The organism is Achromobacter sp. UBA2119 (genome assembly GCF_002331005.1).
Taxonomy (GTDB): domain Bacteria; phylum Pseudomonadota; class Gammaproteobacteria; order Burkholderiales; family Burkholderiaceae_B; genus Achromobacter; species Achromobacter animicus.
In genome coordinates this window covers 442,766-500,436 of record NZ_DCYD01000018.1, presented here as the reverse complement: position 1 = coordinate 500,436, position 57,671 = coordinate 442,766, and the positions used below count along the sequence as shown (strand labels likewise).

General features: G+C 64.9%; 44 protein-coding genes (2 of these 44 running past the window's edge). 28 read left to right on the top strand and 16 right to left on the bottom strand.

Going from position 1 to position 57,671, the window contains the following annotated elements; all coding sequences use genetic code 11:
* Positions 1-188, bottom strand: the 5' end (the start) of a protein-coding gene (locus tag B3098_RS23405) for a magnesium and cobalt transport protein CorA (protein ID WP_286899252.1). The gene continues 823 nt to the left of window position 1, outside the view; 188 of the gene's 1,011 nt are visible here — the first part of the coding sequence; the start codon lies at positions 186-188; the stop codon falls past the left edge of the window.
* A gap of 84 nt (positions 189-272) precedes the next feature.
* On the bottom strand, positions 273-2,402 hold the full coding sequence (locus B3098_RS23400; protein WP_286899250.1) for an ATP-dependent helicase: 2,130 nt from the start codon (positions 2,400-2,402) through the stop codon (positions 273-275).
* Between the two features lie 115 nt (positions 2,403-2,517).
* Here B3098_RS23400 and B3098_RS23395 point away from each other — a divergent pair, with 115 nt between their 5' ends.
* Positions 2,518-3,432, top strand: coding sequence for a DUF72 domain-containing protein (locus B3098_RS23395; RefSeq protein ID WP_286899249.1), 915 nt, complete (start codon positions 2,518-2,520; stop codon positions 3,430-3,432).
* Between the two features lie 7 nt (positions 3,433-3,439).
* On the opposite strand, the gene B3098_RS23390 is transcribed toward B3098_RS23395, so the two are convergent.
* The gene (locus B3098_RS23390; protein WP_414631305.1) at positions 3,440-4,951 is read right to left on the bottom strand and encodes a PLP-dependent aminotransferase family protein; all 1,512 of its coding nucleotides are present in this window, start codon (positions 4,949-4,951) and stop codon (positions 3,440-3,442) included.
* Between the two features lie 96 nt (positions 4,952-5,047).
* Here B3098_RS23390 and B3098_RS23385 point away from each other — a divergent pair, with 96 nt between their 5' ends.
* The 3 genes from B3098_RS23385 (at position 5,048) to B3098_RS23375 (ending at position 8,899) form a co-directional block, all read left to right on the top strand.
* Positions 5,048-6,310 carry a 4-aminobutyrate--2-oxoglutarate transaminase gene (locus B3098_RS23385; protein ID WP_175126150.1) on the top strand — a complete coding sequence of 421 codons (1,263 nt, stop codon included), beginning with the start codon at positions 5,048-5,050 and terminating at the stop codon, positions 6,308-6,310.
* Positions 6,311-6,453: 143 nt separating this feature from the next.
* Positions 6,454-7,923, top strand: a complete 1,470-nt coding sequence (locus B3098_RS23380) for an NAD-dependent succinate-semialdehyde dehydrogenase (RefSeq protein WP_175138046.1) — start codon at positions 6,454-6,456, stop codon at positions 7,921-7,923.
* A gap of 121 nt (positions 7,924-8,044) precedes the next feature.
* The gene (locus tag B3098_RS23375) at positions 8,045-8,899 is read left to right on the top strand and encodes an inositol monophosphatase family protein (RefSeq protein ID WP_175126152.1); all 855 of its coding nucleotides are present in this window, start codon (positions 8,045-8,047) and stop codon (positions 8,897-8,899) included.
* Positions 8,900-9,060: 161 nt separating this feature from the next.
* Here the strand turns inward: B3098_RS23375 and B3098_RS23370 are convergent, their stop codons facing one another.
* The 7 genes from B3098_RS23370 to B3098_RS23340 all read right to left on the bottom strand — a co-directional run bounded on the left by B3098_RS23370 (position 9,061) and on the right by B3098_RS23340 (position 18,747).
* Complete coding sequence (locus B3098_RS23370) at positions 9,061-9,879, bottom strand: NAD-dependent protein deacetylase (protein ID WP_286899245.1); 819 nt, start codon at positions 9,877-9,879, stop codon at positions 9,061-9,063.
* 85 nt (positions 9,880-9,964) lie between these two features.
* The gene (gene epsC, locus B3098_RS23365; protein WP_175138044.1) at positions 9,965-10,912 is read right to left on the bottom strand and encodes a serine O-acetyltransferase EpsC; all 948 of its coding nucleotides are present in this window, start codon (positions 10,910-10,912) and stop codon (positions 9,965-9,967) included.
* 182 nt (positions 10,913-11,094) lie between these two features.
* On the bottom strand, positions 11,095-12,171 hold the full coding sequence (gene galE / locus B3098_RS23360; protein ID WP_286899241.1) for a UDP-glucose 4-epimerase GalE: 1,077 nt from the start codon (positions 12,169-12,171) through the stop codon (positions 11,095-11,097).
* Between the two features lie 12 nt (positions 12,172-12,183).
* Positions 12,184-13,851 carry a glucose-6-phosphate isomerase gene (pgi, locus tag B3098_RS23355; RefSeq protein ID WP_286899239.1) on the bottom strand — a complete coding sequence of 556 codons (1,668 nt, stop codon included), beginning with the start codon at positions 13,849-13,851 and terminating at the stop codon, positions 12,184-12,186.
* 13 nt (positions 13,852-13,864) lie between these two features.
* On the bottom strand, positions 13,865-15,262 hold the full coding sequence (locus B3098_RS23350) for a phosphomannomutase/phosphoglucomutase (RefSeq protein ID WP_279974380.1): 1,398 nt from the start codon (positions 15,260-15,262) through the stop codon (positions 13,865-13,867).
* Between the two features lie 21 nt (positions 15,263-15,283).
* Positions 15,284-17,545, bottom strand: a complete 2,262-nt coding sequence (locus tag B3098_RS23345; protein ID WP_175126158.1) for a GNVR domain-containing protein — start codon at positions 17,543-17,545, stop codon at positions 15,284-15,286.
* Between the two features lie 65 nt (positions 17,546-17,610).
* Positions 17,611-18,747 (bottom strand): polysaccharide biosynthesis/export family protein, encoded by a 1,137-nt coding sequence (locus B3098_RS23340; RefSeq protein ID WP_175126159.1) that lies wholly within the window; start codon positions 18,745-18,747, stop codon positions 17,611-17,613.
* Positions 18,748-18,988: 241 nt separating this feature from the next.
* Here B3098_RS23340 and B3098_RS23335 point away from each other — a divergent pair, with 241 nt between their 5' ends.
* From B3098_RS23335 to B3098_RS23275, 13 genes are read left to right on the top strand one after another with little or no spacing between them, the layout of a single operon-like run.
* A complete protein-coding gene (locus tag B3098_RS23335) occupies positions 18,989-20,398 on the top strand; it encodes an undecaprenyl-phosphate glucose phosphotransferase (RefSeq protein ID WP_279974384.1) in 1,410 nt (469 codons plus the stop codon).
* 46 nt (positions 20,399-20,444) lie between these two features.
* Positions 20,445-20,897, top strand: a complete 453-nt coding sequence (locus tag B3098_RS23330; protein WP_175126173.1) for a GDP-mannose mannosyl hydrolase — start codon at positions 20,445-20,447, stop codon at positions 20,895-20,897.
* A gap of 5 nt (positions 20,898-20,902) precedes the next feature.
* Positions 20,903-22,333, top strand: a complete 1,431-nt coding sequence (locus tag B3098_RS23325) for a mannose-1-phosphate guanylyltransferase/mannose-6-phosphate isomerase (protein WP_279974386.1) — start codon at positions 20,903-20,905, stop codon at positions 22,331-22,333.
* A gap of 31 nt (positions 22,334-22,364) precedes the next feature.
* Complete coding sequence (locus B3098_RS23320) at positions 22,365-22,727, top strand: VanZ family protein (RefSeq protein ID WP_175126162.1); 363 nt, start codon at positions 22,365-22,367, stop codon at positions 22,725-22,727.
* Between the two features lie 10 nt (positions 22,728-22,737).
* Positions 22,738-23,847, top strand: a complete 1,110-nt coding sequence (gmd, locus tag B3098_RS23315; protein WP_286899233.1) for a GDP-mannose 4,6-dehydratase — start codon at positions 22,738-22,740, stop codon at positions 23,845-23,847.
* A 6-nt stretch (positions 23,848-23,853) separates the two neighbouring features.
* A complete protein-coding gene (locus B3098_RS23310; protein ID WP_105239707.1) occupies positions 23,854-24,807 on the top strand; it encodes a GDP-L-fucose synthase family protein in 954 nt (317 codons plus the stop codon).
* 44 nt (positions 24,808-24,851) lie between these two features.
* Positions 24,852-26,156 (top strand): lipopolysaccharide biosynthesis protein, encoded by a 1,305-nt coding sequence (locus B3098_RS23305; protein WP_239213175.1) that lies wholly within the window; start codon positions 24,852-24,854, stop codon positions 26,154-26,156.
* Positions 26,157-26,161: 5 nt separating this feature from the next.
* Positions 26,162-27,079 (top strand): glycosyltransferase family 2 protein, encoded by a 918-nt coding sequence (locus B3098_RS23300; RefSeq protein WP_224776689.1) that lies wholly within the window; start codon positions 26,162-26,164, stop codon positions 27,077-27,079.
* Between the two features lie 28 nt (positions 27,080-27,107).
* Complete coding sequence (locus tag B3098_RS23295) at positions 27,108-28,400, top strand: O-antigen ligase family protein (RefSeq protein WP_175126166.1); 1,293 nt, start codon at positions 27,108-27,110, stop codon at positions 28,398-28,400.
* Complete coding sequence (locus B3098_RS23290; RefSeq protein WP_175126167.1) at positions 28,393-29,523, top strand: glycosyltransferase; 1,131 nt, start codon at positions 28,393-28,395, stop codon at positions 29,521-29,523. The genes B3098_RS23295 and B3098_RS23290 overlap by 8 nt, the downstream gene beginning before the upstream one ends.
* 13 nt (positions 29,524-29,536) lie before the next feature.
* Positions 29,537-30,424: a glycosyltransferase family 2 protein gene (locus tag B3098_RS23285; RefSeq protein WP_175138034.1), complete on the top strand. Its 888-nt coding sequence runs from the start codon at positions 29,537-29,539 to the stop codon at positions 30,422-30,424.
* Positions 30,421-30,981 (top strand): putative colanic acid biosynthesis acetyltransferase, encoded by a 561-nt coding sequence (locus B3098_RS23280; RefSeq protein WP_056563330.1) that lies wholly within the window; start codon positions 30,421-30,423, stop codon positions 30,979-30,981. Before B3098_RS23285 ends, B3098_RS23280 begins: the two co-directional genes overlap by 4 nt.
* A complete protein-coding gene (locus B3098_RS23275; RefSeq protein WP_286899227.1) occupies positions 30,978-32,249 on the top strand; it encodes a glycosyltransferase WbuB in 1,272 nt (423 codons plus the stop codon). Before B3098_RS23280 ends, B3098_RS23275 begins: the two co-directional genes overlap by 4 nt.
* A gap of 83 nt (positions 32,250-32,332) precedes the next feature.
* Here the strand turns inward: B3098_RS23275 and B3098_RS23270 are convergent, their stop codons facing one another.
* The 6 genes from B3098_RS23270 to B3098_RS23245 all read right to left on the bottom strand — a co-directional run bounded on the left by B3098_RS23270 (position 32,333) and on the right by B3098_RS23245 (position 41,732).
* Positions 32,333-33,229 carry a hypothetical protein gene (locus tag B3098_RS23270; protein WP_286899225.1) on the bottom strand — a complete coding sequence of 299 codons (897 nt, stop codon included), beginning with the start codon at positions 33,227-33,229 and terminating at the stop codon, positions 32,333-32,335.
* A gap of 118 nt (positions 33,230-33,347) precedes the next feature.
* Positions 33,348-34,241, bottom strand: a complete 894-nt coding sequence (locus tag B3098_RS23265; RefSeq protein WP_286899222.1) for a hypothetical protein — start codon at positions 34,239-34,241, stop codon at positions 33,348-33,350.
* Positions 34,241-37,258 (bottom strand): toxin VasX, encoded by a 3,018-nt coding sequence (locus B3098_RS23260; RefSeq protein ID WP_286899220.1) that lies wholly within the window; start codon positions 37,256-37,258, stop codon positions 34,241-34,243. Before B3098_RS23260 ends, B3098_RS23265 begins: the two co-directional genes overlap by 1 nt.
* A 534-nt stretch (positions 37,259-37,792) precedes the next feature.
* Complete coding sequence (locus B3098_RS23255; protein ID WP_191575823.1) at positions 37,793-38,458, bottom strand: response regulator transcription factor; 666 nt, start codon at positions 38,456-38,458, stop codon at positions 37,793-37,795.
* A gap of 355 nt (positions 38,459-38,813) precedes the next feature.
* The gene (locus B3098_RS23250) at positions 38,814-39,563 is read right to left on the bottom strand and encodes a response regulator transcription factor (protein WP_175138027.1); all 750 of its coding nucleotides are present in this window, start codon (positions 39,561-39,563) and stop codon (positions 38,814-38,816) included.
* Between the two features lie 564 nt (positions 39,564-40,127).
* A complete protein-coding gene (locus B3098_RS23245; protein WP_286899217.1) occupies positions 40,128-41,732 on the bottom strand; it encodes a glucosamine inositolphosphorylceramide transferase family protein in 1,605 nt (534 codons plus the stop codon).
* Between the two features lie 377 nt (positions 41,733-42,109).
* On the opposite strand from B3098_RS23245, the gene B3098_RS23240 reads away from it, so the two are divergent.
* The 11 genes from B3098_RS23240 to B3098_RS23190 all read left to right on the top strand — a co-directional run.
* On the top strand, positions 42,110-42,793 hold the full coding sequence (locus B3098_RS23240) for a TetR/AcrR family transcriptional regulator (protein ID WP_286899215.1): 684 nt from the start codon (positions 42,110-42,112) through the stop codon (positions 42,791-42,793).
* A 78-nt stretch (positions 42,794-42,871) separates the two neighbouring features.
* Positions 42,872-45,220, top strand: coding sequence for an acyl-CoA dehydrogenase (locus tag B3098_RS23235; RefSeq protein WP_286899214.1), 2,349 nt, complete (start codon positions 42,872-42,874; stop codon positions 45,218-45,220).
* Positions 45,221-45,232: 12 nt separating this feature from the next.
* Positions 45,233-46,525, top strand: a complete 1,293-nt coding sequence (locus tag B3098_RS23230; RefSeq protein WP_286899213.1) for an acetyl-CoA C-acetyltransferase — start codon at positions 45,233-45,235, stop codon at positions 46,523-46,525.
* A complete protein-coding gene (locus B3098_RS23225; protein ID WP_286899210.1) occupies positions 46,522-48,483 on the top strand; it encodes a 3-hydroxyacyl-CoA dehydrogenase NAD-binding domain-containing protein in 1,962 nt (653 codons plus the stop codon). Before B3098_RS23230 ends, B3098_RS23225 begins: the two co-directional genes overlap by 4 nt.
* 63 nt (positions 48,484-48,546) lie before the next feature.
* Positions 48,547-49,869 (top strand): OmpP1/FadL family transporter, encoded by a 1,323-nt coding sequence (locus tag B3098_RS23220; protein WP_175126198.1) that lies wholly within the window; start codon positions 48,547-48,549, stop codon positions 49,867-49,869.
* Positions 49,870-49,923: 54 nt separating this feature from the next.
* Positions 49,924-52,314: a 3-hydroxyacyl-CoA dehydrogenase/enoyl-CoA hydratase family protein gene (locus B3098_RS23215; RefSeq protein ID WP_286899208.1), complete on the top strand. Its 2,391-nt coding sequence runs from the start codon at positions 49,924-49,926 to the stop codon at positions 52,312-52,314.
* Positions 52,315-52,330: 16 nt separating this feature from the next.
* Positions 52,331-53,530, top strand: coding sequence for an acetyl-CoA C-acyltransferase (locus B3098_RS23210; protein WP_175138024.1), 1,200 nt, complete (start codon positions 52,331-52,333; stop codon positions 53,528-53,530).
* A 16-nt stretch (positions 53,531-53,546) separates the two neighbouring features.
* Positions 53,547-54,092 carry a DUF4442 domain-containing protein gene (locus tag B3098_RS23205; protein ID WP_175126195.1) on the top strand — a complete coding sequence of 182 codons (546 nt, stop codon included), beginning with the start codon at positions 53,547-53,549 and terminating at the stop codon, positions 54,090-54,092.
* The gene (locus B3098_RS23200; protein WP_175126194.1) at positions 54,056-54,643 is read left to right on the top strand and encodes a chalcone isomerase family protein; all 588 of its coding nucleotides are present in this window, start codon (positions 54,056-54,058) and stop codon (positions 54,641-54,643) included. The genes B3098_RS23205 and B3098_RS23200 overlap by 37 nt, the downstream gene beginning before the upstream one ends.
* Positions 54,644-54,672: 29 nt before the next feature.
* On the top strand, positions 54,673-56,433 hold the full coding sequence (locus tag B3098_RS23195) for an AMP-binding protein (protein WP_286899206.1): 1,761 nt from the start codon (positions 54,673-54,675) through the stop codon (positions 56,431-56,433).
* 290 nt (positions 56,434-56,723) lie between these two features.
* Positions 56,724-57,671, top strand: partial view of a TonB-dependent siderophore receptor gene (locus B3098_RS23190; protein ID WP_414631304.1) — the start only. Its footprint extends 1,170 nt past the window's final position; 948 of the gene's 2,118 nt are visible here — the first part of the coding sequence; its start codon is at positions 56,724-56,726; its stop codon lies beyond the right edge, outside the window.

The window sequence follows — 57,671 nt, the reverse complement described above, 5'->3', positions numbered from 1 at the left end:
ACCTTGGCAAGCGTCTCCGGACTGGGGTTGCGCAACCCGATCCACAGCATGCTCTGGCCCTGAAGCTGGGCAACGTACTGGCCGGCCTCGTCGATGGGGACCTCCCGGTCCCGCCGTCCGTTCACGTAGGCGATCGATGCCACGACTTCGCCCTTGGGCGCGTCGGCGGCTTGCTCTTCAGTAGACATAGACATCCTCGGACAAATCGATCCCTGCGGTGCCGCGTGTGATTATCGGCCGATGATAGCCCAGCCTCCGGGCGGGCCGCCGTCTCAGAACAGGTTGCGCACCCGCTTGGCCACGTCGATGCGCGGCGCCTGCGGCTCGCGCGGCTCGGCCCGTCCGGGCGGCAGATCGGGCAGCTTGGGCAGGTGGTCAAAGAGCGGCAGCATGGCGTTGGTGATGAACCGCGTGCGCGAGCCGTACACGTGCCGGTCGCCCATCCCCGTCTGCTGATGCACGTAGAAGCGCTGCGGCACGACAAGCTGCAGCCGTTCCTTGGCCCGCGTCATGGCCACATACAGCAGCCGGCGCTCTTCCTCGATCTCTTCGGCCGTGCCCGTGCTCATGTCGGACGGGATGCAGCCGTCCACCACGTTCAGCACGTAGACCGCCTTCCACTCCTGGCCTTTCGCGGAATGGATCGTGGACAGGATCATGTAATCCTCGTCGCGCAGCGGCGCGCCGGATTCGTCGCTGGTGGCGTCGGGCGGGTCCAGCGTCAGTTCTGTCAGGAAGCGCTCGCGTGTCGGATAGCCCGAGGCAATGCGCACAAGCTGGTCGAGATCTGTCTTGCGCACGCGCGCATCGTCGTACAGGCGCTCGAGCTGGCCGCTATACCAGCGCAGCGCCAGGTCCACGTCGGCCGGCCACTTCAGCGTGGGGTCGCACAGCGCGGCGTACGTGTCGGCGAAGGCGCCCCACTCTTCCTGCGCCGCCGCGCCCGGCTTGAACTCGCGCAGCGTGCGCAGCGGCTCGGTGGACGCGGACATCGCATCCATCAGCTTGCCCGCCGTGGCGGGGCCGATGCCCGGCATCAGCTGCGCGACGCGGAATCCCGCCATGCGGCCGCGCGGGTTCTCGGCCCAGCGCAGGATCGACAGCAGGTCCTTGACGTGCGCCGCTTCCAGAAAGCGCAACCCGCCGAACTTGACGAAGGGGATGTTGCGGCGGGTCAGCTCCAGTTCCAGCGCGGCGCTGTGGCTGGCGGTGCGAAATAGCGCCGCCTGCGACTTGAGCGTTGCGCCGCCTTCGCGCTGCGCCAGCACCTGATCGGCGACCCAGCGCGCCTGACCGGCTTCGTCGCTGACCGTGACCAGCTCGGGCAACTGCGACGACTTGCGGTCGGTCCACAGGTCCTTGGCATAGCGCTCGGTCGCCTGCGCGATCACGGCGTTGGAGGCGGTCAGGATGGGTTGCGACGACCGGTAGTTGCGGTCCAGAGTGATGACGCGCGCGGGCGCGGGAAACAGGTTGGGAAAATCCAGGATGTTGCGGACCGTGGCCGCGCGGAACGAATAGATGGATTGCGCATCGTCGCCCACCACCGTAAGGCCGCGGCCGTCTGGCTTCATGGCCAGCAGGATGGCCGACTGCAGCCGGTTGGTGTCCTGGTATTCATCCACCAGCACATGATCGAAGCGCGCGCCGACATCCGCTGCGATCTCCGCGTCCGACATCATTTCGGACCAGTACAGCAGCAGGTCGTCGTAGTCCAACACCTGCTGGTCCTGCTTGGCCGCGACGTACGCCCGGAACAGATTCTTGAGCTCGTCTTCCCATTGCGCGCACCACGGAAACGACGTCTTGAGCACGTCGCCCACCGGCGTCTGGCTGTTCACCACGCGCGAATAGATCGCCAGGCACGTTCCCTTGAGCGGAAAGCGCGATTTGGTGGAGGACAGGCCCAGCTCGTGCCGCACCATGCCCATCAGGTCCTCGGCGTCGCCGCGATCGTGGATGGTGAAGGCTTCGGACAGGCCGATGCGCAGCGCGCAATCGCGCAACAGACGCGCGCCAATCGCATGGAAGGTGCCCGCCCACGGCAGCGACGGCGCCTGCTGCGACGAACGCAGGTTCATCGCCCGCTGCAGCACCGACCCTACGCGCCGCTCCATTTCCAGCGCCGCGCGGCGCGAAAACGTGAGCAGCAGCATGCGCTGCGGGTCCGCCCCGTTCAGAATCAGATGCGCCACGCGGTGCGCGAGCGTATTGGTCTTGCCGGACCCCGCGCCCGCAATCACCAGCAGCGGGCCGTCGTTGCCGGGCGCGCCGGCCACACCGAATTCGGCGGCCTCGCGCTGCGCGGGATTCAGGTCGGCCAGCGGATCGGGCCGCTCGGCCGGACGGGCGGCGGTCTGGGGGTTGTCGGGCGTGCTGGGAGTCTGATCTTGGTCTGGCATGTCGCGGAGCCGCAGCGCTGCGGCCGCAAAAAAGGAAGGAGCCAAGGCTGGCTCCGGATGAACACTGTATATTTATACAGAATTTTTTGACTTCCGTCTGAACCGCCTTGGCGCCATGCCCGATTTTCCCCGCATCCTGACCGGCACCGCCTCCTGGACCGACCCCACCCTGCTGGCCTGCGGCCGCTTTTATCCGCCCGATGCGCGTAGCGCCGAATCGCGGCTGCGGTTCTACGCGTCGCGCTTTTCGCTGGCCGAGGTCGACGCCAGCTTCTACGCGATGCCCACGCCGGACAACGCCTACCTGTGGTCCACCCGTACACCCGACAATTTCGTCTTCAACATCAAGGCCTTCCGGCTGTTCACCGGCCACCAGACCCCGCTCACCGCCCTGCCCGGCGACATCCGGCGCGAACTGGCGGACTGGCCGGAGCCCATCATTTACCACGACCGCATGCCGGCCGACCTGCGCGACGAGCTCTGGCGGCGCTACCAGCTGGCCATCGAGCCGTTGCGGATGGCGGACAAGCTGGGCGCGGTGCATTTCCAGTTTCCGCCGTGGGTACGGCGCGACGCCCGCGGCATGGCGCGCGTGGCGGACTGCGCGCGGCGGATGGAGGAACATCTGGTGTCGGTGGAATTCCGCCACCACAGCTGGTTCGAAAGCCCGGCGGCCACGGCGGACACGCTGGCCTTCGAACGGGATCTGGGTGTCGTGCACACGGTTGTCGACGCGCCGCAAGGGTTCGAGAACACCGTGCCCGCGGTTTGGGAAAGCACCCATCCGGAGCTGACGCTGTTGCGCCTGCACGGTCGCAATGCGGCCAAGTGGAACGCGTCGGGGCCGGCGTCGTCGGGGCGGTTTCAGTACGAATATTCGGAAGCGGAACTGGCCGAACTGGTCGCGCGCTTCACGCGGCTGGCCTCGCAATCGGCGCAGGCGCACGCGGTGTTCAACACCAACTTCGAAGACCAGGGCATGCGCAACGCGGCGGCCTTCGCGTCGGCGCTGCAATTGCCGGGCCTGTGACTGGGGGTTAGGCACCCGCCTTCGCACCCGCCCTTATCGCCGGCCGCGCCACCTCCGCCAGGCTCTCCAGCAGCACTTCAAACTTGCGCGCGATGTCGTGCTCCGGCACACAGGCATATCCCAGCAGCAGCCCCGGCCGGCGGCCTTCCTCGTTGACGTAATACCGCGACAGCGCGCGCGTCAGCACGCCTTTGCTGCGCGCCACCTCGACGACGCGCAGGTCGTCCATGTACGCCGGCAGGGTCAGCACCAGATGCAAACCCGCCATGCTGGCATCGCGATGCAGCCAGTCCGGACCCAGCCGGCGCTCGATCAGGTTGACCAGCATGGCGCGGCGGCGGCCGTACAGCATGCGCATGCGGCGGATGTGCGCCGCGTAATGGCCTTCGGAAATGAACGTGGCCAGCGCCGCGTGCGTCATCAGGTGTCCCTCGCGGTACAGCTCGGCATGCGCCGCCTGAAATGCCGCCGTCAGCGTCTTGGGCAGCACCAGATACCCCACACGCAGGCCCGGATACAGCGTCTTGCTGAAGGTCCCCATGTAGATCACCGGCGCGTCAGACTCCAGGCCCAGCAGCGACGCGATCGGGCGGCCGGAGAAGCGGAACTCGCTGTCGTAGTCGTCTTCGATGATCCAGCTGCCGCACTGCCGCGCCAACGCCAGCAACTGCCGCCGGCGTGCCAGCGACATCACGGGTCCCAGCGGATATTGATGCGACGGCGTGACGAAGATGAATCGCGGCGGCGTGTCCACGGCGTCAGGCACACGCATGCCTTCTTCGTCCACCGGCAGATGCACGGTGCGCAGGCCGTTGGCTTGCAGGATGGTGCGCGCGCCCCAATAGCCCGGATCTTCGACCCACGCCGTTTCACCGGCCTCGCCCAGGATGCGCGTGGTCAGGTCGATGGCCTGATGCGACCCCTCGGTGATGATGATCTGCTCCGGGTCGCAGTCGATGGACCGCGTCAGCGCCAGATGCTGCGCCAGCGCCTCTCGCAGCGCCGGCAGGCCGCCGCCATACGAATACGTCAGCAGATCGGGCGCGGGATTGCGCCACAGCGCGCTGAAGATGCGGCCGAACTTCTTGTGCGGGAACTCGGTCAGGTCGGGCACCCCCGGCATGAACGCGCCCCATTGGTAAGGCGATGCCGACACGCCATCCACGATGGCCGCGCCGCGCGGCGACAGCGCCGGACGCGACGGCGCCTGCTGCGCCTGTCGCGCGCGGCGGCCGCTGGCCAGGTAAGAGTCCGGTACCGAGGCGTTGACGAAGGTGCCGTTGCCCTGCCGGCTGCGCGTGTAGCCCTCGGCCAGCAGCTGGCTGTAGACGTGAACGACGGTGTTGCGGGCAATGCCCAGTTCGGCCGCCAAGTCACGGGTGGCGGGCAGGCGCGAGTCCGCGGCAATGGATCCATCCAGGATGGCTTCACGGATGCCGCGATAGAGCCGCTTGTTCATGGGCTCGCTGGCGCCGTCGGCCAGGCGCAGCAGCAGCAAGTCACCGACGATGGACCGCAATTGGTTCTACCTGATTTATCAAAGTGGTTCCCACAAGTGGGGCCATCGTAGCATTAAATAAGTGCTTTACCGCCCATCACTCTCATCGAGACCGAGATGAAGAATCAGGATCTGAATACCCGCCGTTCCCTGGCCACGCCGCGCGGCGTCGGCGTCATGTGCGACTTCTACGCCGTGCGCGCGGAAAACGCCACGCTGTGGGATGCCGAAGGCAAGGAATACATCGACTTCGCAGGCGGCATCGCCGTCCTGAACACGGGCCACCTGCACCCGAAGGTCAAGGCCGCGGTCGCCGCGCAACTCGACAACTTCACGCACACGGCTTATCAGATCGTGCCGTACGAAGGCTACATCTCGCTGGCCGAGCGCATCAATCGTCTCGCCCCCATCGACGGCCTGAAGAAGACCGCCTTCTTCACGACCGGCGTTGAAGCCGTCGAGAACGCCGTGAAGATCGCGCGCTCGTCCACCGGCCGCTCGGGCGTCATCGCCTTTTCGGGTTCGTTCCATGGCCGCACGATGCTGGGCATGGCGCTGACCGGCAAGGTCGCCCCCTACAAGCTGTCGTTCGGCCCCATGCCGGGCGACATCTATCACGTGCCGTTCCCCAATGCCACGCAGTCCATCAGCGTGGCCGATTCGCTCAAGGCGCTGGACCTGCTGTTCAAGGTCGACATCGATCCGAAGCGCGTCGCGGCCATCATCATCGAACCCGTGCAAGGCGAAGGCGGCTTCAACATCACGCCGCCCGAACTGATGACCGCGCTGCGCAAGGTTTGCGACGAGCACGGCATCCTGCTGATCGCCGACGAAGTCCAGACGGGCTTTGGCCGCACCGGCAAGCTGTTCGCGATGGAACACCACAGCGTGCAGGCCGACATCATCACCATGGCCAAGAGCCTGGGCGGCGGCTTTCCGATCTCGGGCATCGTCGGACGCGCCGAGGTCATGGACGGCCCCGCCGCGGGCGGCCTGGGCGGCACGTACGCCGGCAATCCGCTGGCCGTCGCCGCAGCGCACGCCGTGCTGGATGTCATCGCCGAAGAAAAGCTGTGCGAACGCGCCGCCCAACTGGGCGAGAAGCTGCGCGCGCATCTGGAAGGCCTGCGCGCCAAGGTGCCGGGCATCGCCGACGTGCGCGGCCTGGGCTCGATGGTCGCGCTGGAACTGAACGACGCGGCCGGCAAGCCCGACGCTGAAGCGGTCAAGCGCGTGCAGCAGCGCGCGCTCGACGCCGGCCTGATTTTGCTAAGCTGCGGTGTATACGGAAACGTCCTGCGCTTCCTGTATCCCTTGACCATTCCCGACGCCCAGTTCGCACGCGCGCTGGACATCCTGTCCGAGGCGCTTGCCGCCTGAGGCAAAGGCCCTGAATAACCGGTTATTCGGCTGGCAGGAACAACGATTGCGGGCGTAGCAGGCAGGCGGCTTGATGAACAGGCCGCACGCCCGCCACGCCCGCAATCGCTTGGCCCGCCGCACCCATCAAGGAGACTTCCAACATGACAGCACTGTCCCATCCCCTCGCCCGTCCCGACCTGCTGCGCGACGCCTGCTACATCGACGGCAAGTGGGTCGGCGCCGGCGAAGGCGCATCGATCCCCGTCGACAATCCGTCCACCGGCAAGACCATCGTGTCGGTGCCCAAGCTGGGCCGCAAGGAAACCGAGCAGGCAATCGCCAGCGCGCAGGCCGCGCTGCCCGCGTGGGCCGCCAAGACGGGCAAGGAACGCGCCGCGATCCTGCTGAAGTGGGCGCAGCTGATGATGCAGCACCAGAAAGACCTGGCAGCCATCATGACGTCCGAACAAGGCAAGCCGGTCACCGAAGCCGCGGGCGAAATCGCCTACGCCGCGTCGTTCCTGGAATGGTTTGCCGAAGAAGCCAAGCGCATCGACGGCGACATCCTGCAAAGCCCCAAGGCCGGCCAGCGCCTGATGGCGCTCAAGCAGCCCATCGGCGTCACCGCCGCGATCACGCCGTGGAACTTCCCGGCCGCCATGATCACCCGCAAGGTCGGCCCCGCACTGGCCGCCGGCTGCACCATGGTCGTCAAGCCCGCCCAGCAGACGCCGCTGACCGCGCTGGCGCTGGCCGTGCTGGCCGAAGAAGCCGGCGTGCCGGCAGGCGTGTTCCACGTCATCACGGGCAGCTCGCGCGACATCGGCGCGGCCCTGTGCGAAAGCGACGTGGTGCGCAAGCTGAGCTTCACCGGTTCCACCGAAGTCGGCCGCACACTGATGGAGCAATGCGCGCCCACCATCAAGAAGCTGTCGCTCGAACTGGGCGGCAACGCGCCCTTCATCGTGTTCGACGACGCCGACCTGGACCGCGCGGTCGACGGCATCCTGGCATCGAAGTACCGCAACGCCGGCCAGACCTGCGTGTGCGCCAACCGCATCTACGTGCAGGCCGGCGTGTACGAGGAAGTGGCCAAGCGCCTGGTCGACAAGGTCAACGCCATGAAGGTCGGCGACGGCTTTGAAGACGGCGTGACGCAAGGTCCGCTGATCGACAAGAACGCCATCGAAAAGGTGCAGGAGCACATCGCCGACGCCACGGCCAACGGCGCCAAGGTCATCGCCGGCGGCAAGCCCCACGCCAAGGGCGGCACGTTCTTCGAACCGACCGTCGTGCGCGACGTGACGCAATCGATGCGCTTTGCCAGCGAGGAAACCTTTGGTCCCGTCGCGCCGCTGTTCCGCTTCGATTCGGAAGACGAAGTCATCGGCATGGCCAACGACACCATCTTCGGCCTGGCCGCCTACTTCTTCACGCGCGACTACGCCCGCATCTGGCGCGTGTCCGAAGCGCTGGAATACGGCATCGTCGGCATCAACACCGGCCTCATCTCCAACGAAGTCGGCCCCTTCGGCGGCGTCAAGCAATCCGGCCTGGGCCGCGAAGGCTCCAAGTACGGCATCGAAGAGTACCTGGAGATCAAATACCTCTGCGTCGACCTCGGCGCGTGAAGTCTGGCGCGCGCGGCGTCCTGCCGCGCCCGCCTGTCGTCCGCGTGGCCGATGCATGCGCCACGTTCACTCGGATACCATCCAGGCATGTTAGATTTGCGCGTTCCCTGGACGAGTCCGTATGAGCAGAACTTTCACCCTTGAGGACACCCGCAAGCTGGCGGCCATCCTGGCGGAAACCGCGCAGACCGAGGTCATGCCGCGGTTTCGCAACCTGCCCGAAGGCGCCGTGCGCGGCAAGACCTCGCCGCGCGATCTGGTCACCGACGCCGACGAAGCCGCCGAACGCCTCATCGCCGCCCGCCTGTCCAAGCTGCATCCCGGCGCCGTGCTGATCGGCGAGGAAGCCTCGGCGCGCAATCCCGCTCTCTTGAACATGCTGGTCGACGCCGACCTCGCCTTTCTCATCGATCCCATCGACGGCACGCGCAACTACGTGGCGGGCCTGCCGCTGTTCGGAATGATGATCGCGGCCTGCCATCGCGGCGACGTGATTGCGGGCGTGATCTACGATCCGGTCAGCCGCGACAGCGCGCTGGCCGTGCGCGGCGAAGGCGCCTGGCTCGAATTCGAAAACGGCAAGCGGCTGCCGCTGGCCGTCGCCAGCCCCGCCCCCCCCGAGGACATGGACGGCCTGATCTCCACCGGCGCCCTGCCCGAGCCGCTGCGCACGACGGTCAACAGCAACCTGTCGCGCCTGGGCAGCACGGCCTCGCTGCGCTGCGCCGCGCATGAATACCGCATGATCGCCGCCGGCCATTGCCACGTCGCGCTGTACAACCAGTTGACGGCGTGGGATCACGCTGCCGGCTGGCTGCTCCATCGGGAAGCCGGTGGCTATGCGGCGCATTTTGACGGCTCCCCCTACAAGCCCACGCATCGCACGGGCGGCTTGCTCTACGCGCCCGACGCGGGCAGCTGGCACGCGGCGCGCAAGGCGCTGCTGGGGGACGCATTGGAAGGCATCGAGACTTGACAACAGCGGCCGGGACCACCCCAAAAAACTGGGGTTATCCCTAGGAGTTATCCCCAGTTCCTGTGGACAACCCTATGGAAAGGTCTGTAACCGGCCGAAAAAATCGTTGCCGGGCAAGCACTTGCTTAGACCGGTCAAAAACCGGCCGCCCCCGCTTCTTTCTAAAGCGCTTCCAGCGCCAGCGCGATGGGTTGTTCCACTTTCAGGGTCAACAGGCTGTCCGCGCGGGTGCGTCCCAGATTGATGGCGGCAATGGGTAGGCCGGCTCGCGAGGCGGCCGTCACGAAGCGATAGCCGGAATACACCATCAGGGACGAGCCCACCACCAGCACGGCGTCGGCGCTCTCAAGGCCGGCATTGGCCCGCTCGACGCGCTCGCGCGGCACGGTCTCGCCGAAGAACACCACATCGGGCTTGACGATGCCGCCGCAGCGCGGACACGGCGGCACCGTGAACCGCGAAAAATCGTAGCCGTCCAGATCGGCGTCGCCGTCGGGCGCGTCGCTGGCTTCAAGCTGCACCCAGTCCGGGTTCAGCGTGTGCAATTTTTCCTGCCAGTCGTGGCGGCCGCCACGCCAGTCGCAATTCATGCAGCGCACGGCATCCAGCCGTCCGTGCAGGTCCACGACATCGCGGCTGCCCGCGGCTTCGTGCAGGCCGTCCACGTTCTGCGTCACCAGAATGGCGACGTGACCGCGATCCTGCAGTCGCGCCAGCGCAAGATGCGACGCGTTCGGCTTGACGTGCCCAAAGCGGCGCCAGCCCACCATGCTGCGCGCCCAGTATCGCGCCCGCGAAAGCTCAGCGCCCATGAACGTTTGCAGCGTCATGGGCGGCTGGCGTTTCCATTCGCCTTCGGTGTCGCGGTAGTCGGGGATGCCGGAATCGGTGCTGACCCCGGCCCCGGTCAGGACGAAGAGCCGCGGATGGCGGTCGACAAAGCCGCGCAGCGCGGCCAGCTCCGGAAGTGCAGTATCCAATCCTCGCTCCTTGCGTCCCGCTACCGCGCGGCAATCAGGCCGCGCGGCCCGCCGCGGATTAATCAGGCCGCGCGGCCCGCCGCGTTCAACCGCCCAGCCCGCAATCGGGCATGTCGCTGACCAGGCTGGCCTGCGTCACGTTGCTGCCCGGCGGCACGCTGCGCGTGAGCCAGACGTTGCCGCCGATGGTCGAGCCCTTGCCGATGGTGACGCGGCCCAGGATCGTGGCGCCGGCGTAGATCACGACATCGTCTTCGATCAGGGGATGGCGCGCCAAGCCCTTTTTGAGTTCGCCGTTTTCGCCCGGCGGGAAGCGCTTGGCGCCCAGCGTGACCATCTGGTAGAGCCGCACGCGGTCGCCGATGATGGCGGTTTCGCCGATCACGACGCCCGTGCCGTGGTCAATGAAAAAGCTGCGGCCGATGGTCGCGCCCGGGTGGATGTCGATGCCGGTGTCGGCATGGGCGATCTCGGCCACGATGCGCGCCAGCATCGGCACGCCCAGCCGGTACAGCACGTTGGCGAGGCGGTGATGGATCATGGCCGCGACACCCGGATAGCACAGCAGGACCTCGTCCACGTTGTGCGCCGCCGGGTCGCCCTGGTAGGCCGCCATCACGTCCAGATCGAGCGCGGCGCGCACGGCCGGCAGCTCGGCGCCGAATCGGCGCACGATCTCGGTGGCGCGCTGCTGCGTGTCCGCCTGCTGGGCCGGATCATGCCGGCCTTCGTACTGCAGTTCCAGACAGACCTGATGCAAGAGCGCATCGAGCGCGGCGCCGATGGTGTGGCCGACGTAGAAGTCTTCGACCTCTTCGCGCAAATCGATGGGCCCCAGGCGCATGGGGAACAAGGCGCCACAGAGGTCCTTGATGATCTGGCGCAGGCTTTCCTGCGAAGGGAATTCACGCAGGCCGGCGTCGTCGCGGAGGCGGCCGCGCGGACCGCGCCACGCAACGCGCGCATCGCGCAGTCCGGACACGATGCCGTCCAGGTTCCAGTGCGCCGTGGGGAAATAGCTGGGGCCGCTCATTGCCGGACTCCGGACAGGGAGCCGGCGCGTGCGGCAGAAGGATGGATAACGAACATGGGTTTGCCTCGCTGACGATGCGAAGCCCCCCGCGCAATGCCCCGGGGAATGCTGCTTCGCAATAATTCCGTCAACTGTAACCGCTCTGGCGTATACGCCGGAAGTCCTCCGACACGGCGTTGGGGTTATGCCGCGGCCGATTCCGAGACCGAGACCAACCCCGGCTCCGCCTCATACCCTTGCGGGTTGCCCTGCTGCCAGCGCCAGCCGTCCGCGCACATGGCTTCCACATCGTGCGTGCTGCGCCAGCCCAGCAGCGTCGCCGCCAGATCGGGGTTGGCCCACATACGCTCGACGTCGCCCGCGCGCCGCGGCAGGATGCGCAGCGGGATCTTGCAGCCGTTGACGCGTTCGAACGCCCGCACCAGTTCCATGACGCTGGTGCCCTGCCCCGTGCCCAGGTTGACCGCCACGAAGCCGGGATGGCTGTCCGCATAGGTCAGCGCCTGCACGTGGCCGCGCGCCAGGTCCATGACGTGCAGATAGTCGCGCACGCCGGTGCCGTCCGGCGTGTCGTAGTCGTCGCCGAAGACGCGCAGAAACGGTTGGCGCCCCACCGCCACCTGCGTGATGAACGGAAAAAGGTTGTTGGGCAGGTCGCGCGGACTCTCTCCGATCAGTCCGCTGGGATGTGCACCGATCGGATTGAAGTAGCGCAGCGTGACGGCGCTGAATGCGGGATCCGCCACGCACACGTCGCGCAGCATCTCCTCGACCATCAGCTTGGTGCGGCCGTACGGATTGGCCGGCGCCAGCGGATGAGCCTCGGTAAACGGCAGATACTGCGGTTCGCCATACACCGTTGCCGACGAACTGAAGACCAGCCGCGACACGCCCGTCTCGCGCATGGCGCGCAACAGGACAAGCGACCCCTGCACATTGTTGTCGTAGTACTTGAGCGGGTCAGCCACCGATTCACCCACGGCCTTGCAGCCGGCCAGATGCAGCACGGACTGCACGGGCGAGCCCCGCGCCGCCGCATCCGCCAGCACGGCCGCGACCAGGCCGCGCGAGCGGATGTCGCCTTCGATCAGCGGTATCGGCGCACCGCAAAGCTGTTCAACCCGGCGAACAGCCTCTCGGCTGCCGTTGCTGAGGTTGTCCAGCACGATCGGCCGCAGGCCGGCGGCGATCATCGCCACCAGCGTATGCGTACCGATGTAGCCGGCGCCGCCCGTCACCAACACTTGCGTGTCCGGCATGTCCATGCTCCGTCAGAGGTGGGCCGTCATGCCCGGCACCCACGCATGGCGGGGACGCGGGGCCTGCGCATGGCTGCGGTAGCGATCGATCCAGTACGACGTGGAAGCGTCATGCCCCCAGTCGACCACGCCCGCCGACACCGGCACCGCCAGCTCGCGCTCGATGCCGCTGGCCAGCCGCTTGCCCAGTTCCACGCCGTACTGGTCGAAGGGGTTGATGCCCCAGACCACGCTCTGCACGAACACCTTGTGCTCGTACAGGGCCAGAAGCGCGCCCAGACCGCGCGGATCGAGCTGACGCAGCACGATCAGCGTCGACGGCCGTCCTCCCGGATGCACCATGTGCTGCGCCAGCGTCAGCGCGCGCTCCTGGTTGTCGATGTGAGCGACGTCCAGCAGCGCCTGCTCCAGGCTCTTGCCGCGCATCAGCGCCTGGCGCTGCGCCAGGCAGTTGGCCAGCAGCATGCGATGCGCATCGGGGCTGTCCGCGTGCCCTTGCAGGCTGGCGATGAAGTCCACCGGCGCGCCTTCCTCGCTTTGATGCAGCCACTGGAAGAAGGTGTGCTGGCCGTCCGTGCCCGGCATGCCCCAGATGATGGGCGCCGTCGGCACGCCGACCGCGGCGCCGTCGCCAGCGACCCGCTTGCCCAGCGATTCCATTTCGAGCTGCTGCAGATAGGTCACCAGGTGCAGCAGGCGCCCGCTATAGGCCGCCACATTCAGCGAGTTGAATCCCAGCACGCTGCAATTGACCAGGCCGGCCAGCGCCAGCTGCACCGGCGCGTTGGACGCAAACGGCGTCTGCAGGAAATGCTGGTCCATGGCTTCCGCACCCGCGCGCATCCCGATCAGCACGTCCAAGCCCACCGTCAGCGCGATCGACAGGCCGGCCACCGACCAGACGGAATAGCGTCCGCCCACCCAGTCGCACATCTTGAAGACCTGGCTGGACGGCACGCCCAGTGCGCGCGCGGCCGGCGCATTGGCGGTCACGGCCGCCAGATGGTCGGACACGTCGGCCACGCCGCCCTGCTTGAGCCAGGCGATGGCGGCGCGAGCGTTGTGCAGCGTTTCCGACGTGGTGAAGGATTTGGAAGAAATGACCACAAGCGTGCGGCGCGGGTCCAGCCCGGCCACGGCGTCATGGAAGGCATGGCCGCAAATGTTGGACACGAAGCGGATCTGCCGGCGCTGCTGCGGTCCGCCAAATGCCTGCACGGCCAGGCGCGGACCCCAGTCGCTGCCGCCGATGCCGATGTGCAGGACGGTGGAGAAGTCCGCCGTCTGGTCCACGCGCCGCACGAAGTCGGTCATGCGCGAATACTCGCAGACGGAATCCGCGTCCTGCCCTTCCGGCTGCTCGCGGGTGCGCCCGGCACGCAGCGCGGTATGCCATGCTGCCCGGTTTTCAGTCCAATTGACCGGTTCCCCGGCAAACAGCGCGTGGCGCGCCTCTTCCAATCCGCGCGCCTGCAGCAGCGCCTGTCCCGCGCCGTCCAGCGACGCCGACTGGCGTTGCATGGTCAAGTCCACGCACAATCCTGCCGCTTCGATCACCTTGAGCGCACTGGCGTCCAGTTCAGCGTTTTGCGCGGCCTGCGCGAAAGCCACCCACTCCGGGCTGTTTGCCAGTCCGGAGTCTGCCCTTAACGCCTCAATCGCCTGTTGAGCCTTTCCCATCGCGTGATGCTCCTTAGAACGGTAAACGAATGTGAGGTGCAATGCGCCTGAACGCCTTGCGAAAGTCCTCCTCGATACGAGCCAGCGCGGCCACGTTGTCTCCTTCGAACCGGAGTACCACCGTCGGTGTGGTGTTGGACGGTCGCGCAAGGCCGAAGCCATCCGCGTAGTCCACACGGATCCCGTCGAGCTCGTTGATGGACACTGCGCCGGGGAACTCCCCTTGGTCGCGCAGCGCCTGCACCAGCTCGACGCCTTCCGTGGTCTCCAGTTTCAATTCGGGGGTGGCGCAGGACTGGGGCAAGCTTTCCAGCAATGCCGAGGGGTCCGGCGCCGACGAGAGGATCTCCAGCAGGCGGGCGGCGGCGTAGATGCCGTCGTCAAAGCCGTACCAGCGCTCCTTGAAGAAAATGTGGCCGCTCATCTCCCCAGCAAGTAGCGCTCCCGACTCGCGCATCTTGGCTTTGATAAGGGAATGCCCTGTCTTCCACATGGTCGCCTTGCCGCCCGCCTCGGTGATGGCGCGGGCCACATGGCGGCTGCATTTGACGTCGTAGATGATCTCGGCGCCCGGGTTGCGCGCCAGCACGTCGCGGGCGAACAGGATCAGCTGGCGGTCCGGCCAGATGATCTGTCCCGATTTTGTGACGACGCCCAGCCGGTCGCCGTCGCCGTCGAACGCCAGTCCGACCTCGCAGTCCGAATAGCGCAGGCAGTAAATAAGGTCCTGCAGGTTATTGGGATCGGCCGGATCGGGGTGATGCCCCGGAAAGGATCCATCCACCTCGCAGAACAGCTCCGTCACCTCGCAGCCCAGCGCCCGGAAGAGCGCCGGCGCCACCGCGCCCGCAACCCCGCTGCCGCAGTCGATGGCGATCTTCATGGGCCGCGCCATGCGGATGTCGCCCATGAGGCGTGCCGCGTAGCAGGGCGTGATCTGCATCTGGGTGCGGCCGCCGGGCGTGGGCGCCGAATCGATTGGCTGGCGCATCGCGTCGCGCAGCGCGGTCAGGCCGTCGCCATACAGCGAGCCGCCTTCCATCACGATCTTGAAGCCGTTGTGCGTGGGCGGGTTGTGGCTGCCCGTCACCGCGATGCCGGTCCCGGTGTCCATCAACCGGGCCGTGAAGTACACCATCGGCGTGGTCGCCATGCCGATGTCGATCACGTGCATGCCGGCCGAGCGCAGCCCGGCCTGCAGCGCCGCGGACAGCTCGACACTGCTCAGCCTGCCGTCGCGTCCCACCACGATCGACCGCACACCCTGTGCGTGCGCCTTGGCGCCCACCGCCATCCCGAGGCTGTGGGCAAACCTGGCATCCAGCTCGTCCGGGACCGTTCCCCGTATGTCATAGGCCTTGAAAACCGCCTCCAGAATTTGCGGCGTGTCCCAGCCAAAAGTTCCGTGCATGCCAGTTTCTCCGTGTGGCGTTCACTTGGGACCGTTCTGTTTGAAATCACCGTAGTACGCCGCACGGGAGTAGCGATAACCACCGTACTTGGACCGGAACCCGAAACGTTCCGGCAGCAGCTTCAGACCGTTGAAGACCACGCCATCGACCGGCGCGCCCGCCTGGATCAGGCGCTTGGCCGTTTCGCGGATCTCGCCGACCGTATTCATGCCCGACCGCACCACCACCATGACTGCCGCGGCATGCGTACCGACCACGGCGGCATCCGGCGACGACAGCACGGGCGCCGTGTCCAGGATCACCATGTCGTACTGCGTGGCCAGTTCCCGCAGGGTCTCGCCGAACACCGGCGAGGCCAGCAATTCCGACGGATCGAACGTGACGGCGCCCGTGGCGATGAAGTCCACGCCTTCGGACACGCTGTGCTTGCGGACGCGGCTGAGCGGGATCGTGCCGGTCAGCACTTCGAACAGGCCATCTTCCTTCGGCACGCCGAAATAGCGGTTGAGCTGGCCCTTGCGGAAGTCGGCATCGATCAGCAGCACGCGCTTGCCGACGCCGCCCTGGATGAAGGCAAAGTTTGCAGACAGGAAGGATTTACCCACACCCGCCACCGGACCGGTGAACATGACCATGTTGTTGGCGGACTGGCGCAGCGAGGCCTGCAGCACGTTGCGGAAGGATCGCAAACTCTCGATCGGTGGCGAGTTGCCCTGGCTCTGCGCCAGGAGCGCAGGCACGGTGGCGTTCTTGCGCCGGCTGCGGCGCCACAGCTTGTCCTGCACGTCGCTGTACGGAATGGCGGCCAGCACCGGCAGGCCGGTATGGCGCTCGACGTCTTCCGGCTCCGACAGGCCGCCGAACAAGGCGTTGCGCACGAACGCGCACAGCATGGCGAAGATCAGACCGGCAGCGGTGGCCACGCCGATGATGATCGCGCCCTTCGGACGCACGGGCTTGTCAGGCTGTACGGCGGCATCCAGGATGCGCACGTTGCCCACCTTGCCGGCGCGGATCAGCTTGAGCTGCTGCGTGTTGTTCAAGAGCGCCGTGTAGAGCTCGGTGTTGACGCGCACGTCGCGCACCAGGCGCACCACGTCCTGTTCCAGATCCGGCAGTTGCTTGATGTTGTTGCCCAGGCGGTTGACGTCGCCCGTCAGCGATGCGATCTGACGGTCGATGCCCACGATGCTCGGGTGCGTCGGCGCAAAGCGCGTGATCAGTTCCTGGCGCTTCTGGCGCAGCTCCATCACGCGGGTCTGGGCGTCGACCGACTGCCCGAGGATCAGCTTGGCTTCTTCGCTCAGGTCGATCGTGCCGCGCTTGTTGCGCAGCTGGTTGTACTTGGTTTCCGCTGCATCAAGCTCGGCCTTCAGTTGCGGCAGCTGCTGCTCCAAAAACACCAGCGACTTCTCGGCCTGCGCGGACTTGCGGTTCACGTTCTGCTGCACGTATTCCTGGCCGATCTGGTTCAGCACCGCGGTGGTCAGTGCCGGATCGTTGCCCTCCAGCGTGACGCCGATCACGCCCGACGTGCGGCCGCGCTCAAAGATGCCCAAGCGCGATTGCACATCCTCGATGGCCGCCAGGCGCGAGCTGCGCGACACCGTGAACTCGGTGCCGGGACGGCCCGACAGCGCGTCGACGTGCACGTCCATCGCGCCGCCACCCGGCAACAGGAAGCGCTCGGGCTTGCCCACCGTGCCGGTGAACGTGGCGCCGGTCAGCTTGTCGCTGAGCGTGTAGCGGCCCTCGCCCAGCGTGGTCAGCCGGAACGGCTTGCCCAGCCACTCGTTGGGCACGTCCAGTTGCGAGATTGCAATGGACTCGCCGCCCCACGCATAGCCCCCGCGCGGCAGGCTGGACGGATACGGCAGGCTTTCGTAGCGCTGCGCCAGCCATTCGCCCACCACGGGGAAGTAGCGCGGCTTCGCATGGATGTAGAGCAGGAACTTGTCGACGGCGGGACCGACGACCATGCGCGAGCGCAGCACTTCCATTTCGCCCGACGTTTCCGCCTTGGTGTCGAACATGGATGAGACATCGCCCAGCAGGCTGCGCGCCTGTCCGTTCGGGAGCTCCTCCTCCACCTGCACGATGATGTCAGCCGAATAGACCGACGGCGTCACCATCACATAGGCGAGCGCGCCGAGAAACGCGAACATGGTGATCGCAATGATCATCCAGCGGTTGGAAAAAATGGCGTCCACGTGGGACGACAACGGGGTTTCCTGCTGACGGGCCGGTACTGACGGCTCGAACGATTCGATGGGCAACGACATGCAGCTCTCCAGGAGAGGGCGCCGCCGCGGTTGCGGCGCCCCCAAAGGCGGGGTTTTGAGGCGGACTAATCGATGGACCTGACGGTCTGTACGGTCTGCGCGCTCGGGAAGAGGTTGCTGATGAAGCGGTTCCACCGCACCAGGCCCGCCGAATCCACGAACACGACATCCTTGGGTTGCAATTCAAACTTGGCGCCCACCGCCAATGCCTGCGGCGATGCGGCGTTCAGGTGATACACCAAAGGCTTTGCCTCCTCCGTGGCGCGCACGACGAAAATCTGCGAGGTGTCGGCCGTGATCTGGTTGGGCCCGCCAGCAAGACCCAATGCCTCGGTCAGCGACAAGCGTCCATCACGCATGACGGAAGCCCCGGGGATGAACACCTCACCCATCACGAACACCTTGCTATCCTCGCGCGGCGTGACTCTCACGATGTCCCCTGCCTTGAGCATGACCTGGTTCAGGTCCTGGCCGCGCTCGATCAGCGCGGGAAGGTTCACGCGAGTACGCTTGCCATCGCGGATCACATAAACCGCACTGCGGTCTCCGGTTGGCAGGATGCCTCCGGCCCTGTTGAGCGCTTCCAACAGGGTCATGGGCACATCATTGATCGCAACCGTACCCGGCGTGGTTACCTCGCCATCGACGAAGATGCGCTTGCTGCGGAATCCCAGAACGCGTACGGTGATCTGCGGGTCCTGTATGTACTTGCCCGAACTATTGACTATGAGATTGCGCGCCTGAAGTTCAGTCAACCCCGCCACTTTCAGCAGTCCCGTATACGGAAACTGGATATATCCAGCGGATGAGACCGTATAGCCCGGAATGCCCGAGGCGGTATCCCCAATAGCTAATTCCGTTGCCCCTGATCCGATGGCGTAGGTTTGCGTCGGAAGCACCAGCTCGGGGTGGTCCCACACGACGATCGAGAGGATGTCTCCCGGCCCGATGAGGTAGGGAGCCGGCTTGCCGATGAGGTGACCGATGCCTTCGTTATCGATCAGCGCTTCACGTGCGCGCTGCTCTTCAAGAACGAGGGAGGGCGTGATCTGTTTGATGACCGCCTTGGAGTTCGGGTCCAGCGGATCCGCGAGCTGATTGGCGTTGAACGTCATACCGGGTGATAGGGCGCAAGCGCCTAGCGAGGACACGAGCGCGATAGCGGCTATGGCTCGGCTCATCGTTCCGAAAAATGTAGTCATGGCGAATCCACTGTGAATGACTTCGTTGCCTGGAAAGGAGCCCGATGCGTAACGGGTTGCGACATTCCACACGCTTTTCCTAAGCCCGCACATTCGACGGATGCCCTAAGCCTTCTCCTACACCGTTTGGAGGTTTCGGGTGAGTTGCGCACTCAATAAGATTTTGTCGGTAGCCACATGCTTTGCGGCACTGCACAGTTTTTGCTTTGCGCAAGGCGTTTCCCCCGAACAGGAGTGCGCGATGGACCCGTCCCAAACGGACACGTCGGCAAGGTTCAGTGGGGCAAGCTATCTGTATCGCTTGCTCGACGCCGCGATCGTCATCACCTGCGGCCTCACTGCCACCGGCTTGAAGTTCTCGGAAGATGCTTTTACGGATCCTCCGCAGATTCATTTGTTCCTGATCTATCTGTGCGGCCTGGGCGTCATAGCGCTCTTCCCGGCCTTCCGCCTGTATGTGTCGTGGCGGGGACGCCTGCTCACCGATCTGGTGGTGCGCAGCCTTGCCGCGTGGGCCACCGTGTTTGCGTTGGGCATCTTCGTCAGTTTTCTCATGCACCAGACCGGCGCGATATCCCGCTTATGGGCTGCAACCTGGTTCGGCATGACGGCGTTGGCGCTGGCCGGCGTGCGCATCGCCGTCTATGCGGCGCTGGGCGCGGCGCGCGATCGCGGCATGGACAAGAAGCGGGTGCTGCTCGTGGGCTTTGGCGCGCTGGGCCACGACATGTGGCGCCGCGTGGAAAAGTACCGCGAGGCCGGCTATCAGATATCGGGGATATACGCCGAACCGCATGAGATCCTGCCGCCGCAGGTCCGCCGTCTGCATGACCTGGACAACCTGACCGACTTCGTTCGTGAGAACAAGGTGCGCGAGATCTGGATCGTGCTGCCGATGGAAGCCGGCCAGGAGCTGCGCGAAGTGCTCTATCACCTGCGCAACGACCTGGTGGATATCCGCTGGATTCCCGATGTGATGTCCATCCAGCTGCTGGGCCATCGTATCGGCGAGTTCCTGGGACTGCCCGCGATTCAACTGAACAGCCTGCCCGCCGCCGGCGTGCGCGGCTGGGCCAAGGAAGCCTTCGACCGCAGCTTCGCGCTGTGCGCGCTGATCGGCCTGGCGCCCATCATGCTGACCGTGGCCATGCTGATCAAGCTGACGTCGCGCGGCCCCGTGTTCTTCACGCAACCCCGCCTCGGCGTGGACGGCAAGGTGTTCCACGTCTACAAGTTCCGCACCATGACCGTGCACCAGGAGCACGGCGTGGTCACCCAGGCCACGCGCAACGACAACCGCGTCACGCGCATCGGCGGCTTCCTGCGCCGCACCAGCCTGGACGAGCTGCCGCAATTCCTGAACGTGCTGATGGGCGACATGTCGGTGGTGGGCCCGCGCCCGCACGCGTTGGAGCACAACGAAATGTACAAGGACCTGGTGCAGCGCTACATGATGCGCCACCGCGTCAAGCCCGGCATCACCGGCTGGGCGCAGGTCAACGGCTTTCGCGGCCAGACCGACACGCTGCGCAAGATGAGCGACCGCGTCGAACACGACATCTATTACATCCAGCATTGGACGTTCAGGATGGACCTGCTGATCATCGCGCGCACCGCGATTTCGGGATGGACGGGCCGCAATGTCTACTGAACCGTTGGGATGGCCCGTGCGTGAAGCGCCGGGGCCTCGTGGCGGCATGCTTGGCCGCTCGGACTTCCGCCAGGCCGTGGAAATGCTGCCCCTGGTGTCGATCGATCTCCTGCTGCGCGATGGCGCCGGCAACTACCTGACCGGGCTGCGGGCCAATCCGCCCGCCCAGGGCGCGTGGTTCGTGCCGGGTGGCCGGATCCGCAAGAACGAGTCGCTGCGCCACGCGCTGCGCCGCATCGTCCACGACGAGCTGGGCCTGTCGTTGCCCGACCTCGAGTGGACGCCGCGCGGCGTGTACGAGCACTTCTACGGCACCAATTTCGCGGGTGAGGCGGGACGCTCCACCCACTACGTCGTCCTCGCGTATGAGGCCGAGCTTTCTCTGGATACCGCAAGCCTTCCCCTGTCCCAGCACAGCGGCTATCGCTGGCTGCCGCGGGAAGTGATCGCCGCCGATCCCGGCGTGCATCCGTACACCCAGGCCTACTTCAAGGAGTGAGAGCCATGACCAATCCCCGTCCTCCGTACCGGGCAGTGATTCTTTGCGGTGGTTCAGGCTCGCGCCTGTGGCCGCTGTCGCGCGAACTGTTGCCGAAGCAGTTCATCCGTTTGACCGATGACCGCAGCCTTCTGCAGAACACCCTGCGGCGGCTGGAGTCGGCGGGCGCGCAAGAGCGGCCCATCCTGGTCTGCAATGAGGCGCATCGCTACATCGCGGCGGAGCAGGCTGATGAGCTGGGCATCAAGGACGTCGAGGTCATCCTGGAGCCGTTTGCGCGCAACACGGCGCCGGCCATCGCTGCTGCCACGCTGCGGGCCATGCAGGATGGGGAGGACCCCATCATGCTCATCATGCCGTCGGACCACGTGCTGGAAGACGGCGAGGTGCTCAGCGCGGCATTTGCCCAGGCGTACGACGCGGCCCGCCAAGGCGCACTGGTGACGTTCGGCATCAAGCCGACCGCGCCGCTCAGCGGCTACGGCTACATCCAGGCGGACGAGCCCGGCGCCATGGCCCCGGCGCGCCGTGTGCGCCGGTTCGTGGAAAAACCGTCGCCCGAGGTCGCCCAGCGCTTCATCGACGACGGCGGTTACTACTGGAACAGCGGCATGTTCGCCTTCCAGGCGTCGGTTTTCCTGGCCGAGCTGGGCCGGCTGGCGCCCAAGATCCTCGCGCAGGCGCAGTCGGCCGTGGCGACGGGGCATGGCGACAACGGTCTCTTCCATCTGGACGGCCCGGCGTTCGAGGCATGCCCCAGCGATTCGATGGACTACGCCATCATGGAGCGCACCGACAGCGCGGTGGTCATCCCGCTGGCCGCCTCGTGGAGCGACGTGGGTGCGTGGGACGCCGTATGGGGCATCGCCCAGAAGTCGGTGGAGGGCAACTCCACCACGGGCGACGTCATGGTGGAGGATTCGCGCAACTGCCTCATCCATTCGACCAGCCGGCTGGTGGCCTCGGTGGGCCTGGACGACATCGTGGTCATCGAGACGGCCGACGCGGTCCTGGTGGCGCACAAGTCGCGCTCGCAGGACGTCAAGCGCCTGGTCGAGGTCTTCAAGTCGCAGCACCGCAGCGAACTGAACCACCACCGCGAGGTCCAGCGGCCGTGGGGGTCGTACGACTCGGTCGGCCAGGGGCCGCGATACCAGGTCAAGCGCATCACCGTGAAGCCGGGCGCGCGGTTGTCGTCGCAGATGCATCACCACCGCGCCGAGCACTGGATCGTGGTGTCGGGTACGGCGCGCATCTACAACGGCGACAAGCAGTATCTGCTCACCGAGAACCAGTCGACCTACATCCCGCTGGGCGAGATCCACAGCCTGGAGAACCCGGGGAAGATCCCGCTGGAAATCATCGAGGTGCAGTCGGGCGCCTACCTTGGCGAAGACGACATCGTGCGTTTCCAGGACATCTACGGCCGTGTCTGAGCGGGTTTCAGTTCCTTTCTGGCGCCCCGGCATGGCAAGGATTTGCCTGCCCGTGGCGGCCCTCTTTTTCATCGTTCTGATCACGGTGGGCAACCTGCCCGGGCTGGCGGCGGACATGTCCGATGCCTTTGGCGACAAGCGGCTGCATCTGGCCGCCTACGCCTTCCTGACCGGGCTGATCTACGTATCGGTCAACCGGCGCCCGGCGCTGGTGGCCATGCTGACGGTTACCGCATTGGGAGTGGTGGACGAATCCATCCAGTCCCTTTTTCCCTACCGAGAGGCTGAACTCTTAGACCTTTTGGCCGATATCTCAGCGGCTGGTGCAACAGTAATCTCTTTGCACATTGGTAACGCAGCCATCGGCTCCTTTCGTGCAGTCACTAAGTCTTAAGGACACAACCATGCCAAAACGGGCACTGATTACCGGCGTAACTGGCCAAGACGGGGCCTATCTGGCGGAGCTTCTGCTGGCCAAGGGCTATGAGGTCCACGGCATCAAGCGGCGCGCTTCGCTGTTCAACACAGCGCGGATCGACCATCTGTACCAGGACCCGCACGACCAGCCCCGCAATTTCGTCCTGCACCACGGCGACATGACGGACTCGTGCAGCCTCATCCGCATCGTCCAGTCGGTGCAGCCTGACGAGATCTACAACCTGGCCGCGCAAAGCCACGTGGGCGTCTCGTTCGAGGAACCGGAATACACGGCCAACGCCGACGGCCTGGGCACCCTGCGCCTCTTGGAAGCCATCCGCATCCTGAAGCTGGAAAGCAAGTCGCGCTTCTACCAGGCGTCGACGTCCGAGCTGTACGGCCTGGTGCAGGAAACGCCGCAGAAGGAAACCACCCCCTTCTACCCGCGCAGCCCCTACGCCGCCGCCAAGCTCTACGCCTACTGGATCAGCGTGAACTACCGCGAAGCCTATGGCATGTACGCCTGCAACGGCATCCTGTTCAATCACGAATCGCCCAAGCGCGGCGAAACGTTCGTGACGCGCAAGATCACCCGCGGCCTGGCGCGCATCGTGCTGGGGCTGCAGGAATGCCTGTACCTGGGCAACCTGTCCGCCCTGCGCGATTGGGGCCACGCCCGCGACTACGTCGAAATGCAGTGGCTGATGCTGCAGCAGGACACGCCCGAAGACTACGTCATCGCGACGGGCATGCAATACAGCGTGCGCGAGTTCATCAACACCGCCGCGCGCGAGCTGGGCATCCTGCTGGCATGGGAAGGCGAAGGCCTGGAAGAGACGGCCACGGTGCTGTTCTCGCCGGTGCATGACGTCAAGGCCGGCCAGGTCATCGTTCGCGTCGATCCGCGCTACTTCCGTCCGACTGAAGTGGAGACCCTGCTGGGCGATCCCACCAAGGCCCGCGAAAAGCTCGGCTGGTCGCCCCGCACCACGTTCGCGCAGCTCGTCAAGGAAATGGTCGAGGCGGACCTGAAGGACGCGCGGCGCGATGCGCTGGTCGAACAGAACGGCTACGAAATCTACGCCTACAAGGAGTAGCCCGCCATGACGAACCTGGACCAACGCGTTTTCGTCGCCGGCCACCGCGGGATGGTGGGCGCGGCGATCACCCGCGAACTGCACCGGCGCGGCTACGAGAACGTGCTGACCCGCAGCCGCGCGGAACTGGACCTGGAAAACCAGAACCAGGTGCACCGCTTCTTTTCGACCACGCCGGTCGACGTGGTGTACCTGGCCGCCGCCAAGGTCGGCGGCATTCTGGCCAACCAGACGCATCCGGTGGACTTTCTGTACAAGAACCTGATGATCCAGTGCAACGTGATCCGCGCCGCGTATGCGGCCGGGGTGCGCAAACTGCTGTTTCTGGGTTCGTCATGCATCTACCCGCGCGAGGCGCCGCAGCCCATTCGCGAGGATGCGCTGCTGACCGGTCCGCTGGAGTCCACCAACGAACCGTACGCCATCGCCAAGATCGCCGGCCTGAAGCTGTGCGAGGCCTATCAGCGGGAGCACGGCGCGCGCTTCATCTGCGCCATGCCCACCAACCTGTACGGCCCGCACGACAACTACGACCTGCACAGCAGCCATGTGCTGCCGGCCTTGATCCGCAAGTTCCACGAGGGCCGCGAGGCCAACGCGGAAAGCGTGACGATCTGGGGCACCGGGTCGCCGCTGCGCGAGTTCCTGTACGTGGACGACCTGGCGCAGGCCAGCGTCATGCTGATGGAGCATCCGGACGCCGAGGGCATCTACAACATCGGCGCCGGCCAGGACATCTCCATCGCGGACCTGGCGCGGCTGGTGGCGCGCGTGATCGGCTACGAAGGCAAGATCGTCTACGACACCTCCAAGCCCGACGGCACGCCGCGCAAGCTGATGGATTCGTCGCGCGTGCAGGCGCTGGGCTGGCGGCCGGAGATCTCTCTGACGCATGGCATCACGCTGGCCTACGGCCATTTCCTGCGCGAGCGCACGCAACAGGCGCTGCCGGTGGCCTGACGGCCGCGCCAGCATGACAGACAGGGTTACCGATGCTTGGATTCGTGAAGAAACACATCGCCGGCAATGCCTCATTCTGGGGGCTGGTGGAATACGGCATCGGTCCCGTCGCGGCGCTGGTGGCGCTGCCGATCCTGTTTCGCCAGCTCGGCACGGTCGGCTTCGGCCAGTACTCGATGATCATCGCGCTGGCCGGCTTCGGCAACGCGGCCAACCTGGGCGCGGCGGTGACTGCGACCAAGCTGGTGTCCGAGAGCGCGCACGAACCCGGCGGCGCCTATCGCGCGGCCGGTGTCAGCATGTCGCTGATCGGCTGTGCGCTGGCCGTCGTGACCCTGGCTGCCGTGCTGCTGTGGGGCGTGGTAGGGTTGGGCTGGCCAGAAGCCACATTCGGCGGCGTGGCGGTGACGATGCTGGCCATGCCGGCGCTCGCCATCTATCTCACGCAGCAGTATGACCAGCTCTTTTCCGGCTGCCTGAAGGGGCGCGAGGACTTTCGCGCCACCGCGCTGTGCGAGGTCTTCAGCCGCACGGGCACGATGGCGCTGGCGTGCGCGGCCGCCTGGTACACCGCCTCGCCCACGTGGACGGGACTGGCGCAGGCGCTGGGCCTCCTGATCGCGGGCAGCGTCAAGATGCGCGTGTTCTCGCGCGCCTACGACCGCTACATCGTGCGGCCCGTGCGCGATCGCGGCGCCATGATGGCCGCCTTCCGGTTCTCGCGCTGGTCGTGGCTGAACAGCCTGAGCGCGCTGGCCTTCGGCTCGGTCGACCGCGTGCTGGTCGGCAGCCTGATGGGGCCGGCGGCGCTGGCGATCTACACCGTGGGCGTGCAAGTGGGCCAGATCATCCACACCGCGTCCGTCGCCATCTTCCAGAAGGCCATGCCGCGCGTGACCCGCCTGTCGGTCTCGCCGCCCTACCCGGGCGCGGCCGAACGCGAGATCCGCCGCATGATGCTGTGGAATCTGGCGCTGTCGGCCGGGGCAACGCTGGCAGTGCTGGCGGTCAGCCGGCCGCTCTTGAACGTGCTGCTGGGCGACAACGTCGCAGGCGGCCATCTGGGCACATTCCAATTGCTGATCGTGGCGTCAGGCCTCTTGTCCCTGAACGCTGCGGCGCATTTCTCCCTGCTGGGGCTCGGCAACTCCCGCGCCGTCGCGATCCTGAACGGATTGGGCGGCCTGGCAATGCTGTGCGTCATGGCGGGACTGGTTCACGTGGCGGGGGAACACGCCGCAGCCTGGGGCCGCATGGCCTACGCGGCGATCACGCTGGCCGGCGTGGCCCTCGCCATCCGTCAATCCCGCCCCGAGTTTCCGGGCGCCATGCCTGCGGCCACCCGATAACCAACATGCTGAGGTCTTACATGCGCAAGCGCCACAACGAGTATTCACGCCAGCTCATCGACTTCGTCCGCGAGCTCCGTCCGCCAGCGCCTATCGCCAGCGGCCTGCTGCCCAAGGTGACGATCGTGACGCCCTCGTTCAACCAGGCCAAGTTCCTGGAGCGCACCATCCTGTCCGTGCTGAACCAGGGCTATCCGCGGCTGGAATACATCATCATCGACGGTGGCTCCACGGATGGCAGCGTGGACATCATCAAGAAGTACGAGCGCTACCTGTCCTACTGGGAAAGCACGCCGGACCGCGGCCAGTCGCACGCGATCAACAAGGGCTTCGAACGCGCCACGGGCGATTACGTCGGTTGGCAGAACTCGGATGACCTGTATTTCCCGGGCGCGCTGCGCAAGCTGGGCACGGCCGCCGCCAAGGGCCGCGCGCCGATCGTCAGCGGCAACCTGTTCGTGGCGGATGCCAACAACCACATCTTCCGCAAGATCCACTACACACCCGTCAACCGCGGCACGCTGACGGTGGTGAAGGCCTCGATCCCGAACCAGTCGGCCATCTTCCGCCGCGACCTGCTGCGCAAGTACGGCCTGCTGCAGGAAAGCATGCGCTATTGCATGGACCTGGAGTTGTGGAGCCGGCTGCTGCGCGAAGGCAAGAACCTGATCGTGCCGGACGCGCTGGGCGTGTACACCGCCCACGACGAGACCAAGACGGCGCTGATGCAGGACGTGCTGCTCGAAGAGCGCGAACAGATCGTCAGCCGCATCCGGCGTACCGAACCGGGTCTGGGCAAGCTGTTCGAACTGTCCTGCCGCGCCTCGAAAGTTGCCGCGCACGCACGCCAGGGCGATCTGACGTATCTGCTGGAGAAGCTGACCACCAAGATCTTCGGACGCGACGATTGGGCCGCGCACTAGGCCGGACCGACACTGATACGGAACTGCAATGACTACGCGCCGGCTTTCCACCCTGCACCTCCTGGGCCTGTTCGTCTTCACCGCGCTGGCGCTGAACGACGACAGGTTCGTCATCGGGGTGGGGAGCTTCAAGCTCTCGCCCTTCGACCTGCTGTTCGTGGCCATGCTGGGCGTCAAGGCGCTCCGGCTGGCCGACCCGGGCGCGTACGCGTTCCCGCGCGGCGCGCTGGGGGTGCTGCTGGGCATCCAGGCAATCTCGGTGATCTATCTGCTGGTGGTGTCGAGCCATCACCCCGGCATCGAGACGGGCGACGTGGCGCGCGACCTGCGCATCGTCTTCTACTTCCTCTGCACGCCGTTCCTTTGCTACAAGGACATCGACAGTCCGCACGCCTATGCGATCCTGCAGAAGTACATCGTTGCGGCGAGCCTGGCGGTTGCCACGTTGATGCTGGTGGAACAGGCGGCCGGCTTCAGCGTGGCCAATCCGCTGCGCAACGTGCGGCTGGGCGTGTGGGCGATCCCGATGGGCGTGGTGTCACTGCTGTACTTCCGCCGCACGCTGAACGTATCGGGCCCCAAGGCCTACATGCTGACGCTCTACATGGTGATGGCGCTGGTGTTCTCGCTGAACCGCAGCCAGTACCTGCAGCTGGCGATCTCCGTCATCATCGCCGTGCTGCTGGCCGGCAGCGCCGACATCCGCCGCCGCGCCGTGATGATCTTCGCGCCCGCGGCCGTGGCCGGGGTGCTGATCTTCGGCGCCATCGGCTATCTGGACGTGCTGACCGATCGGATCTTCAGCGTCGAGCGCCTGGACGAAGACTCCAGCTACGGCGCGCGCGTCCAGGAGATGGAAGGCCAGATGCAGTTCTTCGCGGAAAGCCCCGTGTTCGGCAAGGGCGCGGGCTTTCGCAGCTGGGTGATGGGCGAAAACGGCTTCGAGCTGAGCACGTTCGCGCACAACTCATGGGCCTTCTACCTGATGAAGTTCGGCGTGGTCGGCACAATCATGATCATGTTGCCGCCACTATTGATCCTGCTGTTCTCGCTCTTTCGGCGCTACGCCCATCCCGGGCTGGAGATGCACCGGCGATATCTGCTCGCCACCGCGCCCATCTACATCTTCATCGACTCGATGTCCGGCGGTCTGGCCTATGCGCCCAAGACCGCGTTTACCGGCTTCCTGCTGTGCTATTGCCTGTCGCTGATGCGCAATGCACAGATCATGCCCGTGCCTCGCCAAGAATCTCCCGCTCCCAGCCCTCGCCCGGATATCGTGCGCCGGGCGCCACCCACGCGAGTAATACCCCATGTCTGATGTCTTGTTTGTCGCACCGGACTTGCATGGCGGCGTCGGAAGATGCGTCGCCTTCATTGTGGATGCGTTGCCGGAACAGGGGGTGGACTCCGCCCTGTTCCTGCTGCGTTCGCGCAATCGCGAGTATCCCATCGCCAATCCCAAGGTCACCCGCGCATTTCCGATCATCGAGTCCCCAACCAAGCTGCGGCTGGCGCTGCCCGTGGCGTTCTTCAAGCTGCTGCAGCACATCCGCCGCGAAAAGCCCGCCATCGTCTGCTCGCACGGTCTGTTGTGCAACATGCTGGTCGTGCTGGCCAGAAAAATCCTGCGCGGCAACTTCCGTACCGTGGCCTTCGAGCACAGCAGCCCGGCCATCCACTACGGCGCATCGAAAATGCGCCGTCTGAAGTGCTGGCTGGTCAGCCAGACTTACCGGCGCCATGACGCCGTGGTGGGCGTGTCGCGCGGCGTGAAGGAAGACCTGGTCAGCATGTTCCCGCCGCTGCGCGGCAAGGTCCACACCATCTACAACGGCGTGCCGCTGGACAACGTGCGCCGGCAAGGCGCGCAGCCCAGGCTGAACGACGGTGGCGAGTCGCCCTACCACGTCGTGGCCGTGGGCCGGCTCGAGGCGGTGAAGGACTATGCCACCTTGATCGACGCGGCCGCGCTGCTGGACGACCCGCGTATCGCATTCACGATCCTGGGCGAAGGCTCCGAGCATGCCGCCCTGCAAAAGCGCATCGACGACAGGCCATCGCGCACGCAGGTCACGTTGGCGGGCCATATCGACAACCCCTTTCCGGTCATCGCCGGCGCCGGCGCCTTTGCGCTTACCTCCGTGCGCGAGAGCTTCGGCAACGTGCTGGTGGAGGCCCTGTGCCTGGGCGTGCCCGTGATCTCCACGGACTGCCCGCATGGTCCCGCCGAGATCCTGGACGCCGGCCGCTACGGGCTGCTGGTGCCGGTCGGCGACGCCGAGGCGCTGGCCGAGGCGGTGCGGCGCCTGGCCTACGACGGCGAGATGCGCGAGAAGCTGGCGGCCCAGGGCCCCGAGCGCGCGGACGCCTTTTCCCTTGAGCGGCACTGCCGCAACGTCATCGATCTCTTCCGCCCGCTCATGCAGCGCGGAACGCCCTGAACAGGACAGCATCATGCAGAAGATACCGGTATCCGTCGTGGTGATGACGAAGAACGAGGAACGCAACATCGCGAAGTGCCTGAAGGGGCTGGTGGAGTTCGACGAGGTCTTCGTCGTCGACTCCAACAGCACGGACGCGACCTGCTCGATCGCCACGGCGATGGGCGCGCACGTGTCGAACTTCAATTGGGACGGCAAGTATCCGAAGAAAAAGCAGTGGTGCCTGGAGCAGCTTCCTTTTTCGCACCCCGTCGTCCTGTATGTCGACGCCGACGAAGAAATGACGCCAAGCCTCGCCGCCGAGATCCGCGAGGTGCTGCCGCGCTTTGCGGCCGGCGCGGGCGGCGCCTTTGTGCCGTTCGACTACGTTTTCTGCGGCAAGAAGCTCGAACACGGCCACCGCGTCTACAAGCTGGCGCTGCTGGCGCGCGACCGCTCGCGCTTCCTGGACTACGACGACCTGGACGTCGCCAACATGTGGGAAGTCGAGGGCCACTACCAGCCGCAGGTCCAGGGCGAAACGTTCGCGCTGCGCCAGCGCATGGTGCACAACGACCACGATTCGCTCTATCACTACTTCGACAAGCACAACCGCTATTCGGACTGGGAAGCGAACCTGCGCACCAAGGGCCTGATGAACGACCCGCGCGAAGCCAATGTGGGCGGACGCGCGCTGCTCAAGAAAATCTTCCAGGCCATGCCGTTCAAGGCGCCCATCTCGTTTCTGCATTCCTACGTCTTCAAGCTGGGCTTCCTGGACGGCAAGGCGGGCTATGACTACGCCGTCGCACGCGCCATGTACTACTGGCAGATCCGCATCAAGACCGAAGAAATCCTGAAGGCGCGCCGGGCCAGCGAGGCCGCCTCGCAGCGCGATGCCGTTGCGGGAGCGGCCAAATGAGCACCTTGCAACGCCTGGACCAGTTCGCGCTGGCGCCGGGTCAGCGCGGGCGTTCGGCGCTGACCGTGCAGTTGTGGTGGATGGTGCAAGGCACGCTCTTTCGCTGGTCGCCGCAGGTGGCCTACGGCTTTCGCCGCTGGCTGCTGCGGTGCTTCGGGGCGCGCGTGGGCCACAAGGTGCTGATCCGGCCCACGGCCACGGTCACCTACCCCTGGAAGGTCGAGATCGGCGACTACGCCTGGATCGGCGACGACGCGGTGATCTACAGCCTGGGTCCGATTCACATCGGCGCGCACGCCGTGGTGTCCCAGCGCAGCTATCTGTGCGCGGCGGACCACGACGCCGGCCGGCCCGACTTCCCGCTGCGTGAACGCGCCGTGCGCGTCGAAGACGGCGCGTGGGTGGCGACCGACGTGTTCGTCGGACCGGGCGTGACGATCGCGCGCGAAGCGGTCATCGGCGCACGCAGCTCGGTGTTCCGCAACATGCCGGCCGCAATGGTCTGCCACGGCAACCCGTGCCGCCCCATCCGGCCCCGCACCGCCACGCCAACATGAAAATACTCATCTATGGCATCAACTACGCGCCCGAACTGACCGGCACCGGCAAGTACACCGCCGAACTGGCCGAATGGCTGGCCGCGCGCGGGCACGAAGTCAGTGTGGTCACCGCCCCGCCCTACTACCCGCAATGGAAGGTGCACGAGGGCTACCGCGGCTCGCGCTATGCCAAGGAAACGCGCCGCGGCGTGACCGTGCGACGCGCGCCCTTGTGGGTGCCCGAAAGACCTGGCGGCGCCAAGCGCCTGGTGCACCTGGCAAGCTTCGCGCTGTCCAGCCTGCCGTCCCTGCTGCGCGCCGCAATGCGCCGCCCGGACATCATTCTGGTCGTCGAACCCGCCCTCTTCTGCGCCCCGGCCGCATGGCTGACCGCGCGCCTGACCGGCGCGCGCGCCTGGCTGCACATCCAGGACTTCGAGGTCGACGCGGCGTTTGAGCTGGGGCTGCTGAAGGGCGGCGCCTTGCGATCGATGGTCAAGCGCGCCGAGCGCTGGTTGATGCGCCGGTTTGACCGCGTGTCGACGATTTCAAACCGGATGCTGGATCTGGCGCTTTCAAAAGGCATCGATCCCGCCCGTGCGGTGCTGCTGCCCAACTGGATCGATGTCAACGCCATCACGCCGCTGGCCGAAGGCGGCGATTACCGTGCACAGCTCGGCATTCCGGATAACGCCATCGTTGCGTTGTATTCGGGGAACATGGGCGGCAAGCAGGGTCTGCAGATTCTGGCGGACGTGGCGCGGCGTCTCAACCGCGAGGACCGCCTGTGGTTTCTGTTCTGCGGCCAGGGCCCGGAACGCGCGGCGCTGGAGGAAAAATGCCGCGGCCTGACGCGCGTCATCTTTCTGGATCTGCAGCCTGCGGAACGCTTGGGCGCGCTGCTGGGCACCGCGGACATCCACCTCCTGCCCCAACGCGCCGGCGCCGCCGACCTGGTGATGCCTTCAAAACTGACCGGCATGCTGGCCAGCGGCCGCCCGGTGGTCTGCGGCGCGGCGCGCGGTACGGAGCTGGCCAGTGTGGTTTCGCGCTGCGGGCTGCTGACACCGCCCGAGGATGCCGTGGCGATGGCCGAGGCGGTGCGCAAGCTCAGCTATAACGCACAAATCCGCGAAACTTTGGGCGCGGCGGCACGGCAGTATGCGATGGCGCATCTGCATGTGGACGCGGTGCTAGGTGCGGCGGAGCGGGAGTTTATGGCGATTGCGAAGAGCAAGGGCCGCGAAGCGCCGGCGGGGACGCGGGCGAGTGAGGGGGATGTTTGAGAGGCGGTGTGTGTCGGACTTGGCGCACGCATTGGCGGGCTCGGGACATCATGCACAGCGTCGCCTTGCCCCGCCGTTCTTGTTTAGCCCGAAGAAAAGCCACAATGTCGATTGTTCTCTTCCGGGAATTGAATCTCCGGGTATAGGAGAACGATCAATTGCGGCAAGGCCATGGACGGCATGAACACGAGCAGAATCGCCAAATCAACCCAGATCGTCACAGGCAACCATAGCCGCCCCTTCCTCGTCGTCAGGGACCTAAAGATCCGGCGACCACCATAGCGCATCAGCACGTCGCCCGGATTCTGAGGAAAAAGGATGATTTTTGGTGGGGGAAGGTCTCCGACTTTATCCATAAATAGATGAAGCCAAGCCCAGATCTGGGTCCCGAAAATCTTCTCGTTAAAGATTACGGGTATCTTGACCAATTGAGGCTCGGGGAGGTTGCACGTATAGCCAACAAGGTAAAGATACGGTTGCGCCTGACCTGTTGACCATTGAATTCCCAGCATCTGATCCCAATCAAGCTCCCACACCGCTTCCGAGCTTTCGTCCGGATACGGAACATAGTAGACACGACGACTACGGCGATCAAAACGCACTTTCGAACAACGATATCGATAGCGCGGACTCAAGACACGAGGAATGAAAAACGACAGAAGACCAATACCAGGGAGGCCGAGTGACAGTATCAACACGCCTGCAGACCAGCCGTCAAAGCCTCCGATCAACGCATAGAGGAATAAAAAAATTCCAGAGAAAACGAAAATTCGTAGAAGCGCCCCCTCCTTTCCGGTTTGCAAAGTATCGGAAACCACTTCGACGCAATTTTCATTGAATCGCGTTGCTTCGATGGCGGGCGTTTCGTGAGAGTCAGCGTCCAGTGGCAATAACGTACTTGCGAAGCGAAACAGCCGCCACTTGCTTTGGATCTCATTGAACGATGGGCGCGGCTGCCCGATCTGCTTACTAGTCCGCATCACTTAGTTTCTGAACGAATGAAGAGACGATGTTTGTGAGTGGCCCCTTCAGGACCGGCGCATGCGCTGGTAGCTGCAGGGCAGCATGGAAAGCATCACCCCGCGCCGCGGTTCTTGTTTAGCCTGTAGAAAAACCACAATATCGATCATTCTCCTCTGGAAATTCGATCTCGGGATACTGGAGAACAATTAGTTGCGGCAGGGCCCAAGACGGCATGTATAGCAGCAGAATAGCCAGATCCACCCAGATCGTCAGGGGCAACCATCTCCGTTCGCTCTTCGTCAGTGACCGCATGACCCAGCGGCCACCGTAACGCATGAGCACATCACGCGGTTTTTGAGGATGCGTGATGATAATGGGCGGCGGCAAACCTTCAACTTTGGCCATAAATCGATGAAGCCATGTCCAGATATGGCCCGCAAAAACCCTTTCGTTTGACATTATGGGTATCCTGACCAACTCCGGCTCAGGCAGATTGCAGGTATAGCCCACAAGATAAAGATATGGTTGCGCATGACCCGTCATCCACCTAATGCCCTGGAGGCGATCCCAATCAAGTTCCCATATTGCCTCCGAGCTTTCCTCCGGATACGGGACATAATAGACGCGGCGATTACGGCGATCAAAACGTACTTTCGAGCCGCGGTAACGGTAGCGCGGCGCCAAAGCGCGAAAAAGGAAGAACCACAGAAGCCCCATACAAGGTATGCCAAGTGTAAGTATCAATACGCCTACAGACCACCCGCCAAAGCCTCCAAACACCGCAAATAAAGATGAAAGAAGGCCATACAGAGTAAGCATTCGAAGAAAAATTCCTGCATTTTCGTTTTGCAACGTATCAGAGACAACTTCAATGCAATGCTCGTTGAACCGCGTTGCCTCTATGGCGGCAGGATCCTCCCTGTCAGGTCGCAGAGGCAGCAACGTACTCGCGAAGCGAAACAGCCGCCACTTACTCTGGATCTCCCTAAAGGATGGACGCTCCCGCAGAATCTGCTTAGTCGTGCGCATTATTTTGGCTCCTGAACTGGAGCGACCAATTCTTCGCGAATAGGATCTATGAGCCACGCACCGCTTGTAAAAACAAGCGGCTCCTGCTGGGGAAACAGTGCGAGGTTTGGCTGGTTCACGATGTCCGGCCTGTAACAGTAATCCAACAAGACCTCCGTATCTCCTCGCATACTAATTTGCCAACTCAACTGACGAGTACCGTCTTGAATGAAGTCCTTACCAATAACTAGGCATTCCGTGTCATAGGGAAAGCGGTAACCCGGAGCAGTTGCGATAGGTCCGCGGACCATACTCAGGCTTTGGCCATTTCTCCTGGCTTTGAGGGTGTACTGGAAAACGTCAGCATGATCCGTGAACGGCGTGCCTTCGCCTAAAGTGGGATAGCCAGGCAGGGCTATAGATAGCGAAAGTGTCCCTATGCTTTCCTTGGCGGCAGCACGTTTCAGGTCAAAGCTGTCTTGCCAGAGGCCGTAAACAGGGATGCTGCGAATCACGATGTCTCGTGCTGACATCGAGGGAGTTTCCCAATTCGCTACAGCGCGAACGCCATACACGGCACCGTGAAAGGCAGTGAGTTCCTGTTCCAGATTTTTATAGCGATATTTCCGATCACCCAGACTCCAATAACTGTGGGCCAACCACACTTCATCGGGCTGGAATTTCGCAAGAGCGGCCTGAACGCTGAAGTAAGCTACTCCGACAGTGGCAATAAACGCAAACACAAACCAGCCGACTGGCCCGATGACGCCGAGGACGGTACCTGAGGCGCTTAGAAGAAAACCAGCTGCCGCCAAGACTCCACATCCAGCCGACGCCAGATACATTCGCCCGGCTTCGGCATTCTGTTGCGTGGTAAAGGCGTAAGCAGCGCGCAACCCGTCCCCGATGGCCGCAATACCGGAACTTATCGCGCCCGCGAATGTGGCTTGTACTCGAGAATTCAATGCAGCCTGTCGCGCTAAGGCAAGGGACTTTCCGTTCGCCAATGCACGTAATTGGATCAGATCGCCCTTCACAAACAAACCGGCGCTGATTACAGCTGTCACTGCAGCAAAGGCACTAGCGCCGATAGCGACCCCGACAAATGATCGATCAACCTTGCCGTTCGCGAAATCTTTGATCGACGATCGAAGCGCCATGATGGCGGAAATCGCGGCTAGACCTGTAAACCCATATTCCCCGCGCACAATCGCAGTCTGCGCGGCGCCGTAGACCCGACTTTGACGGCCCTGCTCCAACATACGCTTGAATACGTTGCCTTCAAGTTGGAACGGCTGCCGATTGTTCACTGTGGGTTGAGCGGACGAAATGCGTTTTACCTGATCACCCACGCGCACCTCTTCGTAAAGCAGCACGGTCGCAGCCTGATTGCGCAATGGCTGCTTAACAGTAATACCCCATTTCCTAAGCTGTTCGGTGTTCATTCTTTGCTCTCCATGAAACTGGGAGTATTGATAGTGCGCCTCGGCACTAGAAACGCGGTACGTGACGATCGTGCTGCCAACACGGACTTCAGCAAATAGGCGTAATCGTCGAACTATCCTATCGGCCGTAGCATCGGGCAAACTCATATCGCCCAGCTGAGACAACATCTGTTTTACAAGTACATCTGAGGACTTAGTCGCCGGATAAGAGACATTGAACTCAAAGATTGGCGCAAAGGCGGCAACCCCAATGTCCAGCACATTTTTCAGCAGCGGAGGGTTGGCGAAGCTGCCGTGCAGCTCTCGGATGCCGTGACCCAGCGCCAACCAGACAGGACTTTTTTCTGGTTGGGCCAACAACATCTTTCGGTAAGTGGATCGACCACTTTCGCTGTGAGTCAGATTTCCAACGCAGTGGGCAACAACGCGCTCATAGTCTTGCGCATTCTCTTTTGCGCCCAGGTCGAAACAGGACAGCACCTTGCCGAACCACCCATCCTGCCAATCCTTGGCTATGGCGCTGCCCCCAGTCTTGATCCAACTCTCTAGGTCGTTCACTAGCGTGTCGATGACGGACTGCTTCCGCTGGACCGCTTGTTCGTACGCTTGCATGTATGGAACAGCATTCCCGAACAAGACATCCGCATTGCTGTTTTGATCGAAGCGAACCAGATCTCGCCTTTTGGCGTAGGCTTGCGGGGTCGCCTGCTTCTGAACGCTCTGCAAGTACTGTTTGATGACGGTCGCGCTCGTGTATGCGTGATTGTTATCGATTTCATAAACCTGCCGATCTGCCGCGGCAACAGCGACGAGATGCGCCAATTCACTCACGACGCCGATCGGGTCGTGCAGTACGACCGCCAGCGGAACGATATCCCTTATCGGAACAAGCTCGACGTGAGCGCCTGGAATGACGGTGTCGTAGGTCGTGAACGACTCGGGGAGAGATATCTCGCTCCATGCGTAGCCCGGCTTTTCGTTCGAGCCGGGTCGTCGCAGTTCCGGTGTTGCGTGAGCAAGCAGCGCAATGTTGAACGCGTGGGGCTGTTCAACGCCACCGGACGGTCTGACCGTTGTCGCCAACCTGGTGCGGATGCCATCGGCATCATTTTCAATGTTCCATAGCCGGGCATGGGTGAGCATCGTCTCACTGGTCAGCAGGTAGACAATGTCCGCTGTCTTGCTCTCTGGGGCAGATAGATAGGGTCTGGCGCTGGCGATCTCGGGGCGAGCGAGCCGCCCCGGGATGTCATCCTGATCGTCTTCGCGAGTCCACCAAATGCGTGCAAAGCGCAGGTCATCGGTGACTTGATAGTGCTGCGTCCACATACGGCCGTGCTGGAAATAGCACAGGTAGACGTAGGCGCCGGGACGCAGCACACGCAGGCCGTATGCCTTGCCAGCGGCCAGCTCGGGATAGCCATCGGTGCTAAGCGTCGGAAACACGCCTTCTTCCCAGGAGCGCTCTGCAACGCCATAACGCAAAGGATAGATGGGCACGCATCGCTGACACGCTGGCGGTGAGATGGCCTTGCCCAGTTGTTTTTCATTGGGACGGTCGGGACCCAGTGCTTTTTTGTAGGGCCGCGTCATGTCGGGTTCCTCAAGATGGCGTGACACCGGATCGTGAGCGCCGCTGCGTGATCAAGAACATTGCGGAGGTCGGCGGCCGCATTGGCGATAGCCAGGGCCACATGCATCACGAAGTTCCTGGACGGACCTCTCTGCAATGTGAAATCGACGACGACGAAGGACTTGTCGTAGACGGCAAATGTGAACCGAAAATCGGACTGGATAGGAATGGCGTGCTCCCGGGAACGACAGGCCTTTCTCATCCCCGATGAGTGCTCAGCCTGCGCGCGGCTATTACGGCACGCGAGCGCAGGCTTGGGTATCAGACACGTATGATTTTGAAGTTCGTCAGATGAGAACTTGATCGCGTTCGCAAGTGCTTCGTTTGATGGTGGCCGGGGTCAGCCACGCGCGTTGCAAATCTCATTGGCTCAGCACCAATGCCACCACGCTCAACGAACGACTTTTATTGCGATAACTTTCACGCGCCCAAAAAAAGCAGGGCCCGTGCAGGCAGCATCGCCACCCGCACAGGCTCTGACTCGCGCCATCGCATCAACCCGCTTCGCCCTTCCCGGGCGCAGGCTGCCCATTCGAGCTTCGCACCAACCCCATCTGCACCGCGATGTACGCGGCCTCGGCCTGGTTGCGCGCATTGAGCTTCCAGTACAGCGTGCGCGCATGGCTCTTGACGGTGGCGACCGAGATGCCGACCTGCTGGCCGATCTCGCGCATCGTCTTACCCTGCACAAGGAGCTGCAGGATTTCCTCCTGCCGCTGCGTAAGTTCACGCAGCTCCTGCACGGACGCGTGTGTCGTGCTGGGCGGCCTGCCTGCGGGTTGGGGATAGCATTCGCCGCCTGCGATCACCAGGCTGACGGCCGCGGCCAGCGCGTCGGGGCTGGACGCCTTGGGCAGATAGCCCGCGACGCCGGCGCGCGCGCACGCGGCCATGACGCTCTGGTCCATCGCCGAATACAGCACAAGCACCAGCCTGGGCATGAAGAACGCCATCGCCTGGGAAAGAAGCCCGATGTCCTGCTCCGCAGTGCCGCTGCAACCGACCACCAGCAACTCCACTGGCTTGTTGATCGAGCTGGACATATTGAGAAGGTGAGCTGGCGAGATGGCCAGGATATCGTCGGCGTTGCGCACACGTTCCAGCACATGCTGAATTGCGACACGAAGCAGAGCGTAGTCTTCGATCAGTACGGTTGTCATCCCGGGAAGAACCTTGTGACGCATGGCCCATTACGGCTCCCATGACGCTGGCGCGACGCCGCGCAAGGCGCGGGTTCACGCGCGTCGCCAGGTTCAAGGGAATCCTGTCCGCAGCCTTGGGATTGCAGTGGCGAGACTAAGTGATTCGCCCTATCAATCCATGCTTGCGGACACAACTCATGCTATCAGCGGCTACGTTCGCTGAATCTCGTTCAGGAGGATGATTGGTGGCGGAAAGCGAGGTGACAGCAACCCGAACACCTGCTTTCTATGCCTTAGCCGTATTGGCTATGCGCAACCCCGGCAGCGTTGGAACTGGACGTTCCTGCTGCCGGGCAGGCAGCGCAAAACTGACTCAACCGAGCTTGCGCCCATAGATCTGCCCGGCATCCACTTCGCGCCCGTTCGGTTCATGCCATTCCAAGGTCGCACCGCGTTGCAGCGCCGCGTAAACGGCTTCGCCCTTGTTCTTGACATGCAGGCGTTGATACAGCGTGCACGCGTGCGTCTTGGCCGTCGCCACCGAGATGTTCAACATCCGGCTGACGGTCTTGATGGGATAACCCCGTGCAAGCAGCACCAGCACTTCGTACTGGCGCGGCGTGATCTGCAGGAGCTGTGCCCCCGCGCTCACGGGCATGGTGCCCTTCGAGCCGGCTTCTTCCGCGTCCCGCGACGGCAAGGCGCATACGGTGGAGGCCGGAGCCTGCAGCGCCTGTTCGCTGGGGAAGCATTGCCCGCCCGCCATGACCAGGCGGATGGCGGCCTCGAGGATCTCGACCGAAGCCGTTTTCATCAGGCAACCGTACACACTGGCGCCAGGCAGGCCTTGCACCGGCATGGGCAAGGGCATGACGTCCGTCAAAAGCAGAATCCGCTTGGGCGTCAGAACGCGCTGAATCTCGTGCAACGCGCTCCATGCTTCATCGGTATCCACTGGCAAACCATAGATCAGAAGATCGGCGCCCGCGTGCACGCCGTCGGCCTTGGACACGTCCGCAAGGCCCATCCCCTCGATCTCCCACACATCATCCAACTTGCTAAGAATCTGCCACAAACCCAACCGCAGTAGCGGATGAGCTTCAATCAGGACCATCTTGGCCATGGTGTCCTCCCGGTTTTTCGACGGGCCTAGAAGGGATCTTCGCTGTGCTGAAGACTATTTTTTATCCAGCCCTGCGGGGGTGGTCCGCATATCCCGGAATATCTAATGAAGCTGAACCGGGATGTTTGGGCTGGGCGACTTTGGTAGCCAACATAACGGATGGCATGGAACCCATCTTATGGTTCGGATTTGTCAAAATCAAGACGTTTCAGGGCGATATAATCCGACAAAATCAGAAATCAATCGTTAGCCTTAATCACGTTCCTAAATATGGATGAGAAGTTCATCTCGTCCTTTTCGCCGCTAGGGTTTTCACCAGCGGCGACGGGCTTCGGGGACGTGTCTCCCTCTATGAAACGGCCCGTCAGGGCGGCCCGCACAGGCGCTCTGGCCCTTGTTACAGACGAAAAAAAGCCGCGTCGGGACATCAGCCGGACGCGGCGTCGAATAGCCGGTGGAAGAGGGAAACCTGTCAACTTGTATCCGTAGACACATCAAGCCCGTGAACAGTCCCTGTATTCGAAATAACGGTAACATTTTTTATTTACACGCCCGCAGGCGGATTTACTCCATATAGGCGAAGTCAAATACCGTGTGCCCCCCCTGATGATGCCAATGGTGCATTGAAGCATGGCGTTTTCTCAGGAAGTTTGCGTAGTGGATTTCGCCGTCGGTTTCGACATAGGTGGAAGGCGTCAATTCCTCGATCTGGTTGAGCGAGACACCCTTGCCGTAGTGACAGAAGCCCTGGTACTGCGCGCACCGGATCACGTCTCCCCCAGGCGAGACAACGATTCCGGCGTTGCGGGCGCGCATCGGGTTGCGCACGATCGGGTTGCAGGCGTGCGGCGCCCAGGTCGTGGAACGTGGCGAATCGGAGAAGAACGCGAACAGCTCGTCGCAATGGCTCTGCCCGTCCGTCCGATCGATATTTGTTAATAGCCACCAGTATTCGCCGTGTTTAAAAATAATGGTATCCACGGCCGAAATATTGGTCATCAGATTAACATCAAGCTCCCATTTCAGCGGAAATTCAGTGCATTTCCACAGTTCAATACTGCGATTTCCGCACGTTTCCGGAACCATGTACGTCACGCCTTCGTGTTCAAAAATATACGGAAACGAAAGGTGATAGGGCAGGTTCAGCGCAGTGCCCAGCAGCCGGAAAGCCCCGTCGGAGTAGGTCGCGACCGAGATCGTGCCCTTACGGGACGTAAAATCGTAGTCTTCGAAAAATATATATGGTTTTTTATCGTGCGTATAAACGAAAGGGTCGGCGAAAAACCGGCCCTTTGGCGGCTGCAATACCATGGCTTCGGAGACCACGGCCTGCTGGCGCGCAGACGGAAACATACCGATCCGCCAGCGGACATTGCGTTTCATGATGCGGCGCACAACAAGATCGGACATTAACCAAGCCTGGCGCGCAATATATGCAGCGCTATCCCACTCTGCCGGATCGGCCCGGCGCGGGCCGCTCATGATCTGCATGGCGGGCGGGGCGACGCCCGGGCGGTCATGGGCCAGCGCCTGCAAGGCGTCGTAGACCATGAAGTTTCCCAAACTGAATGCGCGCGCCTGATTCTTCAGCCAGAACACTTCCGTATTGAAGCTGCGCTGGTCCAGAAGCTCGTCGTCTTCCTGCCTGGCGCCCACGCGCCAGAGTTTCACGGTGGTGTGATCCTCGCGCTGAAAGACCTCCCAGAAACCCGCATACCGGCTTGTCGCCACCGCAATATCGGAATAGCTCAACTGCCAGACGCCCAGCCGCGACCAACTGGCGAGTTGCGCCCGTGTGGCCGGCGACGCACCCAGCGTGATGACCAGGTCCAGCCCCAGCGCCTGGACCTCGGTGCGCGCGTGCGGATCCTCGTCCCCCGGCGCCAGCGGGATCACCGACGCGCCCGCCTCCTGCAGGCCATCGCGCATGTCGCGGCAGGCCAGCATGTCCCGCTGCTTCTGCGGCAGCAGTTTGCCTTCCAGACGCGACAGCGAGCCAAACAGTGCCTTCACGCTCAGCCTGGGCGCGGTATCGGCGGCTTCGCCGTTCATCACCAGCAGTGCCGTCAGGTCGAAATCCTGGCTATGGAGTAACCACTCAACCATCTCGTGCATCCAGCCGGGTTGCTCATACCCGTCAACCAGCAGTCCCACCTTGTACGTCTTCATTTCTCGTGCTCCTGTATCAGGGCGATTGGCCTGCCGCGCCGTGACTGCGCAGGTGCCTCGCCCGGCACACACCCGGGGCAATGCGTTCATGTTCTCGCGCTGATACTGCGGGGTTTTGGGCGTGCGTTCCAGAGCACATTCATCCTAGGGCCGGTGTCCGAGGCCGATCGGCCAAAACTCAACCTGGCGGACATGTCGCGCCTCATCCTTCTTTCCGGCGGGTCTCGTCCTTACGCCCGATGCGAAGCGCACGTGCCGCAAAACCGACATATCACGCGCGCACGGTTAGGGGTAAACCCTATTGGGGATAGCAGAGGCTCGCCTCTCATTCCTGCCTCCCGCATAATGCTTTGAAACAAACGTTTGAATTCAACCTTATGCAAGAAATCCGCGCCACGTCCACCAGAGAAACCATCCTCGACACCGCCGAGTCCCTGTTCGCGCAACAGGGACACGAAGCGACGTCGATGCGCCAGATCACGGGCGCGGCCGGTGTGAATCTCGCTTCGGTGAACTATCACTTCGGCTCGAAAGAGTCACTCGTGCAGGCGGTGCTCAAACGCCGCCTGGAAGTGCTGAATCGCGAGCGCATGCGCCTTCTGGACGAACTCGAGGCGCAATCCGGCGGCAAGCCCCTGAAGCCCTCCCAGATCGTGGACGCGTTCTTCGGCACCCTCCTGCGTCTGGCCGCCGATCCGGCGCAGGCCGGCAGCACCTTCCTGCCGCTGCTGGAGCGCACGATGACCGACCCCACGGATTTCATCCGCGCGCTGTTTGCCGAGGAATATGCCGACGTGCTCGCGCGCTACCGCAACGCGCTGTTCGCCGCCCTGCCCGACGTGCCGCGCGCCGAGATCATCTGGCGCTTCCAGTTCATGCTGGGCGCGACGTCGTACGCCATCATGGGCACCGACCTGCTGCGCTCGGTCACCGGTCTGGCCGGCGACGAGGCGGAACAGCCCAACGACCGCGAGCTGCTCTTGCCGCGCCTGAAGAGTTTCCTGCTGGGCGGGCTGCGCTCGCCCCTGCCGCACTTGAACGCAAGCCCCGGAGGCGCCTGACCGCCTTCCACCGCAACAGGCCGGCGAGCCGCCTTCGGTCACCGCCAGGCAACTGAAGAACAACGAGGAGACAAGAAAATGTACGCAGTCATCGTCGCGCTGGTTGTCATTGCGCTCCTGGCCGCCGTGTTGCTGGGCGTGCGCCCCATCCGGCGGGCGCTGCTGTCCGCGCCTATCTTCAACCTGTACCGCAAGGTGCTGCCGCAGATGTCCGACACCGAGCGCGATGCGCTCGAGGCCGGCACGGTCTGGTGGGAAGGCGAACTCTTTCGCGGCCGTCCCGACTGGAGCCGCCTGCTGGCGTATCCGCGCCCCCGCCTGACCGAAGAAGAGCAGCGCTTCCTGGACAACCAGGCCGAAGCCGCCTGCCGCATGGTCAATGACTGGAACGTCACGCAAGAGCGCTTCGACCTGCCCGCCGACGTCTGGAACTACCTGAAGTCCGAGGGTTTCCTCGGCATGATCATTCCCAAGCAATACGGCGGCCTCGCGTTTTCCGCGTACGCCCACTCCGAAATCGTGACCAAGCTGTCCACGCGGTCCTCCGCGCTGGCCGTGTCGGTCATGGTGCCGAATTCGCTCGGTCCCGCGGAATTGCTGCTGCATTACGGCACCGAAGAGCAAAAGAACCATTACCTGCCGCGTCTTGCGCGCGGCGAAGAGGTGCCGGCTTTCGCGCTGACCAGCCCGTGGGCAGGCTCGGACGCCGCAGCCATTCCCGACAGCGGCATCGTCTGCAAGGGTGAATGGCAGGGCCGCGAAGTCATCGGCATGCGCGTCACCTGGGACAAGCGCTACATCACGCTGGCGCCCGTCTGCACGCTGCTGGGCCTGGCGTTCCGCCTGTACGATCCGGACGGGCTGCTGGGCGGCAAGAAGGACCTGGGCATCACCTGCGCGCTCGTGCCGCATGATCACCCCGGCGTGGACACCGGCCGCCGCCACTTCCCGCTGAACGCCATGTTCATGAACGGCCCGACGCGCGGCACTGACGTCTTCATGCCGCTGGACTTCATCATCGGCGGTCCCGCCATGGCCGGCCAGGGCTGGCGCATGCTGATGGAATGCCTGGCCGCGGGGCGCTCGATCTCGCTGCCCTCTTCCAACACCGGCATGTCCAAGTTGACGGCGCGCGCAGTGGGCGGCTATGCCCGCGTGCGCAGCCAGTTCCGCATGCCGGTCGGCAAGTTCGAAGGCGTCGAAGAGGCGCTGGCCCGCATCGGCGGCAACACCTACATGATGGACGCCGCGCGCACCATGACGGCGGGCGCGGTGGACCTGGGCGAGAAGCCCTCGGTCGTGTCGGCCATCGTGAAGTACCACGTCACCGAACGCGCGCGCCAGGTCGTCAACGACGGCATGGACGTGATCGGCGGCAAGGGCATCTGCCTGGGACCGTCCAATTTCCTGGGCCGCGCCTACCAGCAGATCCCCATCGGGATCACCGTGGAAGGCGCCAACATCCTGACGCGCAGCCTGATCATCTTCGGCCAGGGCGCAATCCGCTGCCATCCTTATGTGCTGGCGGAAATGCAGGCCGCGCAATCGCCGGACCGCAAGCAGGGGCTGGATGATTTCGATGCCGCGTTCTGGGGCCATGCGGGCTTCGTGGTGCGCAACACGCTGCGGGCGCTGGGCACCTCGCTCACCGGCGCGCGCTTTGTGGCCGTCAACGCCGACGTCGCACCGGACATGAAGCGCTACTACCAGCTCCTGGGCCGCTACTCGGCCGCCTTTGCACTGCTGGCCGACACGTCGATGCTGGTGCTGGGCGGCAGCCTGAAGCGCCGCGAGCGTCTGTCGGCGCGCCTGGGTGATGTGCTGTCGCAGATGTACCTGATCAGCGCAACGCTCAAGCGCTTCGAGGACGAAGGCCGCCAGAAGGCCGACGCGCCGCTGGCGCACTGGTCGATCCAGGACGCGCTGTGCAAGTTGCAGGAGGCCTTTGACGGCGTGCTGGATAACTTCCCGAATCGCGCTGTCGCGTGGATCATCCGCCGCATCGTGTTCCCGTGGGGCCACAGCCAGATCCCGCCGTCCGACCAGCTTGGCCAGGACGTGGCCCGGCTGCTGATCAGCCCCAGCGCAACGCGCGACCGCCTGACGGCAGGCTGCCACCTGCCCGATACCGCGGACGAACCCGTGGGTGCGATCGAGCAGGCGCTGGCCGCCACGCTGGAGGCCGAGCCCATCGAGGCCAAGATCCGCGAGATCGAAAAACGCGGCGTGCTGGACGGCAATCCGCAAGCCAACGTGCGCGACATCGCCGACGCGGCGGTCACCATCGGCGCGATCACCGCCGAAGAGTATGCGGTCGTCAAACGCCGCAACCGCTTGCGCGATACCGTCGTCAAAGTGGATGATTTCCCCTTTGACCTCGGCGCCGCCGACGCAGACCGGCCCACGGCCGAACGCAAGGTCGCCTGAGGGAGGAAGCGGATGGCATTCAAACCGGTTTACGTCGTCGATGGTTCACGCACGCCTTTCCTGAAGGCCCGCGCGGGCCCGGGACCCTTCTCCGCCGGGGATCTGGCGGTACAGGCCGGCCGCGCCTTGCTGCTGCGCCAACCCTACGCGCCCACGGATCTGGACGAGGTCATCGTCGGCTGCGCCGCGCCCTCGCCCGAGGAAGTCAACATCGGCCGCGTGATCTCGCTGCGGCTGGGCTGCGGCGACCGGGTGCCGGGGTGGACCGTCATGCGCAACTGCGCGTCGGGCATGCAGGCGCTGGACTCCGCCATCGCCAACATCCAGAACGGCCGTTCGCACCTGGTGCTGGCCGGCGGCACCGATGCGCTGTCTCGCGCGCCGGTGTTGTTTTCGGACGGCATGGTGCGCTGGCTGTCGCGCTGGTACGCCGCGCGCGGCCTGGGCGCCAAGCTCAAGGCGCTGGGCGGCTTCAGGCCGAAACACCTGGCGCCCGTCATCGGATTGCTCAAGGGGCTGACGGACCCGGTGGTGGGACTGTCGATGGGACAGACCGCCGAAAACGTCGCCACGCTCTTTCACATCGACCGCGCCGCGATGGACGCCTATGCGGCGCGCAGCCACCAGCGCGCGCTTGCGGCGCGCGCGGCCGGCATGCCCGAGATCACGCCGCTCATCGACACGCAGGGCAAGCTGCATCCCCACGATGACGGCGTGCGCGACGACTCCACGCCGGACAAGCTGGCCAAGCTCAAGCCCGTGTTCGACAAGCCCTGGGGCAACATCACCGCAGGCAACAGCTCGCAGGTCACCGACGGCGCCGCGATGCTGGTGCTGGCCTCGGAAGAGGCCGTTCAGAAATGGAACCTGCGCCCGCTGGGCCGCATCGTCGATACGCAATGGGCCGGGCTGGATCCCGCGATCATGGGGCTGGGCCCCGTGCATGCCGCCACGCCGATCCTGCAGCGCCACGGCCTGGGCTTGAATGACCTGGATTTGTGGGAGATCAACGAGGCCTTCGCGGCGCAGGTGCTAGGCTGCCTGGCCGCGTGGCGGGACGAGGCCTACTGCCAGCAGAATTTCGGCACACCTGCCTGGGGCGAACTGGACCCTGCACGGCTCAACGTCGACGGCGGCGCCATCGCCATCGGCCACCCGGTGGGCGCGTCTGGCGCCCGCATCGTGCTGCATCTGCTGCACGCGCTCAAGCGCCGCGGCGCCCGGCGCGGCATGGCGGCCATCTGCATCGGCGGCGGTCAAGGCGGCGCGATGCTGGTCGAAACCCTGGACGAGGACCGCCCATGACGACACTGGACACGCTTTCCCACTGGCGCCTGGACCGCGACCCCGACGGGCTCGCCTGGCTGACCTTCGACCGCGCCGGCAGCGCGGTCAACGCGCTGTCGGCCGACACGATGGCCGAGCTCTCCGTGGTGCTGGACGCGCTGGACGCCGATCCGCCCAAAGGCCTCATCATCCAGTCCGGCAAGGCCACCGGCTTCATCGTGGGCGCCGACGTCAACGAATTCGCCACGCTGGACACGCCCGAGCAGGCGCGCGGGCTGGTGTCGCGCGGCTGGAACCTCATGAATCGCCTGGCCGGCGTGCGCTATCCCACGCTGGCGCTGATCCAGGGTCATTGCCTGGGCGGCGGCCTTGAATTGGCACTGGCCTGCCGCTACCGGCTGGTGGCCGATCAGCCCGGCGCCTCGCTGGCGCTGCCTGAAGTCATGCTGGGCATCTTCCCCGGCTGGGGCGGCATGCTGCGCCTGCCGCAGGTGATCGGCGCGCCCGCCGCGCTGGACATGATGCTGACCGGCCGCGGCGCCGATGCGCGCCGCGCGGCCTCGCTGGGGCTGGTCGACGCGCGTGTTCCCCCGCGGCTGCTGCTCGCCGCGGCGCGCCAGACCGTGCTGTCGCGCAAGCCTGCCCGGCGCGCGCGCGGCTTGGGCGGACTGCTGAACCGCAGGCCGTTCAAGGCCATCGTCGCCAACCGCGCCCGCAAGCAGATCGCGGCCAAGGATCCGCTCGGCCACTACCCGGCCGCGCCCGCCATCGTGGAGATCTGGGAAAAACATGGGGGCAATGCGCTGAAGGCGCCCGACCTCATCGACCGCATCATTTCGTCCGGCACCGCGCGCAACCTGCTGCGCGTATTCCGCCTGCAGGAGCGCCTGAAGGCCAATGGCAAGCAGCCCGGCGTCGCGCCGGCCCGTCACGTCCATGTGGTGGGTGCGGGCGTGATGGGCGGCGACATCGCCGCCTGGTGCGCGCTCAAGGGCATGACCGTCACGCTGCAGGACCAGGAGATGTCGCGCATCGCGCCCGCCATCAAGCGCGCCGCCGAACTCTACGCGCGCCGCCTGAAGGATCCGCGCCTGGCGCGCGCCGCGCTCGACCGGCTGGTCCCGGATCCGGCGGGCGGCGGCGTGCCGCTGGCGGACGTCATCATCGAAGCCATCAGCGAGCAGCCCGATGCCAAGCGCGCGCTGTACCAGTCGCTGGAGCCGCGCATGAAGCCCGACGCGCTGCTGGCCACCAACACGTCCAGCCTGTCGCTCGAAACGCTCCGCGAGGGCCTGGCCCGTCCGGATCGTCTGGTAGGCATCCACTTCTTCAACCCCGTGGCCAAGATGCCGCTGGTGGAAGTCGTGCACGCGGACGATGGCGATCCCGCCATAGAAGCCCGCGCCTGCGCCTTTGTCGGCCAGATCGACAAGCTGGCGCTGCCGGTCAAGAGCGCGCCCGGCTTTCTCGTCAATGCGGTGCTGGCGCCCTACATGCTGCAGGCCATGCGCAGCGTGGACGACGGCGTCGCGCCGGAAACCGTGGACGCCGCCATGGTGGCCTTCGGCATGCCGATGGGACCGCTGGAACTGGCGGACACCGTGGGCCTGGACATCGCGCGGGACGCTGGCGCGCAGCTTGCCGACGGCGCGGCGCCGCCGCGATGCCTGGCAGACCGTCTGGCCCGCAACGAACTCGGCAAGAAAAGCGGCAAGGGCTTTTACACCTGGCGCGACGGCAAGCCGGTCAAGCAACGCGACCCCGCCGCCGCCCCGGCAGGCCTGGCGCAACGCCTGATCCAGCCGCTGATCGACGCCACGCGGCAACGCGTGTCCAGCGGCATCGTGGCCGACGCCGACCTGGCCGACGCCGGCGTGATTTTTGGAACGGGCTTCGCGCCTTTCACGGGCGGCCCCTTGCATTACGAAGACGGCAGCACCCAGCAGCACCGCAGCACAGCGGCTCGCGCCGAATAGACCGGCAGCAACAGGCCGGCAGTGGTAGAGAGAGACACACATTCAACTCGAGGAGTCAGTACCATGCGCAGACGTCCATTGTCCCTGAGCACCCTGTCGGCCATCCTGGTCGGCCTGGGCGCATCCGCAACGTCCTACGCTGCCGGCTTTCAGCTCTTGGAGCAGAACGCCAGCGGCCTGGGCAACGCGTATGCCGGCTCGGCGGCAAACCCGGAGAATGCCAGCATCATGTATTTCAACCCGGCAGGCTTGACCTATCTGCCAGGGCTCAATTTCTCCGGCGGGGTAAACCTGATCAAACCGTCGTTCAAGTTTTCGGACAACGGAAACAGCCGCAATCCCAGCGTGCCCGGTATTCCCGGATCAGGCTTGAACGGTTCGGTTCCCACCGGCGGCAATGGCGGGGACGCGGGCCACCTGGGCGTCGTGCCCAATATCTATGCCTCCTGGCAACTGAACGAGCAGTGGTACATCGGCCTGGGCGTCGGCGCCCCCTTCGGCCTGATGACCGAATACGACGACGGTTGGGTCGGCCAGTACCACTCGAACAAGTTCGACATCAAGACCATCAACGTCAACCCGTCCATCGCCTACAAGGTCAACGAGAAATTTTCGATGGGCTTTGGCGTGAACTGGCAGCACATCGATGCGACCTACAAGAAAAAGACCGTCGTGCCCATCGCCGGCCTGCCGCTGGCCACGAATGGCGACGCGGACCTGAATCTGAAGGGTGACGCGTGGGGCTGGAACGTCGGCTTCATGCTGCAACCTACCGAAGACACGCGCATCGGCTTGTCTTACCGTTCGAAGATCAAGCACTCGGCCAAGGGCGACACCGACATCGACAACATCGGCCCCACCGGCCAATCCGTGTCGTTTGACGCCAAGGCCAACGTCGACCTGCCCGACTCGCTGATCCTGAGCGCCACGCACCAGCTCAACGAAAAGTGGGAACTGCTGGGCGACGTGTCCTGGACGGGCTGGAGCAGCATTCCGGAGCTCAAGATCAAGAACTCGGGCCCGGGCGCGCGCGACGACGAGCTGCCGCTCAACTTCCGCGACACCTGGCGCGTCGCCGTGGGCGCGAACTACAAGTTCGCCCCGGCCTGGAAGTGGAAGTTCGGCCTGGCCTTCGACCAATCGCCGGTGCACGATGCGGCCGACCGTCCCACTTCCCTGCCCGACAACGACCGGTACTGGTTCTCGACCGGCGTGCAATGGGCAGCCACGAAGTCCACCACGATCGACGTCGGCTACACGTACCTGTACCTGCGCAAGACGGACATCGACACCACGTCCGGCAGCCAGGCCACCAAGGGCCGCGTCGCGGGCACCTACGACAGCAGCGGCCACATCTTCGGCCTGCAGCTCTCGTCCCGCTTCTAGCCGTGAACGGGCGGACGGCCGCGCGCCGTTCGCCCGCCTTTTCAGGAGACTCCCTTGAGCAAGTTCGTCGTCAAACACGTCGCCGTGCTGGGTGCCGGCGTCATGGGCGCGCAGATCGCCGCCCACCTGGCCAATGCCGGCGTGCCGGTCACGCTGTTCGACCTGGCCGCCCGCGAAGGCGACCGTAACGGCACCGTCAAGAAGGCGCTGGCCGGTCTCAAGAAGCTGGAACCCGCGCCGCTGGCCGGCGCATCACGCCTGGCGCTCATCACGCCCGCCAACTACGATGACGACCTGGAGCGCCTGCAAGGCTGCGACCTCATCATCGAAGCCATCGCCGAGCGCATGGACTGGAAGACGGCGCTGTACGAGCGCATTGCCTCGCATGTCGCGCCCGGCGCCATCGTCGCCTCCAACACCTCCGGCCTGTCCATCGACGCGCTGGCCAACGCGCTGCCCGCCGGGCTGCGCGACCGCTTCTGCGGCATCCATTTCTTCAATCCGCCGCGCTACATGCGCCTGGTGGAAATCATCGCCACCTCACACACGCAGCCGGCCGTGCTGGACCAGCTGGAAACCTGGCTGACGTCTGCGCTGGGCAAGGGCGTGATCCGCGCGCTGGACACCCCGAACTTCGTGGCCAACCGCATCGGCGTGTTCTCGATCCTGGCCGCCATGCACCACACCGCGCGCCTGGGTCTGGCCTTCGACGAAGTCGACGCGCTGACCGGCCCCAAGATCGGCCGCCCCAAGAGCGCCACGTACCGCACCGCCGACGTGGTCGGGCTGGACACGCTGGCCCACGTCGTGGGCACGATGGAAAAGAACCTGCCCGACGATCCGTGGCATCAGTATTTCGCGCTGCCGGAATGGCTGTCGGCGCTGATATCCAAGGGCGCGCTCGGCCAGAAAAGCGGCGCCGGCGTCTATCGCAAGCAGGGCCGCGAGATCCAGGTGCTGGATCTGAAAAAGCAGGATTACGCCCCCGGCACCGGCAAGCTGGCCGACGAGGTGGCGGCGCTGCTCAAGGAACGCGATCCGGCCAGGCGCTTTGCCGCGCTGCGCGCCAGCGACCATCCGCAGGCGCAATTCCTGTGGAGCCTGTTCCGCGACATCTTCCACTACAGCGCCGTGCAGCTTGAGCACGTGGCCGACAACGCGCGCGATCTGGACCTGGCCATGCGTTGGGGCTTCGGCTGGTCGCAAGGCCCGTTTGAAACGTGGCAGGCCGCCGGCTGGCAGGCGATTGCCGCCGCCGTCGCCGAGGACATCGCCGCCGGCCGCGCCATGAGCAACACGCCCCTGCCCGCCTGGGTGCTGGAGTCCAACCGCCAGGGCGTGCATGCGCCGGAAGGCTCGTATTCCGCGCGCACCGGCAAGCTGCATCCGCGCTCGACGTTGCCCGTGTACGCGCGCCAGCTGTTCCCGGAGCGCGTCGTAGGCGAAGCCCCCGACGACCGGGGCGTCACCGTCTGGGAAAACGAAGGCGTGCGCCTGTGGAACCTGCCGCAGGTCGACGCCGGCATCGCCATCCTGTCCGTCACGTCGCGCAACCACACGTTGGGCGCCGAAGTGCTGGAAGGCGTGCTGCAGGCGGTGGCCAAGGCCGAACGCGAATTCGACGGCCTGGTCATCTGGCACGACGCACCGTTTGCCGTGGGCGCCAACCTCCAGCAGGTGGTCGAAGCCTGCGCGGCGGGCCAATGGGAGATGCTCGAAGCCACGGTCGAAAAATTCCAGCGCGCCTCGCAATCGTTCAAGTACGCGCAGATTCCGACGGTTGCCGCCGTGCAGGGCATGGCGCTGGGCGGCGGCTGCGAATTCCTGATGCACGCCTCGCACCGCGTGCTGGCGCTGGAAAGCTACATCGGCCTGGTCGAAGCCGGCGTGGGCCTGATCCCGGCGGGTGGCGGCAGCAAGGAATTTGCCGCGCGCGCTGCGGCGCTGGCGGCCAAGACGGCCACGCCCGGCGAGGTCTTTCCGTATCTGCAGCCGGTCTTCCAGACCATTGCCATGGCCCAGGTCGCCAAGAGCGGACTGGAAGCCATCGACGCCGGGTTCGCGCGCGAGCACGACATCGTGCTGTTCCATCCCGACGAACTGCTCTACGTGGCCATCGGCCAGGCGCGCGCCGCGGCGCAGGCCGGCTACACCCCGCCCGCGCGGTTGCAGAACGTGCCGGTGGCCGGCCGCAACGGCATCGCCAACTTCGAGATGGTGCTGGTCAACATGCGTGAAGGCGGCATGATCAGCGCGCACGATTACCGCGTGGCGCGTAGCGCGGCGGTCGCGCTGTGCGGCGGCGAGGTCGAGACCGGCACAAAGGTCGACGAGGAATGGCTGCTGGCCGTGGAGCGCAAGGAGTTCGTGGCGCTCTTGCGCACGCCCGAAACCCAGGCGCGCATCCGCCACACCCTGGAAACCGGCAAACCACTACGGAACTAGCCCAAAGGAAACGGATATGAGCACGCAGATCCAAGACGCCTACATCGTCGCCGCCACGCGCTTGCCGGTGGGCAAGCGCAATGGCGCCTACGTCACCACCCGCCCCGATGACATGCTGGCCGCCGCGCTGAATGGCGCGCTGGCGCAGGTGCCGGGGTTGGACGCAGCCCGCATCGAGGACGTCATCGCCGGCTGCGCCATGCCCGAGGCCGAACAGGGCATGAATGTGGCCCGCATCAGCCTGCTGCTGGCGGGGCTGCCGCAAAGCGTGGCGGGCGTCACCGTCAATCGCTTCTGCGCGTCCGGCTTGCAGGCCGTGGCGGACGCCGCCGCCCGCATCCGCATGGGCGAGGCCGACATCATGATCGGCGCGGGCACCGAATCCATGAGCGCCATGCCGCAGATCATGGGCAACAAGGTGTCCATGAACCCGGAGATCTTTGCGCACGAGGAAAACGTGGGCATGGCGTTCGGCATGGGGCTGACCGGCGAAAAGGTCGCCGAGCGCTGGAAGGTGTCGCGCGAAGACCAGGACGCCTTTGCGCTGGCGTCGCACCAGAAGGCGTGCGCAGCCATCGCTGCCGGCCACTTCCGCGCCGAAACCACGCCTTATGAAGTGGTCACGCATCTGCCGGACGGCGCCAGCGGCGCGGTACGCGTGGCGCGCCGGCTTATCGAGGTCGACGAAGGCCCGCGCCCGGACAGCAGCCTGGAAGCGCTGGCCCGCTTGAAGCCCGTGTTCTCCACGCGCGGCAGCGTCACGGCCGGCAACAGCTCGCAGATGTCCGATGGCGCGGCGGCCGTGATCCTGGTGTCCGACCGCATCCTGCGCGAATTCAACCTCAGCCCGCTCGCCCGCTTTGTGGGCTTTGCCGTGGCCGGCGTGCCGCCCGAGGTCATGGGCATCGGTCCGGTCGCCGCCATCCCCAAGGTGCTGGACCGCGCCGGCATCAAGCAGGACGCGCTGGACTGGATCGAGCTCAACGAAGCTTTCGCGGCGCAGTCGCTGGCCGTGATCCGCGAGCTGAAGCTGGACCCGGCCAAGGTCAACCCGCTGGGCGGCGCCATTGCGCTGGGCCACCCGCTGGGCGCCACCGGCGCGATCCGCACCGCCACGATCACGCACGGACTGCGCCGCACCGGCGGCAAGTACGGGCTGGTGACGATGTGCATCGGCACCGGCATGGGCGCCGCCGGCCTGTTCGAGGCCCTGTAAGCAGGCGGCGGACAGCGTGAAGCCCTACTGGTTCAAGAACCTGTCGCCCGAGTGGCGCGCGCGGCTGATGCGGGTGGGCTTTAACCTGCATCCGGCATTTCGCGCCACCGGCGGCCGCGTGTTGCACGTGTCGCCGGACTTCCAGCACATCCGCATCAAGCTGCCGCTCTTGCGCCGCACGCGCAATATCGTGGGGTCGATGTACGGCGGCTCGCTGTTCGCGGTGACGGACGGCGCGCATCCGACCATGCTGATGTCGGCACTGGGCGCCGATCACATCGTGTGGGACAAGGCAGCATCGATCCGCTTTCGCAAGCCGGCCTACACCACGCTGTACGTGGATTTCCGGCTGCCGCCGGGCGAGATCGCCGAAATCCGGCGCCTGCTTGCCTCGCATCACGAAACGACCCGCACCTACACGGTCGAATTGAAGGACAAGGACGACGTCGTGTACGCCGTCGTGGAACGCACGATCTACATCGCAGACAAGAAGTTCTACAAACAGAAGAACACTGGAGGTGACCAATGCGTTTCAACCCCGGAGGGCGCGCCGCCGCCCTGAGTCTGATCCTTGCCGCCAGCCTGGCGGGCGCGCCGGCCCACGCTGACGTCGACGTCGCCGGCGTGCGCGTGCCCGAACAGCTTGCCGAAGGCGGCCACGCGCTGACGCTGAACGGCGCCGGCCTGCGCACCCGCTTCGTCGTGAAGGTCTACGTGGCGGCGCTGTACGTCACCACGAAGACCCACGACCCCGCCGCGATCATCGGCAGCACCGAGCCGCGCCGGATCCGTCTGCAAATGCTGCGCGACGTGGACAGCAAGAGCCTGGACGGCGCGCTACAGGACGGATTGCGCGACAATACGCCCTCGCAGGCGCTGGCCGCGTTGAAAGAACCCGCCGAACGCCTGTCGCGCCTGATGGCCGACATCGGCGCCGCGCGCGAAGGCGACGTCATCGACCTGGACTTCGACGCCCGTGGCGTGGCCATCGCCAGCAACGGCAAGCCGCGCGGACGCATCGACGATCCCGCCTTCGCCCGCGCATTGCTGCGCGTCTGGCTGGGCGACAGCCCCGCGCAGGCTTCCCTGAAGAAAGCCCTGTTGGGCAACTAGGGCCTTGCGCCCCAACGGAACCGCAAGACATGGAACGAATCTGGCACAAGAGCTATCCCTACGGTGTGCCCGCCGAGATCGAGACCGACGGCGAGACAACGCTGGTGACGATCATCGAGGAAAGCTTCCGGCGCTTTCCCGACAAGACGGCCTACATCAGCATGGGCAAGTCGATCACCTATGCCGAACTGGACGCGCTGACGCGCCGCTTTGCGGCATGGCTGCATGCCCACGGTCTTGCGCGCGGCGACCGCGTCGCGCTGATGATGCCCAACCTGCTGCAATACCCTGTCTGCCTGTTCGGCGCCCTGCGCGCCGGCTGCATCGTGGTCAACTGCAATCCGCTCTACACCGCGCGCGAACTGGAACACCAGTTGGCCGACGCCGGCGCGCGCGCCATCGTGGTCGCGGACAACTTCGCGGCCACGTTGCAAAAGGCCTTGCCCGGCACGCAGGTCGAGCACGTCGTGGTCACCTCCATCGGAGAAATGCTGGGCCCGATCAAAGGACGCCTGGTGGACTTCGCGGTCCGGCGCGTCAAGCGCATGGTGCCCGCGTGGTCGCTGCCCGGCTCGCACAAGCTGGGCGACGTGCTGCGTGCGGCGCGCGACCTTCCCTACACCGACATGCGGCTCTCGCCTGCCGACCTGGCGTTCCTGCAATACACGGGCGGCACGACCGGCGTGGCCAAGGCCGCCATGCTGTCGCACGGCAACATGGTCGCCAACGTGAGCCAGGCCTACGCGTGGGTAAGACCCTTGGTGAAAGACGGCGAGGAATGCATCGTTACGGCCCTGCCGCTGTATCACATCTTCGCGCTGACGGCGAACTGCCTGACCTTCATGAAGCTGGGCGCGAGCAACCTTCTCATCGTCAATCCGCGCGACATCCCCGGCCTGATCAAGGAAATGGGCAAGGTGCCGATCTCGGCCTTCACGGGCGTCAACACGCTCTTTAACGCGCTGCTTAACCACCCGGATTTTGCCCACCTGGATTTTTCGCGCCTGCGGCTCACCATGGGCGGCGGCATGGCGGTGCAGCGGTCGGTGGCGGACCGGTGGCGCGCAACGACCGGCGTATCGATCGCCCAGGCCTACGGCCTGACTGAAACGTCGCCCGCCGTCACCATCAATCCGCTGGACACAAAGATCTTCAATGGATCCATCGGATTGCCCGTGCCCTCCACGGATCTGTCGATCCGCGACGACGCGGGCCGCGAACTGGGCATCGGCGAAAACGGCGAAATCTGCGCGCGCGGTCCGCAGGTCACGCGGGGCTACTGGAACCGGCCGGACGAGACGGCGCTCGTCATGTACCCGGACGGCTTCCTGCGCACGGGCGACGTCGGTTATGTCGACGAGACCGGCTACGTGTATCTGGTCGATCGCAAGAAGGACATGATCCTGGTGTCCGGCTTCAACGTGTACCCGAACGAGGTCGAGGACGTGGCCGCGTTGCATCCTGGCGTACGCGAGGTAGCGGCCGTAGGCGTGCCGGACGAACGCTCCGGCGAGGCGGTCAAGCTGTTCGTGATCCGCAAGGACCCCACGCTGGACGCGGAAACGCTGATCGCGCATTGCCGCAGCCAGTTGACCGGCTACAAGGTGCCACGCCACATCGAGTTCCGCGACGACTTGCCGCGCACCAACGTGGGCAAGATCCTGCGGCGTGAGCTGCGTCCGGACGCGCCGGCGCCTGCCGCCGCGTCTGGCGCAGCACCTGCTCCCACTGCTGCCGCCACGTCCGCCACCACCGCGAGCACGGTCAACCCGACGACTGGCCAGCGCTGATATCGCACCGCCGACCGTAACCCGTATTCGCGGGCGAAACATTGTCGCGCGCCGCCAACAGCGGCCGTGGCCGCGCCCCGCGCCAGCCTGGGCCGACGTTCGCTTCAACTCCATGAATTGACAGGAGATTCCTGTAAAAGCCCTGCCGCCTTGGCGCGTCGCAGGGCTTTTTTACATCTTCCCGCGACGCGCGCTATTGGCTGAGCACATCGCCACAATTGATAATTATTATCGTTGTCATTTCTATACGTAACTGGCCGCACCCAACCGACGCCAGTGGGGAGATCCTCTTGAAGCACCACCACACCCCCGCCGCCCCGCGCGCGCGGCTGCACACCCGTGTTCCCGCCGCCGCCGCGCTGGCCGCCTGCCTGGGCGCGGGCGCCGCGCATGCGCAGCCCGAACAGCCCGCCACCCTGCCCGCCGTGCAGGTGCTGGGCACCGGCGAAACCGCCACCGGTCCCGTCGACGGCTACGTAGCCCGTCGCAGCGCCACCGGCACCAAGACCGACACGCCATTGTCCGAGACGCCCCAGGCCATCACCGTGATCCCGCGCGATCAGATCATCGACCAGGGTTCGCAAAACGTGCAGGACACGATGAACTACGCAGCCGGCGTGCGGCCCAACGCCTACGGCGTGGACAACCGCGGCGACTACGTGCGTGTGCGCGGCGTGGAGCCCGTGCAGTACCTGGACGGCCTGCGCCAGTTCTTCAGCTTCAACAACCCGCGCACCGAGGTCTATGGCCTGGAACGCGTGGAGGTGCTGCGCGGCCCGTCGTCGATGCTGTACGGACAGGGCAGCACGGGTGGCATCGTCAACCTGGTCAGCAAGCGCCCGCAGGCCGAGCAGCAGGGTGAAATCGGCGTGCAGCTGGGCAACTTCAACCGCCGCGAGATCCAGGCCGACATCACCGGCCCGCTGACCGAGGACGGCCAGTGGCTGTATCGCGTGGTGGCGCTGGGCCGCGACAGCGACACGCAGGTGCAGTACGCGCAGGACGACCGGATGTTCCTCGCGCCGTCGCTCACGTGGCAACCCAGCGCAGCCACGTCGCTGACGCTGCAGGCCTCCTGGCAGAAGGACCGCTCCGGCACGACGCAATCGTTCCTGCCCTGGAGCGGCACCGTGGATCACAATCCCAACGGCCGCATTCCGACGCGCCGCTTTGCCAGCGAACCGGGCTTTGACACCTACGACACCGAGCAATTCAACGTCGGCTGGCTGTTCGAACAC

What these genes read in the sequence shown, in the direction of transcription:
- B3098_RS23340 (WP_175126159.1), bottom strand. Translation starts at nt 18,747, where the DNA reads ATGACTACATTTTTCGGAACGATGAGCCGAGCCATAGCCGCTATCGCG.
- B3098_RS23335 (WP_279974384.1), top strand. Translation starts at nt 18,989, where the DNA reads ATGGACCCGTCCCAAACGGACACGTCGGCAAGGTTCAGTGGGGCAAGC.
- B3098_RS23195 (WP_286899206.1), top strand. Translation starts at nt 54,673, where the DNA reads ATGGAACGAATCTGGCACAAGAGCTATCCCTACGGTGTGCCCGCCGAG.
- B3098_RS23400 (WP_286899250.1), bottom strand. Translation starts at nt 2,402, where the DNA reads ATGCCAGACCAAGATCAGACTCCCAGCACGCCCGACAACCCCCAGACC.
- B3098_RS23295 (WP_175126166.1), top strand. Translation starts at nt 27,108, where the DNA reads ATGACTACGCGCCGGCTTTCCACCCTGCACCTCCTGGGCCTGTTCGTC.
- B3098_RS23320 (WP_175126162.1), top strand. Translation starts at nt 22,365, where the DNA reads ATGGCAAGGATTTGCCTGCCCGTGGCGGCCCTCTTTTTCATCGTTCTG.
- B3098_RS23345 (WP_175126158.1), bottom strand. Translation starts at nt 17,545, where the DNA reads ATGTCGTTGCCCATCGAATCGTTCGAGCCGTCAGTACCGGCCCGTCAG.
- B3098_RS23235 (WP_286899214.1), top strand. Translation starts at nt 42,872, where the DNA reads ATGTACGCAGTCATCGTCGCGCTGGTTGTCATTGCGCTCCTGGCCGCC.
- pgi (WP_286899239.1), bottom strand. Translation starts at nt 13,851, where the DNA reads ATGGGAAAGGCTCAACAGGCGATTGAGGCGTTAAGGGCAGACTCCGGA.
- B3098_RS23395 (WP_286899249.1), top strand. Translation starts at nt 2,518, where the DNA reads ATGCCCGATTTTCCCCGCATCCTGACCGGCACCGCCTCCTGGACCGAC.
- B3098_RS23270 (WP_286899225.1), bottom strand. Translation starts at nt 33,229, where the DNA reads ATGCGGACTAGTAAGCAGATCGGGCAGCCGCGCCCATCGTTCAATGAG.
- B3098_RS23250 (WP_175138027.1), bottom strand. Translation starts at nt 39,563, where the DNA reads ATGGCCAAGATGGTCCTGATTGAAGCTCATCCGCTACTGCGGTTGGGT.
- B3098_RS23290 (WP_175126167.1), top strand. Translation starts at nt 28,393, where the DNA reads ATGTCTGATGTCTTGTTTGTCGCACCGGACTTGCATGGCGGCGTCGGA.
- B3098_RS23350 (WP_279974380.1), bottom strand. Translation starts at nt 15,262, where the DNA reads ATGCACGGAACTTTTGGCTGGGACACGCCGCAAATTCTGGAGGCGGTT.
- B3098_RS23240 (WP_286899215.1), top strand. Translation starts at nt 42,110, where the DNA reads ATGCAAGAAATCCGCGCCACGTCCACCAGAGAAACCATCCTCGACACC.
- B3098_RS23330 (WP_175126173.1), top strand. Translation starts at nt 20,445, where the DNA reads ATGCTTGGCCGCTCGGACTTCCGCCAGGCCGTGGAAATGCTGCCCCTG.
- B3098_RS23285 (WP_175138034.1), top strand. Translation starts at nt 29,537, where the DNA reads ATGCAGAAGATACCGGTATCCGTCGTGGTGATGACGAAGAACGAGGAA.
- B3098_RS23210 (WP_175138024.1), top strand. Translation starts at nt 52,331, where the DNA reads ATGAGCACGCAGATCCAAGACGCCTACATCGTCGCCGCCACGCGCTTG.
- B3098_RS23375 (WP_175126152.1), top strand. Translation starts at nt 8,045, where the DNA reads ATGAGCAGAACTTTCACCCTTGAGGACACCCGCAAGCTGGCGGCCATC.
- B3098_RS23255 (WP_191575823.1), bottom strand. Translation starts at nt 38,458, where the DNA reads ATGACAACCGTACTGATCGAAGACTACGCTCTGCTTCGTGTCGCAATT.
- B3098_RS23245 (WP_286899217.1), bottom strand. Translation starts at nt 41,732, where the DNA reads ATGAAGACGTACAAGGTGGGACTGCTGGTTGACGGGTATGAGCAACCC.
- B3098_RS23385 (WP_175126150.1), top strand. Translation starts at nt 5,048, where the DNA reads ATGAAGAATCAGGATCTGAATACCCGCCGTTCCCTGGCCACGCCGCGC.
- B3098_RS23275 (WP_286899227.1), top strand. Translation starts at nt 30,978, where the DNA reads ATGAAAATACTCATCTATGGCATCAACTACGCGCCCGAACTGACCGGC.
- B3098_RS23300 (WP_224776689.1), top strand. Translation starts at nt 26,162, where the DNA reads ATGCTGAGGTCTTACATGCGCAAGCGCCACAACGAGTATTCACGCCAG.
- B3098_RS23325 (WP_279974386.1), top strand. Translation starts at nt 20,903, where the DNA reads ATGACCAATCCCCGTCCTCCGTACCGGGCAGTGATTCTTTGCGGTGGT.
- B3098_RS23265 (WP_286899222.1), bottom strand. Translation starts at nt 34,241, where the DNA reads ATGCGCACGACTAAGCAGATTCTGCGGGAGCGTCCATCCTTTAGGGAG.
- B3098_RS23230 (WP_286899213.1), top strand. Translation starts at nt 45,233, where the DNA reads ATGGCATTCAAACCGGTTTACGTCGTCGATGGTTCACGCACGCCTTTC.
- B3098_RS23200 (WP_175126194.1), top strand. Translation starts at nt 54,056, where the DNA reads ATGCGTTTCAACCCCGGAGGGCGCGCCGCCGCCCTGAGTCTGATCCTT.
- B3098_RS23310 (WP_105239707.1), top strand. Translation starts at nt 23,854, where the DNA reads ATGACGAACCTGGACCAACGCGTTTTCGTCGCCGGCCACCGCGGGATG.
- B3098_RS23225 (WP_286899210.1), top strand. Translation starts at nt 46,522, where the DNA reads ATGACGACACTGGACACGCTTTCCCACTGGCGCCTGGACCGCGACCCC.
- B3098_RS23260 (WP_286899220.1), bottom strand. Translation starts at nt 37,258, where the DNA reads ATGACGCGGCCCTACAAAAAAGCACTGGGTCCCGACCGTCCCAATGAA.
- B3098_RS23380 (WP_175138046.1), top strand. Translation starts at nt 6,454, where the DNA reads ATGACAGCACTGTCCCATCCCCTCGCCCGTCCCGACCTGCTGCGCGAC.
- B3098_RS23280 (WP_056563330.1), top strand. Translation starts at nt 30,421, where the DNA reads ATGAGCACCTTGCAACGCCTGGACCAGTTCGCGCTGGCGCCGGGTCAG.
- B3098_RS23220 (WP_175126198.1), top strand. Translation starts at nt 48,547, where the DNA reads ATGCGCAGACGTCCATTGTCCCTGAGCACCCTGTCGGCCATCCTGGTC.
- gmd (WP_286899233.1), top strand. Translation starts at nt 22,738, where the DNA reads ATGCCAAAACGGGCACTGATTACCGGCGTAACTGGCCAAGACGGGGCC.
- galE (WP_286899241.1), bottom strand. Translation starts at nt 12,171, where the DNA reads ATGCCGGACACGCAAGTGTTGGTGACGGGCGGCGCCGGCTACATCGGT.
- epsC (WP_175138044.1), bottom strand. Translation starts at nt 10,912, where the DNA reads ATGAGCGGCCCCAGCTATTTCCCCACGGCGCACTGGAACCTGGACGGC.